We start from the raw sequence: 51,152 nt of genomic DNA, 5'->3' as shown, positions 1-51,152 counted from the left end.
AAGTAATAATAGACTGATAAAAATATAAAAAAACGTTTGATACTTTTTGAAATTAGAAAGTATATACTGAGATTTATTTTTAACTGTCTCTTTATCTTCACCTAATAAATCATTATCGACTGCATATTTAGCATTAGCGGCCATTCTCAAGTCAACTTTAGCTGCCTCTCTTAGATCAGCAGAACTGACTATAAGGTGGTGATGGATTTTTCCCCCAGCTTTACCATCTGCTTTAACTCCTATATCGGCTTGATATTTTTGAATGACTCGGCGTGTTCCGTCGCCGATAATACCATCTACTTCACCTACGTTATAACCAAGTAAATTTAAAGATTCTTGAACTTCGCGAGATTCTTTACGACTTAAGCCAGGATCATCAGTAGGCCAAGTGGTAAAGAAATTAACATTAGTATTTCTTTTTTCAATACGTTGGGATAAATGAGCAATAGCTAAAGCATAGTTTTCTGAAGCATTATAAGCATAGAAGGCATCAAAGTTACGGCCCACTAAAAAAGCGGGACCTTCCTTACCGGCAGGTAGAAACAAACCTGCAGAAGATAAAGTGCTAGGTAAAGGGTTTCCATCTGGAAGAGTAATGCCTAGTCCTTGCCAATATGATATTGTTTTTTTGTTTTTACGATTGTTTGAGGCATTAATACTGGAAGGTAAATGTACTTCATAGCCCCAAGGTTGATTGCGCTTGTAACCACTATTTTTCAGAAAATTAGCAGTTGAAGCCAAGGCATCTGCTTGGCTGTTAACTAAATCTTTACGACTATCTCCATCAAAGTCTTGCGCTAACTGCAAAAATGTAGAAGGCATGAATTGTGTTTGTCCAAAAGCACCTGCCCATGACCCTTTAAAATCAGATTTAGCGATATCGCCTTTTTTTAATATTTTTAAAGCGCTAACATATTCTCCACGGAAGTAATTCTGACGGCGGCCAAAGCAAGATAAAGTAGCTAAGGAGTTAATTACGTCTTTTTTACCTAATTTCGTCCCAAAGTCAGACTCTACTCCCCAAACACCCAGCACATCATAACGATTGACTCCATAGTGAGATTCAATTTTCGTTAGTATATTAGCGTATTCTTCATTAGCAGTGATGCCGTCAATAACTCTTTCTTCATCTACTAAGCTAGCTAAATAATCCCATGGTTCTTTAGAGAACTCTGGCTGATAGTCTAGTGACTCTAATACGCTAGGATCTATATCGATAGGGCGATACTGTGTAAAAATGTCTTTAACAGATGTAAAGGGAGCAGTTTGAATGAGCTTGTTTAGGCAAACTGTAAGTTTCTGATTATCAATTGCCAGTTCATCATTGTTTGAGCTATCTGTATTAGCCGCATATGTGGCAGTACCTATTGATAACATGTACATAGGTATTAAAAAATGTAAAATAGTAGGTGATATAAATGAAGGCATTATTGATTACTCAATGGCGATAAAATCGAAAGCCGTATATTAGCAGAAAACAAACCATTGTAGACCAACAGCTTATGAATAAAATGTACTTTGTCTTAAATTATCTTAATAGCATAACTATGGTGGAATGAAGTTAAAAATAGACCTCTTACAAAAATCATAGACTAAGTTACAAATTCACAATACTGGAAAATAACTTCACTCTAAAATCATAGCGTTGACGATGATTTTGAATAATTTAATTAAGCCTGAACAGTTGCTACTCCCTCAAGTATCTTTTTAAAAAGGATGAAGCTATTTTATGTAACGTTTCAATGCCATGATAACTATTATTAGTTAGTAGTGAGGCATCATTAGAAAATCATCCAAGATAAGTTTATCTCGTTAAGATGTAATACATATTCAAACTATGCAGGATTCATGATCGCCATCAATTGAGGTTTGTCTCTTATGGTAATGAAGCCGTAATGCATATCGATAAGGCTCTGCTTTTGCCACGACTGGATGATTTTATTGATAGTTTGTCTGGTGGTGCCAAGCATAAAGCCAAGCTCTTCTTGCGATAAGCGCAGATCTATTTTTATATCATCTCCTACTTGTTTACCATAAGTGTCAATCAATCCAATTAGCATACTAGCCAGTCGCGCTGAAGTATTGAGCGAGGTGGCATCGTCAATCCAATCAAATGCTCTGCGGATTCGCTCACAAGTTATAAGCGCCAGATGCTTGTATAAAATCGGATGCAACTGCGCTGTCTGAATTACTAGGTTTCTTGGAATTGAAATTAGCGTTACTTTGTTAATCGTCCACGCATCATGGGTGCGAGGATTGTCATCTATGATAGATATCTCACCAAACCACTCGCCATTAGATAGGTGCGCCAGTGTCATGGCATGTCCACTAGCACTCACATTACACACTCTAATCGTACCCGACACAACAAAGTGTAGAGCGGCATCATCGTTGTCACCGATGGCATGAATCATTTGACCTTTTTGAACTACATTTAGCACAGCATCGCCCGCCAGCATTGGCTGTACGATGGCTGGTAATTGACTAAACCATGGGTCGTTATCTAAATAATGATTAATATTCATAAGTGTAATGTTTTTGACAGATTTAATTTTATAAAATGGTGTAAAGTAATAATTCGGGATATCTACAACAGTAAAGGAATACACCATGCAAACAGCTATGCAAACCGCGACATCAACGGATTCAACATCGAGTGTACACCATAATATGAGCGAACAAGAGTGGCAGATGCGAGTAAATCTTGCCGCCTGTTACCGAATGATTGCCTCCTATGGTTGGGACGATCTGGTATTCACTCATATCTCTGCACGCGTACCAGGCACTGAGGATGAGTTTTTAATCAATCCATACGGCATGTTATTCGAAGAGATTACAGCATCCAGTCTGGTTAAGGTCAATAAAGCAGGCGAGAAAGTAGTGCCATCAGAGTTCGACGTAAATCCAGCTGGATTTATCATTCATAGTGCTGTACACGAAGCTCGTGATGATGCTCACTGCGTTATCCATTTACATACAAATGATGGCGTTGCCGTCTCAGCACAGGAAAACGGCTTACTACCCATCTCGCAACAATCATTGTTTCCACTATCTAACTTGGCCTATCATGACTACGAAGGCGTCGCATTAAACCCTGAAGAAAAGGTACGTTTGGTTGCCGACTTAGGCGATGCTCATTTTATGATTTTGCGTAACCATGGTTTGCTCACTTGTGCCGATACGGTCGCAAACGCATTTTTGTACATGTATATCATGCAAAGAGCTTGTGAGATTCAGATCAAAGCACAGAGTGGCGGTGGTGTATTGACGCCGATATCAGCACAAATATTGTCAGGTATCCAAGCTGCATCAGAGCAAGTAACTAGAGGCGCGAATGGCGATATCGCATGGCCTGCGTTACTAAGAAAATTACGCCGTACCGACCCATCATTTGAGGAGTAAGTCTCTAATGATCACCTTGGATGAGTGGCGACAGCAGGGGCAATATGAATCCATTCATGGACATCAAATCTTCACTCGGTATGCAGGGGATAAAAGTGCGCCTGTACTGCTATTGATTCATGGCTATCCTAGTGCCAGTTGGGACTGGGAGGGCATGTGGGACGCGCTAACCGAGCATTATTATGTCATCACCCTCGATATGCTGGGGTTTGGGCTGTCAGACAAACCCAAAAACGCGCGCTATCTAATCAGTGAGCAGGCCGATATTTATCAAGCTGTTTTGCAAAAACTAGGCGTTAGTGATTATCATATCTTAGCGCATGACTATGGTGATACAGTGGCTCAGGAGTTGCTGGCAAGACAAGTCGAAGGGAGCGCTGAGCGACATATTGCCAGTGTATGTTTTTTAAACGGAGGTCTATTTCCTGAGACGCACAAACCTATCTTGGTGCAGAAACTACTGTTATCACCGTTAGGTCCTCTGGTATCAAAGCTGATTAATAAACAGAAATTTGCGGGCAGTCTACAACGGATATTTGGCCCCGACACGCAGCCTACGTCAGAGGTGATAGATACGTTATGGCAGCTGTTAAGTCATAATGATGGGTTGGGTGTGATGCATAAGTTGATTAACTATATGCCCCAACGCCAGCAGTACCGCGAGCGATGGGTAGGTGCCATTATCAACAGTACCGTACCGGTAAAATTGATTGCTGGTGCCAAAGATCCTATCTCAGGACAGCATATGATTGATCGTTATCGTGAATTGATACTCAATGCTGATATAACTGACATGCCTATGCTAGGTCATTATCCGCAAATAGAAGATGCGACGGCGATCACAGCAGCCTATCTAGAATTTAGACGCAGTATTCTTTAAATACCGTTTAATCTAAAAAACGCAGAGCATCAAGTGGTGCTCTGCGTTTTTTATTCTATTTTCATTGCTTGAGTTTCAAGTGCATATAAGCTGTTAGCTGAGTTAGAAAAACGCATCACGGAATGAATAGTATAGGTCAAAATGCATTAAGTTCAGAAAATGAAGAGACAAGCTCAATCCGTTCCACGTCTTTCAATGCTTATCCGTTTTTTAAATTTTTGATATCATAAAGAAGTGATTTTGACACCATTTTGGATGTATAGGGTCTGTTGAACATTCAAATATTAGGGCTGCTGATTGCTAAAATTGTACCAAATTAGGCGCAAGCCGACGATAATGTCGAGACCTTAGCTAGGTTTGCAACAACGTTTGGGGTGATTTTAGCATCAGCCTTTCAGGGCAGTACTCTTTTTTGCCAATACATGGCGAAATTGTTTAACCTAGAATGACTAGGCTTCAACAATTTCACTGCATATTGTCTAAAAAATAGTGACTGCCAGCACCACATTCGAATGTTCAACAGACCCTAGTCAAAGAAATATAAAACAGCTAAAAGGCAGCCGACTGCAGATTGTACATAGAGTACCTCTAGAGAGGGTAACACCGTAGCAGTTTAGTAGTTTAGTAGTTTACTGACTATATTACTAAGTCTTCATTCATCTCTTCTCAAAGGGCCACTGAATTTCCTATATAATGAGAGCTATTTCGTTATTGATAATCCATTCAATTTAGGCTTTTTGAGCAAAAAAGCTTTTTATCAGGTAAAACGGTGCTCTATGTTTAACGCTTCTTCGACTCGTTTAAATAAATACATCAGCGAAAGCGGTATCTGCTCCAGGCGAGATGCTGATCGCTTTATTGAACAAGGTAATGTGTACATTAATGGCAAGCGTGCTCAAGTAGGCGACCAAGTGGTTGCCGGAGATGCGGTAAAAGTCAACGGGCAGCTTATTGAGCCACGAGAGCCCGATGATTTTGTTTTTATTGTCTTGAATAAGCCAGTGGGCATTGTGAGTACCACAGAAAGCTCCGAGAAAAACAATATTGTCGATTTTGTGAGACACAGTTTACGTATTTTCCCGATTGGACGTTTGGATAAAGATTCTCAAGGGTTAATCTTTTTGACCAATAATGGCGATCTGGTCAACAAGGTGCTACGTGCTGGTAATAACCATGAAAAAGAGTATTTGGTAACGGTGAATAAGCCGCTAACGGATAGTGTTATCGAGGGTTTAGCGGGCGGTGTGCCGATGCTTGGCAAGATGACGAAAAAATGCCCGGTGACTAAAGTAGCGCCCACTGTGTTTAATATTACGCTAGTTCAAGGTCTAAACCGTCAAATTCGACGTATGTGCGAGCATTTTGGCTATGAAGTCGTAAAGCTTGAGCGTACGCGGATTATGAATGTAAGTATCAAGGGTACACCCGTTGGAGACTGGCGGGACCTGACGCAAAAAGAGTTGTCTGTTTTACTAAAATCTGTAGAGGAGTCTTCTTCGCAAGACAATAAATCACCTAAGAAATCTCGTAATGCACCACGAAAAAAACCTCGTACTGATGCCTCGTCAAAGTCAAAACCATCTTCAAAATCAGTGGGTGCAGCAAAGGGGCGTAACAAATACGCTAAGGATGATGCTAAAAAACCTGCGGGTTCTAAAGGCAGAGATGGGCGTCCTGCTGGTCGTGGTAAGCCGTCAGGGGGTAATGGTAAATCTGGAGGCAATGGCAAACCTGCTACCAATGGTAGGCGTCCTTCGAAAGGTCGAGGGTCTAAGCGGTAGTAGTTTCGCGATCATAAGTTTTTAACGTGCGACTGCTTTATTTATTTTTTAAATGGCAGTAAGTAAGCCAAGTAATCTTAATGGGATAATATTATGTTTAAAATAAAAGTAGAACGCATTGTCAAAAAACCGATTGATGAGGTATTTGAGGCACTGAGTGACCATGCCAGTTATGGCTCATTTAAAGCGGTGGGGGTTGCCAAGTTGGTCGCTGAAGGTGTGGAGGAGCGCAATGGCGTTGGGGCTTTACGTACCATTCAATCGGGACCTGTTAAGTTTTGGGAGCGAATTACGGCGTTTGAACGTCCTACTCATATGCAATACCACATCGAAAAATCTAGACCCATAAAAATGCAACATGATAAAGGCATCATTGATTTAAAAGACTTGGGTGATGGCACCACACACGTGACTTGGGTATCTGAGGGCCGTTTGACTGTACCATTGCCATTAGTCGGTCGCCTATTTGACCGTAAAATGCAAAAGCAAGGAACCATAGGATTTAGTAGCATACTCAAATCTATAGAAAGCCGCTAATCTAGTGGTGGCTTATTTTATTTGAGCCATCACTTTTAGTTTTAATCTGTTTTGTTCTTGGCAGCTTCAATCTCATTAAAGCGCGCTAATTGCTCTGGTGTTGCTTTTTGTTGATGCTTCTCTTTCCACTCAGAGTAAGGCATACCATAAACAAGCTCACGCGCATCCTCGTATTCGATTTCAATACCACGCTCCTCACCAGCCGCTTTATACCATTTAGATAAACAGTTACGACAAAAGTCGGCCAAGTTCATTAGCTCGATGTTTTGTACATCTTTACGCTCGTCCAGATGAGACAATAAGTGACGAAATGCTGCTGCTTCTAATTCGATGTTTGATTCTAATTTTGCCATAACATTTTTCCTAATGGTTAACGCGTACTTGTGGGTGTTTGATTGTCGTTGCACTTGGACGTTTAAGGATGCTGATAATCTTTTGCCTTACTATTTTTTTGCCTTACTATTTACTGGCTTCCGTCTATTAAGCTCCAGTTTACATTAACAAAGAAGGCTGTAATTGAGCCACTTTAAAACTGGGATGATATTAATATTGTGTAACTTGTGTCGATCTATATTAAAAAAGTCTATAAGCAAAATTTGCAGGCTGATTCTTCTAGCATGGGCTCAATATTTCGTTAATTACAATGCACTGTATTGAAAGTGGGCTTTAATAGTACTATAACCTTAACAGTTGAAACGAGCTTTTAGTTTTGGAAGGTGGGCACTGCATAGGCACCGCCATGAAAATGGGATTTTCGTTTTAGTAGTTAGACTTAACTATATTCAAAAGGATATTTCGATAAATCTTCTACAACTCCCGAAAATTGGACAAAAAAAACCTCATTTCTTATATAAGAAATGAGGGTTTTAGTGCTTTTTAAAGCCATATTTGGAGCGGGAAAAGAGATTCGAACTCTCGACCCCAACCTTGGCAAGGTTATGCTCTACCACTGAGCTATTCCCGCTAATTATCAATTAACTATCGTCAGTTGATGAAGGCGTATTATACGCAGTTTTTTTTACCTGTCAACACTTACGTTAAAAAAAAGCAAAGTTAGCAAAACAGGGATGTCATCCAACTGCATAGATATGTTATAACAGTTTCTTATAATACGCATTCCAAAAAATTTGCATGAGATAAATAGACTGGAATACTCATTATAATTCACTTCAATCATAGAATATTATCAGTACTCATCATGGTAATTCATAAGGATAAAAAATGACTCAACAATATACCATCGCCGATTATTTGTTTGATCGTGTTGCAGAAGCAGGTGCCTCTGAGATATTTGGCGTGCCAGGAGATTTTAATTTAACTTTTTTAGACAATATTCTTGCGTCTGATAAGCTGCGATGGGTGGGTAATACCAATGAGCTAAACGCTGGTTATGCTGCTGATGGCTATGCTCGCGAGCGTGGGTTTGCTGCGATGGTGACGACTTTTGGTGTGGGTGAGCTGTCCGCGATTAATGCCACCGCAGGCTCTTTCGCTGAGTATGCGCCTGTACTGCATATCGTGGGTGCGCCAAGTACGGCAGTGCAAGACTCAAAACGCCGTATTCACCATTCGCTTGGTGATGGTGTGTTTAACCATTTTATTAAAATGGTTGAGCCTGTGACCGTGGCACGCGCGCAGATTACACCAGAAAATGCCGCTTCAGAGATTGATCGTGTCATTCGTTTGGTTCTCAAAAAGCACCGCCCTGGTTATTTATTACTATCGCCTGATGTGGCAAAAATGCCAATTTATCCACCAACAACTAAGCTGATTGATAGCCAAGAAGACATTACCAGTCAAGCGGCACTGGCAGATTTCAAACAAGCACTAGTAGAGTTTTTGCCAAACAAAACCACGATGCTTATGGCAGATTTGATGGTGCATCGTTTAGGGTTACAAAATCAGCTTAAAGCACTGATCGCTGATACGGATATTCCTTATACTACGTTGTCTTGGGGTAAGACATTGCTAGATGAAAATAGTAAGCGTTGGGCGGGGACTTATGCAGGTGTTGCCTCACGTCCTGTGGTCAAAGATGCAGTAGAAAACTGCGAATGTCTAATCAAAGTAGGGGTGCAATATACGGATACGACTACCGCAGGGTTCAGTCAAGATATCAATGAGGATGTGGTGGTAGATCTGCATTATGAGCGTGCTTCTATCGGCGGTCAGAATTTTGCACCGATTGCACTCAAAGATGCGTTGCAAACGTTACATGAAGTGATGACCTCGGGCATTAACATCGTACCGAAAGTTTTCTGTGAGCCAGTCAATCCTCACAAGCAAAATGGCAAAGACGATGAAGCCATCCGCCAAGATGATCTGTGGCATATCATTGCTGCGCGCTTAGATCATAATAATTTAGTGTTTTCAGAACAAGGTACTGCCTATTTTGGTATAAGCGATGTGCGTCTGCCAGAAGGGGTTACCTCTTATGGGCAACCGATGTGGGGGTCGATTGGCTATACGTTGCCAGCCAGCTTAGGTGCTGCTATTGCCTCACCAAACAAGCGTGGTGTTCTATTAATCGGTGATGGCTCAGCATTATTGACCATTCAAGAGATAGCGGTCATGATTCAGGAGCGTATTAATCCAGTCATTGTCTTAATCAATAACGATGGCTATACGGTAGAGCGCGCGATTCATGGTGAAAACCAATACTACAATGATATTCCTAAATGTGACTGGCAGATCATGCCACAAGCATTTGGTGCCACCAACGAAAACAGTCTCATGCTGAAAGTCGAAACCGCAGGAGAACTCAAAGCGGCGTTTGATACGGCAGCCGTTACCACCGACAAGCTCGTAATGATAGAAGTCATTGCCGATAAGCATGATATTCCGCCACTGCTTGCCGACATCAGCGCCGCACTAAAGCCAAAAGCTGATTAGACAATGCGTAGATAAAAAAATGCGCAAATAACATAGATAATAAAATCAAATCACCCCATCTAGCATATGTTTAGGTGGGGTTTTTTAGGATTTTTGATGTATGAATGAATTAAACCAATATCGCTCTTACGTCTGTCTATAGACTTTAGTATCATGGCGGACTGGGCTATATTTGCCCCTTGTATTCAATAAGGGATTTTTCATCATGATTTGGCTAAAAATGCTTATCGGTGCCTTGATGGTATTGGCGATTCAGTTATTTGCACAGACTCGGTTTTTTTATTTGGCGGCGCTTGCACCACTATTTCCCACATTTACGTTAATCAGCCACTTCATCGTTGGTACTGAGCGTAGCCCTGCTGATTTAAGAGTGGCCTTGATATTTAGTATGCTTGGCGTCATACCTCATCTTATCTATACTTTTGTGGTATTTTTTAGCATTGGCTACATGAGCTTATATAAGGCCTTGATGTTGGGCGTGGTCGCTTGGATGATTGCCGCTGCTATCCTAGTGCTTACTTGGCAATACATTCAAGCCTAGCGCTTAAAATTAGCTATAGTCAATCCTCTATAAATTGGATACGGTGTCAGTCTCGCTTAGTCTACTACTTGTCATACTTTCACTCGCCTTCCTTGTATCCAAATTATATTGAATCGACTATTATATAAAAAAGCAGGCTTTCATCGTATTTATAGCATTTGAAAATTGCCCTCAATTCCATTCTGATCACCATTATTAAGATGAGAACAAACCCTAGTAAAAAATGCGATAGATATTTTTATAGATACGGTGATAGATGTTATTCTTAATAATATTTTTGGACTTCCAGTGAGGACGCGCCTGAGTAATAAGCTTCAAAGGCTGAATCGCAGTATCACCCTAGCAACTCAAATCATCATTCTAATAAAAACAGGGCTTAAAAATAGATGGATACCTTAAATATCCTATATCTCGTAGGGGCATTTTTAATTTTCGCCAGTATTATGGCAAGTACGTTATCAGCGCGCTTGGGTGTGCCATTATTGCTATTGTTCTTGATGGTAGGCATGTTGGCTGGCGAGCAAGGTATCTTGGGTATCGAGTTTTCTCAGTATGCATTAGCCAATTTTGTAGGGCAGGCAGCTCTGGCTTGTATTTTGTTAGATGGTGGTTTGCGGACGTCTTTTAAGTCGTTTCGGGTGGGGTTAAAACCTGCTGTTACGTTAGCAACATGGGGCGTGCTAGCCACTGTAGTGGTGTTGGGCGCATTTGTTACCTGGCTGCTGGATGTTGATTGGCGCTTTGGTTTGCTCATGGCGGCTATCGTTGGTTCGACTGATGCAGCAGCGGTATTTTCTCTCTTGCGAAATGGCGGTGTCAAGCTCAATGATCGCGTCCAAGCCACGCTTGAGCTGGAATCTGGTGCTAACGATCCATTAGCGATTCTGTTAGTCACTGGTTTGATTGCGTTAAATGTTGATCCAGATGGTCAGAGTGTCATTGGCTTTTTGGGTTTACTGTTTCAGCAGTTGAGTGTCGGTTTGGGCATGGGTCTGCTTTTTGGTTATTTGCTGTCACGGCTATTGCCAAAAGTGCATTTGGCAGAGGGTATGTATGCGATTTTGATACTGTCTGCTGGCTTGGCCGTTTTTGCCGCGACCAATCTGCTTGGCGGTAGTGGATTTTTGGCGGTTTACCTCACAGGCGTCATGATTGGCAATCATAAGGTACGCTCGACTGAGCATGTCATGCGGGTTATGGATAGCTTTGCATGGTTGTCACAAGCGGTGCTCTTTGTGGTGCTAGGGCTATTGGTCACACCATCCAATGTGCTGAATGTCTGGCATTACTCAGTAGCGATTGCTGCCTTTATGATCTTTGTGGCGCGTCCTATCGCTGTGTATACCAGTGTCAAACCTTTCAAATTCAAGGACAGAGAAATCGGTTTTATCTCTTGGGTCGGACTGCGCGGTGCGGTGCCCATTACGCTTGCTCTCTTGCCAGTGATGGCAGGTATTGATAATGCCTTTATGCTGTTCGATATTGCCTTTGGTGTGGTCGTTGTTTCCCTTATTCTACAAGGAACGACTATTCCCATTATGGCAAACCTATTCAAGGTACGCATTCCAACCAATCAGGATCCCAAAGAAGAGCACGAAGTTTGGGTATCAGATAAAGCCAGTATCACTTTGTATGAGTTTGAAGTTCAATCAGGCGCGTTTGCTATTGGCCGACATCCTATGGAGATATCTAAACGTATCAACCCTGATGAGATTCGAGTTTTTGCGTTGGTACGTGGCCAGCAAATCATCGTGGCGGATGAAGAGGCTAAGCTCAAATTTGGCGACAGTGTTTGGTATGCGATGAGGGGCAGTAACAACCACGCGAGTAAAATTGCCAATATATTTAATGATACGACGCTCAAGTATAAAGCCATCGATGATTTCTATGGAGATTGGCTGCTGTCACCCAGTGTCAAGCTTGGCGATTTACCGTTTTTTACCGAAGTGATGACGTCCGAATCTCTAGCGAGACAACTCAAGTCCAAACCGAATAAAGAGATAAAAAACATATGGGAGCAGACAGTCGCTGAGTACGTGAAAGCACGCTTGAATACAGCGCCAGTCTCTGGTGATACAATCGAAATAAATAATGAATGGGCACTGGTGATTAAAGAAGTCGACGACAAAGGCAGTCTGAGAACAATCGGATTAAAACGTCGAGAGCTGCCTACCACAGTGTAGTGATTTGTGGCCTATAATAAGTTGTCCTACAATAAGTGCATCATTTTATTCAAAAAGTCAGCAATGTGTTTGTGCTGATTCTGCCGATACGCCCAATGGTGTTCGACGGCATAACTGGCTTCTTCTCGTAGTAATATTTTCATCAAACCTTCTCTTTCATAGCGCATGGCTAGGTCACGAGGCAAGTAGCCAACATGGTGACCGGCCAAAATCAGCTGTGCCGTAGCCTCCATATGATACGTCGTGGCGCTTAATGTTTTGGGGCGCACATGATGGATGCTGACATCAGTAATATAGCCACGCTTTATCCATGGATGGTTTTGTTCTAAATCTTCTAACGTCAAACCTTCTGAATTGTAAAATAGCTGATGCTCGCGTCCGCAGCACACGACTTGTCTTTCTACAAATGCTGGCTTAAACGTCAGCAACGGTGGAAAGCTACCAAAATAACCAACCCCAATATCGCTTTCGTTACTGAGCAGTTTCTCTAACATGCTTTCAGGGCTTTGCACGTCGATAGAAAAATGTATCAGTGGATTGTTACGGTAGCTGTTTGCAAGCCGCTGTCTAAGCACGTCATAAAAAAACTTGGGCATTTGATCGGTTAGGCACAGTCTAATGTGCCCGCCATGAACGGAGTCTAGTTGCTGAATATAATGCAGCTGATGTTGAAAATTGGCGACCGATTCGGTAAAAGCCACGCAAGCTTCATAAACCGCTGCGCCATCTTCTGTCAGCTTAAATCCTGCGCGACCACGATGGCATAATGTCATACCTAGACGGTCTTCTAAATGCGTTAAATGACCGCTAATCACCGAAGGTGTGACGTTTAGTCGTGTCTGAGCTGCTGTCACTCCTTGACAGTCTACGATGGCCATAAAGCTACGCAAGGTTTTTACGTCTATTTTTATCAACTCATCTAATATCAAGAACCACCCTCCAGTGAATACCTTCTCCAATAAGTACTTTTTTCAACAAACTTCTGATTATAACGTATAAGTCTACTTTACTACGAAAATTTAGAAGTTTACTTCTGAATTTTACCATGGTTCATTCTTTTATATTTAGGTATTGTCAATGGTATGTAGCAAATTGTGTATATTAACTAACAAGTAATAAGGAAGTAACTTATGAGCTTCAATCAGCCACTAAGCGGTAATGAAATGCCAAGATTTGGCGGTTTCGCCACTATGATGCGTCTGCCAACTCAGTCAGATGCTGAAGGATTAGATGTGGCGTTTGTGGGTGTGCCATTGGATATTGGTGCATCTAACCGTAGCGGTGCAAGATTGGGCCCAAGACAGATTCGCGATGAGTCACGTATGATTCGTCCTTACAACGTGGCCACTCGTGCTGCACCTTTTGAGTCATTACAAGTCGCTGATATTGGTGACGTGCCAATCAACACATTCAATCTGCTAAAAAGCGTCGACATCATCGAACAATTCTATACCGATAAAATCGTCAAGCATGGCGCTGTTCCTTTAACACTGGGTGGTGATCACACTATCGCACTACCTATCTTGCGTGCACTTGCCAAAAAACACGGCCCTGTCGGTATGGTGCATATCGATGCTCATGCGGATATTAATGATGACATGTTTGGCGAAAAAATCGCCCATGGCACACCGTTTCGCCGTGCTGTCGAAGAAAACCTAATCGATGGCAACCGTGTGGTACAGATTGGATTGCGTGGGACAGGTTATAGCGCTGAAGAGTTTGATTGGTCAACAGAGCAGGGCTTTCGTGTGGTACCGGCTGAAGAATGCTGGTACAAATCATTAGCACCATTGATGGCAGAAGTACGCGAAAAGCTAGGCGATGGTCCTGTCTACTTAAGCTTTGATATCGATGGTATTGACCCTGCATTTGCACCCGGTACTGGTACTGCTGAGATCGGTGGTCTGACCTCAACGCAAGGTATCGAAATCATTCGCGGTATGCGTGGCCTGGATGTAGTCGGCGGTGATTTGGTAGAAGTGTCACCACCTTATGATCCATTTGGTAATACCTCTGTATTGGCTGCCAACTTGTTGTTTGAGATGCTGTGTATTTTACCGGGCGTTCGCTATGACGATAAGGTCAAAGCCGTTTACTAGTATAATAGCCATAAATTATGACCTCTATAAAGAGACAATCTTTGTGACAATGAATGTTTATAAAGAAACGCAAAGATTGTGCTTATCTGAGGAATTGATCACTGTCTGAATATTCAGCAAACTTTTTCAGGATGAAATCCCCATGACCCAATTGACGCAAACGTCTCTTTCATTACCAGAAGACCCATCTCTAACCTGCGGTGAGCTACTGGTTCAGTGGCTAGAATATTATGGTGTAGAGACCGTATTTGGTATCCCAGGTGTGCATACGGTAGAGCTGTATCGTGGCCTGCCTAATACTGATATTCGTCACGTGACACCGCGTCATGAGCAAGGCGCTGGGTTTATGGCGGATGGCTACTACCGTGCTTCTGGAAAGGTTGGGGTTTGCTTCATTATCACAGGCCCTGGCATGACCAATATCATGACGGCGATGGCACAGGCGTTGGCTGACTCTATACCAATGCTCGTGATATCTAGTGTCAATAAAGTCAAAGATACGGGCAGCGGCGAAGGTCATTTGCATGAAATGCATGATCAGCAGGGCATGGTCAGTAAAGTTGCACTCATGAGTAAAACCATCTGGCAACCAGAGTCGCTACCTAAAGTCATCGCAGAAGCTTTCGCTTTATTCAATGGTGCGCGTCCGGGGCCTGTTCATATTCAATTGCCTATTGATGTGATCACGGCAGATGCCAGTCATGTGGCCAAGCCTCCTAGCATAAGTAATTCTCTTTCTAGCATAAATGACTCTAAAGCTAGCCAAGCTAATCATGTGGCTTTAACGCTACCACAAGTTATGAGACCGCTTCCCAATCCTGCGCAGCTTGATTTGATCGTTGAGGCATTGAAGACCGCAAAAAATCCAGTGGTACTTTACGGTGGCGGCTGTGTTGATGTTGATCAAGAAGCACAAAAACTGGTTGAGCTGATAGATGCACCGACGTTTTTGACGATCAATGCTAAAGGTTTGTTGCCACCTGCTCATCCGTTGAGCTTAGGTAGTAACCAGTCATTAGAGGCAGGACGCGCCGTTATCACCGAGGCTGACTTGGTATTGGCCATTGGTACTGAGCTTGGGGAGACGGACTATGATATTTTCTTTAATGGTGAGTTTAAAATTAATGGTACGTTAATTCGTATTGATTGTGATGCTCAGCAGCTGCATCGTCCTTTTAGAGCCGACATCGCGGTATTGTCTGATGCACAAATGGCCATTAGCGGACTTTGCACACGTTTAGAAAGCCACGAAATAAACAATCAGGCACTGGGTCATCAAGCATTACTAAGAGTGGCCGAGGCAAAGCAGGCATTGCTAGCAGATATGACGCCAGAATTCGCAGGTCAAAATGCATTGCTTCAGCTGATTCGCGATGAAGTAGAGGACATCATCTTCGTTGGTGACTCGACACAAACTGTCTACAGCGGCAATCTAGGATTTGAGGCATTAGCGACCCGTAGATGGTTCAACTCATCGACAGGATTTGGCACGTTAGGTTATGGTTTGCCGGCTGCTATTGGTGCGATGATTGGCTCAAAATCACCGGTTGTTAGCCTAATGGGTGATGGTGGTATTCAATTTACTATTGCAGAACTTATCTGTGCTGCCGAGCTTGAGCTGCCATTGATTGTGCTGTTATGGAACAACCAAGGTTATGGTGAAATCCGTCGCTATATGGAGGATGGCGGCTTGCCATTGATTGGGGTCAATATTAAGACACCGAACTTTGAACCCTTAGCCGCAGGGTTTGGCGCTGGATATCGCAGAATTACTGACAAACAGCAACTGCTGGAAGCTTTGCAACAAGATATCAATGGCAAGCAGCCGATTATCTATGAGATTGATGAGGCAGATGCGTTCATCGTTGAGATGGGTCAGAGCTTTACCTGCTTTAGCTAGTGGTAATGACCTAAGTTAATGACTTAAGGTAACGATAATGACTTAAATGTACTAAAGGCTGGTCACTCAAGGAAAAACGTCTGCAATGTTAAATGCTAACCACTCGTCTCATAGTTCGAATGCATCGCAGGCGAGTTTGTTAGCAGACTTAGTGGCCGTCACTGGCGCGACCAATGTCATGACAAAGCCCAGCCAACAGCAATCTTATGTACAAGGTGCTATAGAAGCGAGTACGGACAATGTATTGGCGGTCGTGACCCCAGATAGTTTAGTGGTTCTATGGCGTGTTATTAACCTTTGTGCAGCAGCGGATACGATTATTATCGCCCAAGCGGCCAACACTGGACTCACAGGTGGTTCAACGCCTTACGGTGATTATGATCGACCGCTAGTGGTTATTTCGATGCAGTCACTGAGCGGTATTCACTTGCTTCAAGCTGCGAAAGAGCTTATTGCCTTGCCAGCGGCGACTCTTCAGCAATTAGAATACAAGCTTGCCCCTTTAGGGCGTGAGCCGCATTCAGTATTGGGCTCTAGTTGTGTTGGTGCCTCGGTGATTGGCGGGATTTGTAACAGCTCTGGTGGCATGTTAGTACAGCGTGGTCCTGCTTATACTGAGATGGCGCTGTTTGCCAAACGCAACAGCTCAGGGCAGTTTGGGTTAGTCAATCACTTAGGCGTTGATTTGGGCGTGCATCCAGAGGAGATGCTTGAGAATCTACAAGCAGGTAGGTTCGAGAGAGAGTCAGATAGCCTAAGTAATACAAAAGCCTGTACCAACCACCATTATCAACACAAAGTACGTGATGGTGATGCGGACACGCCAGCCAGATTTAACAATGATCCTAGCGGACTGTTTGAGGCATCAGGATCGGCTGGCAAGGTTATTGTGTTTGCAGTGAGGGTGGCGACATTTGCTAAACCAGCGAAAGAGCAAACTTTTTATATCTCAACCAATAATGCAGACACCTTGACAGCGCTGCGCCAACACTGGCTAAAAAGTGAGTTATCGCTGCCTGTGTTGGCAGAATATATGCACAAAGATTATAACGACATCACCATGCGCTATGGTCGTGATACCTGTTTGAGTATGCTAAAACTGCCCGCCAGTAAGATCGGGACATTGTACCGTCTACAAGCCAAGGTTGGTTACTATCTGGACAAGTGGCGTTTACCAAAGACATTGCCAGATCGGGTATTACAGATGGCATCGAGCTTTATGCCGCCATCATTGCCTGCATCTGTGAGCATACAAGCACTCTCATATCGTTATCATTTAATCATTAAAGTAGCGGATGGTGTTGATACAGCTACTGGTCATAACGATAGCCATAGCAATGCAAAAGAAGATGATATTGCCGCTGCTCAAGCTTTTTTGCAAAATCATATAGCGCAGCACGAAGGTGTTTTGCATGTATGTACAGAGGCTGAAGCACAGTCGCTATTGGTCTTTCGTAGTGCAGCAACGGCAGCGATGTTTCGCTATCACAATCTCAACCACACAGAGTTTGGCGAGATGTTAGCGACGGATATTGCCTTGCCGAGAAACGCGATAGATTGGGATGAAGTTCTCCCACCTCACTTAGACAAACAAGTCAGTAAAACGTTTTATTTGGGGCATTTTTTTTGCCACGTCATGCATCAAGATTATTTTTTGAAAACCACTACCAATGCCAAGCAATTCAAGGAAGACCTGCTGACATTTTATGACCAGCGTCATATTGAGTATCCTGCTGAGCACAATGTGGGGCATGTATACCCTGCAAAAAAGGCACTACATTATTTTTATAAAAAACTGGATCCAACCAATTCGCTAAACCCAGGTATTGGTCAGACAGAAAAGTGGAAAAACTGGCAATCATCGCCCATTAAGGAGAAGTGACATGACAAACCATATGGATAAATCGCAGCAGCCGATTTTAGGGAATAATACGGTAGATCCAGAAACGCCAAAAGCAGGGCAATGGCGTGCGGCAATGTGGAAGTTTTTATTATTCTCAGCACTGGGTATTGCGCTATTTATCATACCGTTTCAATGGAACGGTAAAGTTACGATCTTATTGGGTGTGTTGACTGATACGCTACAAGCCGCGTTAGGCGGATTCGTGGTCTATATTGCAATGGCAATCGTATCGATTTCCTTCATAGGGGCATTGGCCGTCAAACTATTAAAACCAACTCTGCATGAAGAGTCACCGGTAAAAAAGCTCTTTGATGTTGATTGGTTTTGGCTAACCACACGCTTTTTGGGCATGTTGTTTGTTTGGATGATTTTTCTACAAGTTGGTCCCGAATTTATTATCAATCGTAATACTGGTGGCGTCATTTTTGAAGACTTGATTCCTATCTTAATTCCTTTGTTTTTCTTTGCTATTTTATCGTTGCCATTTCTGACAGATTTTGGTTTGATGGAGTTTTTGGGTACGCTTGCTAGTAAGGTATTTATCAAGCTCTTCAAATTACCTGGTCGCTCAGCTGTTGATGCCATGTCCTCTTGGTTTGGTGCGGCCTCTATTGGCTTGCTGGTCACCATGCAAGAGTATGACAAGAGTTTCTATAGTCAGCGTGAAGCAGCAGTTATTGCTACAACGTTTTCGGTTACCTCTATTGCATTTACCTATGTGGTTGCCAAAACCATTGGCGTGGACAATAACTTTGTCTATTTTTACCTGACGATTGCTCTGACAGGCTTTATCGCTGCGATTATTATGCCTCGCATACCACCACTATCATTGAAGCCTGATACGTATCACTCTGGCAAAAGTATGCTGGATGAGGGCATTCCTGCTGAATACACCACCTATCAGTGGGCAGTTAATCGTGCTGTGACTCGTGCGCACTCTATGCCTAGCTTAGGTCACGTGTTCAAACGCAGTGTAAACAATCTGTTTGATATCTACTTTGGTCTAATTCCTGTTATTTTTGCTATCGGTACGATTGGTCTTGGCTTAGCTGAGTACACGCCTGTCTTTAACTGGCTTGCGACGCCGCTAGTGCCACTGCTTGAATGGTTGCAGATTCCAGAAGCAGCAAAAGCTGCACCTGCGATGATCATGGGTTTTGCAGATATGTACTTGCCAGCATTGGTGGGTAAAAGTATCGAGAGTGAAATGACACGATTCATCGTTGGTGCCGCCTCAATCACGCAGATTATCTATATGTCTGAAGTGGGCGCGCTGATTTTAAAATCAAATATTAAGCTTAATGTGTTAGAGCTGTTCTTAATCTTTGTGCTTCGTACATTAATTAGCTTGGTAGTTATTACCTCAGTGGCGCACCTTTTGTACTAATCACATCAGTCTTATTTAGCTAATCCAGTTATAAGAGCCAGTTATCATGGGCGCCCACTGTGCCGCCGTGATAACTGGTTTTATAGTCAACACTCTGTAAACTGGATACGGTATCAGTCTCGCTTAGTCTACTGTTTGTAGTACTTTCACTCGGCTTCCTTGTATCCGAATTATATTTAACCGCCTATATCCTATGAGCTTCGATGTGGCTTTAGCAAAAAAATAATCAGTAATTTTTCAGTAAAATTATCAGTGAAACTATAGTCGATTCAATTTAAAAGTAGTACAAGGCAACCGAGTGCAGATGAATATCAAATAATTCAAGCGAGGTTAACGCTGTCATACTTTTATAGTGGAAGGACTATATTAGCAATCAGATATCAAAATAGAAAATCAAAATAGAAAAAGGTGACACTCTTATGGATATGACAAGCTCTGAACACTTAGCAAGAGCAGTCGCACAGCAGACTGCCAAAAACGAAGTCGTCTTAAACGCCGCTTATATTAATGGTGAGTGGGTAACCGTTGAAGCGCTTACGACGGTTTCTGATAGTTCAAAGACTGATAACGCAGGCTCTGATAACACCAATAACCATGCGTTGTATGATCCAAACTCAGGCGAGGTGATTGCAACGACGCGTTTATGTGTCAGTGCGGATGTAGATGCAGCGGTAACTGCAGCCTCTGAGGCTTATGCAAGTTGGTCACAGACTGCGGTCAACGAACGCGCGGGCTATCTCAATGCCATTGCAGATACGATGGAGCAGCAGTTCGATACATTGGTTGGGCTGTCAGTGCTAAATAACGGCAAGCCAATCGAAGAGGCAGAAATAGACGTTGGCGATGCCATTGCCTGCTATCGGTATTATGCCAATCTCATCATAAAACAAGCGACTTTGTCTGAGGTGTTTACCAATGAGTCGAGTATACGCTTGCTAAAAACCTATGTACCCGTCGGTATTTGCGCACTCATTGTGCCTTGGAATTTTCCAATGGTCACGACTGCTTGGAAAGTAGCCCCCGCATTAGCGGCCGGTTGTACCATCTTATTAAAACCGTCTGAAGTGACGTTATTGCCAGAGTTGATGCTCGGAAATATATTGTCTGCTGTTAAACTGCCAAAAGGCGTGGTCAATATTTTGCCAGGTGCAGCCGAAGTTGGTGCTGCCATGACCAGCCATCCATTAATTGACAAAGTGTCTTTTACGGGTAGTAATGCAGTGGGTGAAAAAGTCATGAGCCAAGCTGCGAAGGGCATCAAGGATATCAGCCTGGAGCTTGGTGGTAAGTCCGCTATCGTTGTGTGTGCCGATGCTGATATTGATTACGCTTGCGATTTAATCATTGGCGGTATCTTTACCAATGCAGGTCAAATATGTTCAGCGACTTCAAGGCTGCTCGTTCATCAAGACATTGCCGAGTCATTATTTGGAACGTTAAAGGCCAAGACTGAAAATTTAAAAATTGGCGATGGTTTTGCGACAGACACGCAAATGGGTCCGATGGTGAGCGTGCAGCAACTCAACCAAGTCAAAAAATATTTTGACATTGCAGTGACTGAAAGTCTTGAGTGCTTGACGGGTGGTGAGATAGTAGCGCGCGCGGGATATTTCGCAACGCCAACGATTTATACCAATGTGCCAGTGACCAGTCAGTTATGGACAGAAGAAGTCTTTGGACCAGTTCTGGTAAGCACGACGTTTAAAGACCAGGTAGAAGCGATTGCCTTGGCTAATGATAGCAAGTTTGCACTGGCTGCGACCATCGTTAGTACGGATGAAACCAAAGCACTAGAGATGGCATTACAGATCCAAGCGGGTCATATCTGGATCAATGAGCAACAAATTGTACTGCCAGAGGCAGGCTGGGGTGGCTTCAAACAAAGCGGTATCGGACGTGAGCTAGGCACAGATGGCTTATCTGCTTATCAGAAAAGCAAGCATGTGTTATTGCCTTATTAGGACTTGATTGAAAAAGTTGGATTTTCATTGCGTAAAGTAACTTTACTAGACTAGAGTCACCATTCAAGATAAAATTGAGCAATCATTCAAATTTATCGTTGTGCTCATACTTATATGAAGCTACGGCTCTTGTAATGGAAAAAATATGTCACGTACCGCACTTTATAATCGTCATGATTCCTTAGAACGCGCGTTAAAACTTTTTTGGCAAAAGGGTTTTCATGCGACTTCTTTAAAAGATATAGAAGGGGCGCTAGACATGCGTCCGGGCAGTATTTATGCTGCGTTCGGTAGTAAAGATGGGTTGTTTCAAGAAGCCTTAGATTATTATGCTCGCTCAGGACTAACGGAGCTTGAACGCATATTAAGTAAGCAGCCATCTCCCTTGTTAGGTTTGGCTGCTTACTTGCGTCAGCTTGGCGGCATTCGTGATAAGGAACTACCGAGTCGAGCCTGTATGCTGGTAAAAAGTTTATTGGAGTTGGGTGCTCGTGAGCAAGCAGCATTAGCAAAGGTTGAGCTGCTGCTGGCAGGTATGGAGACACGTTTTGCCGGTTACTTTACGGAAGCGCAGCGGTTGGGCGAGATGGATAGTAAGCTTGACCCAACAAGACTAGCACGCCGTTTACAGGCTGAAGTAATGGGTCTGCGCGCTTTTGCACAGCGTGATGTAGACAGTGCGGCAGTACATGCATTGGCTGAAGACATGGCGCGTTCTATAGAAGCGTTGCGTATCGACAAGTCTGTTGAAGTATAAATTTAACGATTAAAAAAAGGGGTTTTAGAGTAATAGTATAGTCTCGGGCTATACCGTTACTCTAAAACCCTTAGCTTTTCTAAAACTCTTAACTTTGCAGATTTAATCATTAATCAGACATCAATCAGATGATTTAGTCAGGCATGTCAGCCAACTGCTGCAAAATGCTTTTATAATTTTCAACACCTTGTGCGCCGCTAATTAAATGGCGCTCATTGAAAACCATAGATGGCACACTTCGAATGCCTTGCTGTTGCCAATGCTGTTTTTCTTTTTCTACTGCTGCCGCAAATCGCTGGTCTTCTAAGACCGCTAGTGCTTCAGTACGATCTAGTCCGATATCTGCTGCAACATCTGCAAGTACGGTGCTGTCAGCTACATTTTTATTATCAACGAAGTGTGCGACAAATAATGCTTGTTTTAGATCGTGCATACGTCCTTGCTGATCGGCCCAATACAGCAACTGATGCGTATTAAAAGTATTGTAAGTACGAAACTCATCAGTAAACTGAAAATTAAATCCAGATTCTGCACCTGCTGCTGTCATTCTAGCTCGGCTCTCTTTAATGTCCTCAGCAGTCGTACCGTACTTCTCCATCATATGCTCACGATAGTTTCGTCCTTCGTGCGGCGTATTAGGATTTAATTCAAATGGATGCCAGTGAATCTCGTGCGGCGTGTTGGTTTGTTTTAATGCCTCGGCTAGTTGACTATAGCCGATAGCACACCAAGGGCACACAACGTCTGACACGATGTCTATTCGTAAGGGGTTTTTTGCTTGTTCCATAAGATCTCTCATTAGCGATAAATTAAAATGAAAAACTGCTGCCCGAAGATGTTTCGAACAACAGTATGAAAACATCAAATGGACTGTGTTAGCATTAGCTGAAAAATATATTAGTCAGCTTTGTGCCATTCAAATTTTTGGAAAGGTTTGTCGATTGGTGTGTTAGCTAGGTGGTTCGTGTAGTTGCTCATTACTTTTTGAGCAGCACCAAGAATAACTTCAAGAATTTGACGCTTAGTGTAGCCTGCATCTAAAAACGCTTGAACAGCGCTGTCATCAACGTTACCACGATTACGGACTACAGATAGTGTGAAGGTACGCAATGCTTCCAATTTTTCAGTTGGTAGTGGCTTTTCATCACGTAATGCATCAGTGATAGCGTCATCTACTTTCATGCTTTTAGCAATACCAGTATGCGCAGGTACACAGTAATGGCAAGCATGCTCAACGTTGATAGTTTGCCATACAACAGTGGTTTCTTCATCATCAAAACTGCTGTCTAAAAACAGTTGATGTAGCTGTTGGTAGCCTTCGAGCAAGCCAGGCGCTTCAGCCATCACGGCGTGTAGGTTAGGTACCATGCCAAATGCTTTGATAGAAGAATCAAGTAAGTCTTTGCTTTCTGCTGGGGCTGTGTCTTTGTCGTGTAGGGTAAATTCAGTCATGTGAAAATCCTTATGATAATTATTAGTGAGTTGTTGTAAAAGTAAGTGTGTATAAGCGGCTTGAGAACTTCTATGTATTTGATTGATTGCTCAAGTATATAAGTGATGTTTCCGTGAGTCGCTTAACAACTGCAGCCACTATAATCCATTTTGAGCACTCGTTCAAATAATATTTGAATGAATGCTCAGGTTATTTGTAAATTTCGTTTACATTCAGATTGGACTGATATAACTATTATGATGGAGGACAGGCAGCTCGGTACTTACAAGAGATGAGAGTGGTTAAAGTGTTTTTTGCCACATCTAACAGTTAGATGTAGACATAGTGTATGAATGCCGTTATTTACTTGCCTTTGAATGATTGATTTTTAAAGGGCATCAATAATAAATTCCATAGAGAAGCGTTTTGTTTGGGCAAAGGGTACTCTTTTAGACCAATATCCAACTCATGATCAGATTTTCTGGCCTCACTTTTATAGCTACCAAACAACTTATCCCACCAAATGACGCTAAAACCATAGTTTGAATTGGTCTCGCTCACACGTTGACTATGGTGGATACGATGCAAAATCTGGGTCATTAATACTAAACGCAAGGGCTTTTCAATCGCAGGTGTCAGGCGGATATTGGCATGATTGAACATCGCCAATCCATTTAGGGTAATCTCAAAAATCAGCACGGCGATAGCAGGCACACCCAATAAGCTGACAGCAATGAGTTTGACCACGATGCTTAATACGATTTCGATAGGATGAAATCTAAGCCCTGTACTGGTATCAACGTGCGCATCGGCATGATGCACTCTATGTAAGCGCCACAGAATAGGCACGCGATGGAATAGTCGATGCTGCCAATAGATAACGATGTCGAGCAATAGCAGACTCAATACAATAGCTACGATGATTGGTAAATCAATGATATTAAATAAGCCAATACCGTGCTGCTGATTATAAAGTGCCACAGCCGTTAGCCCGATAGGTATGACTAGACGTGTAATGAGAGAGGCTGCAAACACTAGGCCAAAATTAGCAAACCAACGCGTGCTACTTTTAATCGGCGCTTTGCGTGCAGGCATAAGCCATTCAAGCATCATCATGATGACTAAGATGCTAAAAAAAACGCCAAGTCTCCACCATACCTCATTTGCCATTATTTGCCTCTTTACTATTTTTCTAGATATGGTTTTTGATGAATGTCAGCCTCTAGCTGTTTGAGCGTATGGTAGCCCCCATGGATGCGGGTGAATATTGTGACGGCACAGGCAGTCGCAAAGATACCAGCAAGTAGTGCAAAGTGCTGCGGCCAAAGACAAAATGCCACAAACAGCGCGATGGTTTCGGTGCCTTCAGTTAGTCCGTTTAGATAGTAAAAGCTTTTGTACTTAAACTGAGGCTTATCCAAATTAAACTTTTCTGCTGCTATAGCAAATGCCAAAAAGCTTGAGCCAGTACCAATGAAGGTGGCTAATAATATCGAACCTGCAATGGCGTTTTGTTCAGGGTTGGCCAAAATAAAGCCAAGCGGTATGGCTGCATAAAATAAAAAATCTAAGGTAATGTCCAAATAGCCACCAGCGCTCGAGCTTTGGTTGGCATGTCGAGCCAGTGCACCATCCAGACCATCAAAAACGCGATTCACTGCGATAGCTGCAAGCGCCCCATACCAAAACTCAAACGCGAGTAATGGTAAAGCTAGCATGCCAATCAAAAACCCCACCATCGTGAGTTGATCCGCTGTGATACCGCACTTGTGCAGTACGACAACCACAGAGGTCAGTATTGGTTTGATGATGGGCGTGATAAATTTATCGAGCATGCGAATGGCCTTTTGTAAGTCGCGTTGATGTCTAGGGCGAGTCATCATTCATCGAAAGTGATGATACGCCCTAAAACAATCAGGTTAAATGAATGACTTTGCCGCCTGCTGCCTCGGCATCACTGTGGTCATGCGTCACCATAATCGCAGGCAGTTTGAACGTGCGAATTTGCTCAAATACCAACTGACGTGTATCGACTCTAAGCTGCGTGTCCAATTTGCTAAATGGCTCATCGAGCAATATGGCTTTTGGCTCACTCATCAAGGTTCGTAGTAAGGCGATTCGTGCTTGCTGTCCCCCTGATAAGTTATCAGGATGTCGACTACCCATGCCTGCCAATCCAACTCGTTCTAGTGCTTGTTCTATTTTTTCTAAGCGCTGTTTTTTATTACCTTTAGGCATAGCAAAGGCGATATTTCCAGCAACGGATAAATGTGAAAACAGCAAAGGGTCTTGATACAGTACCCCAATATGGCGTAAATGCGGCGGAAGTTGGCACACGTTTTCATCATTTAACCAAGCTTCGCCCGTGGCATGGAAACCGCTGGGCAATGTGCCTGTGAGCCAGTTCAAAAAGCTCGATTTACCACTACCAGATGGCCCCATAACGGTGAGTATATCACCGCCAAAAATTTGCTCATCTATGCCTAGTAGACGCGTGTCTTCTCGATATAGCTCTAAGTTTCTTATCTCTAAAGATGGTGACATCAAAACCCCTTTATTCGTATTGTCATTATTGGCTTATGTAGGGCGTGTTAATGAGTGTTGTTTTTGCCACTTCTAAAAATATATTTAGGGAGCAGACTTGCCAGTATAAAACCAATCAGCGGTAGTGCCATTTGGATGATGGCATAGACCGCACTAGTGCGCCTACTTGCCCCATTTGCGAGTGTCACGGCTTCTGTAGTGATTGTTGCAATACGTCCGCCGCCTGCCAATAACGTCGGCAAATATTGGCCGAAGCTGATCGCTAGACCCAGTGCAACGGCAATCAAAATAGGCGTAAACAGTTGTGGTAATTTGACATGAAAAAACACTTTTATAGGTGTCGAACCTAAGCTTGCTGCCACATTCGCAAAACGTGGGTCTAAGCGTCGATAGCTGCTTGCCAGCGATAAAAACACATAGGGCAATACAAATAATAAGTGCGTAAATGCCACATTAAAAAATGCCGCTTGGTTATTGATCAGTTGCTGTAGCCAGACCAAGCCAAATAAGAAAGCGATGCTAGGCACCAGCAGCGGCAAGTAAATGATTAAGCTGGTAAAGTTTGAAAGTCGCTTTGCACTTAATTGCTCGGCTTCCAAACATAATAATGTGAGCACAATAGCAAAGAGGGTGCTCACTAGGCCAATAGCAATGGTATTAAAGAGTGGCGTACCCATTTGCATAAAGGCACTTTGGAAATGTATCAATACAAACTGTTCTGGCAAAGCGTCTGGAAACCGCCAAAACCCAGCCACTGACCACATGGCAAGACCAATGAGTGACATGAACATAAAACCAATGACCACAGTGGTCATAGTGGCAGTGATTCTTTGACAGACAGCATCTCCATAATTGCGTTTACCATTGGTTAGTGAGCCACAGAATAGTATTTTTACTATTTGCTCACCGCCAAGCCATAAAGCGATTAAACCACCTGTCAATGCCAGCTGTAATAATGCCCCTGCTGACGCTTTTATACGTAAATTTAGATCCACATCATTGAACCACTGCATGATAGTGACTGCAAGTGTGGGCGGTGTATTCGGGCCCAATATCAATGGCATCTCTACACTGGCGCTGGCATAGGCAAGCACCGCCAAAATCGGCAACCGCAGCAATGGATATAGCAGAGGAAATACCGATTTAAAAAAGGCGGCAATGGGGTAATAACCCAAATTTAATGCGACTTTATACTGTTGGCGCAGTTTTTTACCAAGCTCTGGTTGTGCCAAAGCACCCAATGCGATGAGTAATAAAAAAGGCAGCTCTTTTAACGTTAAGCCCAGAATGATACTGATGCCGTAGGGATCATGAGGAAATATCCCTTCTGGTGACATTTCCCAACCGCTTAACCACGGCGATATCAATCGTGAAAACATACCAGAAGGTGCAATGAGAAAACCAACGGCAATCGCCGCTGCGGCATGAGGAATCACTAAAATGGGGCTTAGCAAATGTTCGATACGCGTGAGCCAAACACTATTGAAAAACGCTGCCAGTATCATGAGTGTCATGACAAAAGCGAGCAGAGTGCTGATGAGTCCCGTTGCCAAGCTAAGCGCCACCATCTGGGTCAGACCTGGCGTCATCCAAAGGTCTTTAAACCCTTGTAGACTGATGGTCGTCTGGTCAAGTGCGGGCACCCAACTAAACGCAGGCAATAGCACACTAATCAGTCCGCCAAGTACCGGTAGCACCAGTATCAGTAATAAAAGCTTTGGACTAAATATAGCAATACGCGTAAATAGGTCTTTTTTATAAGGAGTGGCAATAGCCGTACAGTTATTGACGCTGCTTTTATTGATATCGCTTTTATTGACAGTACCTTGAGTGGCCTTGTCATTCAAATCTTTATTCATGGGCGAACCCCGTAGCGTGCTTGCCAGCCTTCCATAATCGCCTCAACCCAACTTGGGTGTGGCTCGCTCACTGTGCGTGTAATACTATCAAACGGCAATGCACTAGGATGGGGTTTGTTGGTTTTAAACAAGGCTTGCTGCTCAGAGGTGAGGGTAGATTGGACAAGTACGGTTTTGTCACCCCATACAGAGGGCGTTTGTTTTTTGGCTTGTGCCTCTGGACTCATCAAAAAGTTAGCGACAAGCTGTGCCGCTTGCGGGTGGCTGGCATTGTAAGGAATGGCCACAAAGTGAGTGTTACTCAAGCTACCATCGCTCATCGCATAGCTACGAATACTTTCAGGTAAGTCATAACGCTGCACGGCTGCTGGAACTTCAGGGGCTGAAAAGCTAAAGGCTAAACTGAGCTCGGTATCATCGACCAACCGACGCATTTGCGCACCCGTTTGTACAAACTGCTCACCCTTGCGCCAAAGCGTCGGATGCAAGTCATCCAAGAATGCCCATAGTGGGTCGAGGACAATCGCTTTATTCTGTTCAGTGACAGGCATGTTGAGCTGAGCGCTGGTATTCTCGCCAGTATCGGCATCGTGTTGCTCATGCAGCATAACCAATGCGTATTTCAAAAAGCTAATACCTAAAAAGTCAGGGGGTTTTGGATAGCTAAAGCGACCGGGATTTTGTTTTGTCCAAGTCGTTAGTTCTTTTAAGGTAGTGGGTGGCTTTTTGACGGATAGATTATCGTAGTAAAAAGTCAGTGACGCTTGTCCCCATGGTGCTTCCATACCATTGGTAGGTACACCAAAATCAAAGGTAACAGCGGGGTTGTTATCAGGATCAGTGAGAGCAAAGTTAGGCAGCTTGTTTGCCCACTGTTTGAGCAATAGTGAATTCTCGCTCATGGTGGCAAAGTTTGCGCCATTAATCCAAATCAGATCTACGCTACCTTGGTCATTGTTATTGGCTGATTTTTCTGCCAATACTCGACTGACGGCTTCACTGGTATCTGTGAGTTTTACATGGACCAAGTTGATGTTATATTTATCATCAACTTGCTTGGCTACCCACTGTAAATAGGCATTGATTTGAGGGTCTCCGCCCCACGCGTAGAAGTAAACGTCTTGATTTTTACCCTGAGATTCAACCTGCTGCCAAGGTGCTTCCTTGCCATCACTGCTAATATTAGGGGAGGCAGTGCTTGCAGAGATACCGATACAAACGCTTAGCGCCATAGCATAAGAGCTATAGCGCATGACGTTTTTTAATGCTGGCAAGGATTTAAGAACGTGCATTGATGGGCTAACCTCGACGCCAAGTATGGTATTTTTCTAGCCAGCTTAATACGCGCTGAGGGGCATGGTCACGTTTCCATTCACCGGCCACATATTTGTTGCCTTCCGCCCAAGTTGGGTAGCTATGAATAGTACCAAGTATTTTGTTCAGTCCCAAGCCGTGTTTCATCGCTAATACAAACTCAGCAATCAAATCACCAGCATGTTCAGATACGATGGTCACGCCAAGTATTTTATCTTTCCCTTTAGGGGTAATGACTTTGATAAATCCTTTAGCTGCGCTGTCAGTAATGGCACGGTCTAGTTCTTTGAACTCAAAGCGGGTAATCTCGTACTCAATACCTTTGTCTATCGCGTCTTGCTCATTTAAGCCGACACGTGCGACTTCTGGATCGATAAACGTGGTCCATGGAATCACACGGTAGTCTACTTTAAACTTTTTCAGGTTACCAAATAAGCCGTTCACTGCGGCATACCAACCCTGATGGGCTGCGACATGAGTAAACTGATATGGGCCTACGATATCACCTGCTGCAAAAATATTAGGATACAGCGTTTCTAAGTATTCGTTGGTGACGATAGTACGGTTGGTTTCGATACCCAAATCTTCAAGGCCATAACCAGTCAGGCGAGCGCTTCGACCAACGGCACACAATAGCTCATCGTACTCTATGTCGATTTCAGTGTCGTTGTGTTTAACGACAATATACTTTTTACCATCACGAGCTTCACAGCGTAGTGCTTGATGTGAGGTCAAAATGTTTACACCGCTTTCAACCAGCGCTTGGTGTGCAAAGGTAGACACTTCAAGATCTTCTTTGATCATGATGCGCTCACTCATCTCAATTTGAGTCACATTTGAGCCCAAGCGTGCAAAACTCTGCGCCAATTCACTACCGATAGGACCACCGCCCAGTACGACCAGCTTTTTGGGCGCTTCGTCTAGTTCTGCAAACTTGTTCCATATGGTATCGCTGGTCACGTAGCCCGTTTCTTCAATACCAGGTAATGGCGGTACAAATGGGCGTGCACCAGTTGCAATAACGATAGTACGGGCAGTTAGCTTTTGTGTGCCACCATCATTTAGGGCGATTTCTACCGTCCATGGATCGATGAGCTTGGCATAGCCTTTTACCACATCGACACCCAAATCGGTATAACGCTCAACACTGTCATGCGGTGCAATCTCAGCCACGACATCATGTACACGTGCCATGACTTTTTTGAACGAGAACTGCGGAGACGCATTTTCAAGGCCGTAGTTTTTACCGTGGCGAATTTGATCTGCGATTTTTGCACTTTTAATCACGGCTTTACTTGGGACACAACCATAGTTTAAGCAATCACCGCCCATTTCACCTGCTTCGATTAATGTTACTTTTGCTTTAACAGCAGCAGCAATATAGCTCGTTACCAAGCCGCCAGCACCCGCACCAATAACAATCATGTTGCGATCGAACTGTTTGGGCTTCGAGTAGTTTTTATAGACGCGACGTTTTTTAAACACATTTAAGATTCCTTTAGCAATAAGTGGGAATATGCCCAATAAAGCGAACGATAAAATTAAATTGAGCGATAAAATACCTGACAAGCTTTCTATTTGCGCAAGTTGCGTACCCGCATTAACGAATACAAAAGTACCTGCCAGCATACCTACTTGGCTTACCCAGTAGTAGGTCCATGACTTAATGGCGGTCACACCCATGAGCAAATTGATTAAAAAGAAGGGAAATACAGGGACTAAACGTAATGTGAATAAGTAAAAGCCACCTTCTTTTTCGACGCCCGCATCGATAGCGGCAAGGCGTTCAGGAAAGCGCTGTTTGATGGTATCGCGTAGCAAATAACGTGATGCTAAAAACGAAAGTGTCGCGCCAATACTTGAGGCAAATGAGGCAATGACTAAGCCCTGAAACAGACCAAATAAAGCGCCGGATGCCAATGTCAATATGGCAGCGCCAGGTAGCGAGAGGGCCGTAACTACGACGTACAGTAAAAAGAACCCACCGATAATAAGTAACGGTGACTCTGCTTTATAGTCGTTGAACTGCGCCATCGAACCCTTTAAGCCCTCAAGCGTCAACAGTTGGTTGAGGTCAAAGTAGAAAAACCCCACTGCTAATAGCACTATTAACAGTATTAGAAATATTCTCTTAATCATGAAAGATTCGGCCTGATAGTAAAGCAAAGGTTTCATTCATAGTCATCTTTCTATCATTAAAACTATGATCAAAAAACTTTTGCTGTTTTAGTGATGGTGGCAATTACATTGAATTGTTGAATAATCTATTCGTTTACCTGCAATAAAACAGCTAAGTTGTTAGTTTAAATAATATATAGCTTGTATCGCTTTAGCTAGCATTTATATTATTGCACCATTTAACCTCTATAGCTTTGCTACGGCAACACCTGCATTTGACGTACCACCTGTACGGTCTACGCTTGGATTGCTGGTACTGAATTTATTTAGATTTGACCATAGTCAAACGATAGACTCTGTTTATATCTATGTCAAAGGAACAGTTTTGCCCACAGTTCGTTTGCCCAGTGTCAATGTATCCCAGTCTCTCATCAAGAAGAGAGCGATACATGCTGCCAGCATTGGCCATGCGGCAAAAAACAACAGGTTATCAAATGGTTCTAGATATAAAGCAAAGGTCGAAAAAGTGGAGCCCGCATGAGCCAGCAGCAAAATACCATAGGTCCAAGTTTTAAATAACCCGACAACAAACAGTATGATAAGTATCAACTGAACAGCGCCCATAACATAGAATATGGAATCACCCATATTTTCCATTCCATAAAACTTAGACATAACGCCTGCAGCATGGTCAGGATTGATAAATTTATCAAGCGTCCAAAATAAAAAGACTGTGAAGATACCAAGTCGAAGTAATAAGAGTGAAAGTGGCAAATGTTTTGGCATGAGAAATCTCTTTTTGAGAAATTTTGAAAGCCTTTTCAAAACTTCTTGATGAGTAGGGTGCCGATATTGGCTTTTGTTATATGATTAGTAAAAGTCAAAATGTGTTCAATTCTTGAGTGATTGCTCAATTTCGAGCAAACCTTATCGCTAAATAGGTCAAGAAATCGCATTGTAGTTGCTATTGAATGGTTGTTCAAGTTCGCATCGCCACGTATGGCAAGGTTATGGCGATTTGTTACCTTTTTCAATAAAACCTGTAACGCTAGCTTAAAGGTGATTGTTTTCTATACAATAAAAAAACCCTTTGTAGAAGTAAGTACTCTACAAAGGGTTTCTAAGTTAACAAAGCAAGTATTATAAATACTGACTGTTTACCACATCAAATCATCTGGAATCACATAGGCGGCATAAGGGTCATCTTCTGCCAACACATCTTCTGATGTATCGTTTGATACAACCATAAAGCCTTCCATTTTTGAATCTATACGATCTGCTAATGGGCGGGGAAGCAGTGCATAGCCTTCTTCTAATCGCGCAATGACGACATGACCAGCGACGATTTGGTCATATAGTTTTTGGGTAATAGAGATTTTTTTGACTTTAGAGCCATCAACGAACTGATAGCTGACATCACCACTGATATCAGTGATTTGATGCTGCTTAATCATTTGGATGATATTGGCCTTGAGTGCTTTTTCTTCTAAAACGCGTTGTTTTTCTTGATTGAGCTGCTGATCTTTCTCTAGTTTTTTTGCTTGCGCATCTGCCAATGCTTTTTTCGCTTCTAGACTTTCTGAGTCACCAGTACGTTTGGCATGCTGATTTTGCTTGCTGATTTTATTGGCTTTTTTGCTATCTACCAATCCCGCTTTGAGTAGTTGAGCCTGTAGGGCATTTTTTGCCATAGTTCCATCACCTAAATAACGATATTTAAATCACAAATGCTAAAAAATACATTGTAGCAAAATTTGTTAGGGCATGTTGTCAGACGATGACAAGACTTTATTGCTGTACTAGAACCACGTTTCTTTAAATGTTGTGCAATATAAAGACAGCAGAGTGGATATTATTGTAGAGGCAGGCACACATCACTGGATGAAGTCAGCCAAATTGGTTATTATCGAAGTAATGGAGAGGATTTTTCCAGAGTATTTGGGATGAGCATTGGACGCTATATGGAACTAGGGCGTATCCTCAATTCAATCGATAGTCATCTAAATGGGATAAAAATGGCTAAATCTTGCCAAACGGCGTCAAATAGCTGACTAATATCTCGATATTATCTGCGCTATTTTCCTTGTTTGACTGCAATTTATCTCATTTTTATTACCATTTTTAAAATGAGGACACGCCCTAAATAATTAAAATTAAGGACATATTATGACAACATCACAGCACGTTTTAGCTTGTATTGATGGTTCGGCAGTGACTGAATCAGTTTGTGACTATGCAGCATGGTATGCCAGTAAGTTGAATTTACCTGTTGGTTTGTTGCATGTCAGTGAGGTTCCAGCATCGACCAGACGCGATTTGTCGGGCGCGATAGGGGTGAATAGCCGCCAGTTTTTGTTAGAAGAATTGACCCAGATGGATGAGCAAAGAGCAAAGGTGGTCAACAGTTATAGCAATGCCTTGGTCCAAGATGCAAAAAGCCACATCCAAAATGATTTTGAGGATGTCGCTATCCGCATCTATCAACGCCGCGGCAAGCTGCTACCTGCCATTGAGCATTTTAAGGCAGAAAATCGTGCCATTGTCATGGGTCGACGCGGAGAAGATCACAAAAACAGCCGTATCAATATCGGTAGTCAAATCGAAACAGTCGCCCGTGCATCTGATGTTCCTATCTTGATTTGTTCAGAGACATTCAAAGCACCAAGCTCGTACATGATCGCTTTTGATGGTAGCAAAACCGCCATAAAAGCAGCATGGATGGTTGCAAGGAGCCCAGTGCTAAAAGGGCTGCAAGGTCATATCGTTATGATAGGAAGCCACAATGATGCTGCTAAGCAGAGCTTAAGTGCTGCAGCAGCACAATTAGAAGCGGCTGGGTTTATTGTGGCGGCTCATCATTTATCAGCGGCGGATGCAGTCAATGGTTTGTTGGCTTTTCAAACGGAAAACGACGTCGATATCATGGTGGTTGGGGCTTATGGTCATTCTAAATTACAGCAACTGTTTCTCGGCAGTACGACAACAGAGATTATTGCCAGTACATTGTCGCCAGTTATTTTAGTGCGATAAGTGCAATAAAGGTTAGGGCGTCTTATAAAAGTACTGCAGTTCTTATCTATCTCTAATGATTCTTAAAAAATGATTGATAATTATGAATAAGGCTCAATAAATGATGCCAGATACTTTATAAGAGAGTATTGAGTTACACCCTACTATTTTTGGACATAATCTTATGCTTATTAATGCAGATTTTTCTAGTCGCGCGGCGCTTGCCGTTGAAGACCAACAGTGGGTAAACTCACCGCAGAGTGGTGTAGAACGTATCATGCTAGATCGCGTTGGCGAAGAGAAAGCCCGAGCCACCAGTCTGGTGCGCTACGCACCTAATTCTTATTTTCCGCATCACCTGCATCCAGGTGGTGAAGAGATTTTGGTATTGTCAGGTACGTTTTCTGCAGATGACAAACATTATCCTGCAGGCTGGTATTTGCGTAATCCCCCGTCATCAGGTCATACCCCTTATAGTGATGAAGGTGCGGTGATCTTTGTGAAGCTCAGACAGATGCTATCTGATGAAGACCGCTATGTCGCTATCGATACTCATGATGATGCCAATTGGACACGCCAAGGCAATCGTGATATCTGTGCGCTTTTTTCTGATGATGGCGAGCAGGTGAGTTTGCAACGTCTCACAGCAGGCGACGTATTATTCAACGAAGATATCATTAATGGTGTAAGTGCAGGCGGTGTAGAGTTACTGGTTGTAGAGGGCAGCCTAGTAGAGGGTGATAAAGTATATCAACGAGATAGTTGGATACGTCTACCAGTAGGTGAGCAGTCGCAAATAAAAGCAGGGTTAGAAGGCGCCACGGTATATATTAAGACAGGACATCTAATACAAGTGATTGGTCTATAATTGGCAACTGACCAAGCCAACTGAATTTTCTACCTTATTTTCTACCTTGGTGTTGTAAGTGTGCATCTTATACTTTCATCTATCATTTGATAAAAACTGGCTATTATTACAATAGCCAGTTTTTTATGATTAGAAGTTGGCCTTTAGACTGACTGTCATCTGGCGCTCTGGTCCCATCCAGCAGTTATTGATGTCATAACAAGAACCGACGTAGGTTTTATCAAAGAGGTTGTTGATACTGGCACCGACAGTGAGCATAGGATTGATTTCATAATTGCCACCGATATCTACCAATGTCACGCTTGGCAACTCATCTGAATTTTGTTTATCGATCTGCATGCCGCCTTCATAGCGAACACCCGCATTGAGCGTCAGCTTATCTGTGGCGTAGTAGTCTGTCCATAGCGTGGCTTTATGTTTCGCTGTTTGCGCTGGCGTGTTACCGACCACATCAGGGTTGAACTCATCTTCTGTAATCTCAGCATCGGTATAGCTGTAGCTCGCCGCGACATCCACCCAGTCATTGAGCATATGACTGCCGGATACTTCAAATCCTTTAGACGCAATCTCACCCGTTTGGGTTTGACTTCTATAATTGACGTAATCTGACACCACGACATTTTGTTGTTTAATATCGAATACTGCCAGTGTTCCTTTGGTGCCACCATCTGCCGAGAGATATTTAATACCAGCTTCTAGTTGATCAGCCGTCGTCGGTTTAAATGGCTCATCGGTCACGAAGTTGCTACCAACGACTGGCTGGAACGATTGTGAGTAGCTCGCATAAGGTGATAGCCCATTATCGAAATCATAAATAGCAGCCAGACGACCACTGGTTTCTGATGCATCATTATTAATGGTTTGGTCGCTATACGTCATACCTGAAGAGGCTTTGGTTTGATCAGTGGTGCTCTTGAATTTATCATGTCGTAAGCCTGCAACCACTGTCCAGTCTTGCCATTTCATCTCATCTTGCACATAAAAACCAAGCTGGCTCTGTTCGATGTCTTCATATTGACTGTAGACATCTAAAGGTAAAGTGTCGGCATCAATTTGAGAAAAATCAGGGTTAGACAAGTCAAGGTTTGGCGTACCATCCGCGCCAGCATCATAGTACGCGGCAGTGCTATCGGTCTCTTGATACTCGACACCAAATAATAAATTGTGCGAGGTATTGGCTGTATCGAATTGATAAGCCAGCTGGTTGTCTGTGGTCCAGTTTTTCATGGTTTCATCGGTGGTATAGGCCACACGGTTCAATATCGTATCACTACCGCTGACAAACCCTCCACTATTATACATATTGCGTTGCTCTGCTTCGGCATCGGTATAGCGCAGTATGTGCTTAAAGGTTAGTTGGTCATTGATGTCCCAGTTTACGGTGACACTCGGCATGAATACTTCTTTGCTAAATTTATTCCATTCGTCACCCGCATAGGCATCGCTATCCAACTTGCCGTAGCTAGCGTTATAGACAGTACCGACCGAAGGCAGCGGAGTAGAGGGCACCATGTCTGGATCATCTTGATAAAATAGATTAGCAAGTACCGACACGTCATCTGTCGCTTGCCATTCAAGCGATGGATTGAGTAGGGTGCGTTCTTCTTCTGTGGTCTGCATCTGGCCGTCTTTTTTGCGTTTCAATGCCACAAAGCGATAATTCAAGCTGTCTGTAAGCGTCCCTGTTGTATCAACTGCCACTTCTTTTAGGTTTTGATTGCCTAGTCGTAGCTGTACCTCAGTTTCTTGGGTGCTTTTGGGTGTTTTGGCTATTTGATTGACCATACCGCCGGGTGCCGTATAACCATAAAGTGAGGATGCGGGCCCTTTGACGACTTCTACGGCTTCAGTTGCATAGATGTCTACTTGCGGCATGAGGTTCCAAGCACCATCGTAAGGCAGTCGCAATCCATCATAAAAATTCGATAAGGTCTTAAAGCCACGAACTCTATACTCATCAAAGATAGATACCGTGCCGCGACTCTCAGAGCTAACACCGGGCTCATAGCGTAAGGCAGCGTTGACACTGTCAGCTTGGCGTTTTTGCAATAGGTCTTGATCGATTCTGGTATAGCTCATCGGCGCATCATCAGGGTCTAATGCGGTTTTTGTCCCTGTACTTCGGTAACTATCGGCATAGACAGTTATCGTATCTAAGGTCGTTGATGGTGTCGCTGTCTCAGAATTTTCTGTCTGAGTATTGCTTAGCGTGCCCTCAGTATCAGCTGACTCAGCATAAGCTATATGACTGATGCTCATGGCTAAGCCAATTTGTACTGCTATGGCCAGATGTTTTTTTCGGATAGATTCAGAGGTTAAAGGAAGCCGCATCATATTTCCTGTTCAATAATATTCGTTGAATATGTTGGATTTAAATTTAGGGAGATAAATAACGGAAATAATAATAACACTAATGATTATTGTTATCATTAAAAAGTTACAGTTAACGCTTTATAGAAATATTGGACGCGGTTCTGAATGGTTTAGTGCGGCTTCTTTACATTAATATTGTTGATATATGACTAGAGGGGTAGTGGTTTTTTCAGGGGTTTTCTCGTATGATGCAGCCGATATTATATTGTTAATAGATTTATGTTGTTAATTGAGCAATCAGAGATTATCAAAGGTCGTATTTATGAACAGAGACAGCAGTCAGTCACCTAACACGCAGCGTTATTTTACGGTATGGCGCTGGCATTTTTATGCTGGCATGTTTGTCGCGCCTTTTTTAATTGTTTTGGCGGTCACAGCTCTCGGCATGTTGTTCATGTCGAACACTGCAGGTCGAGACAATGATCGCTTGACCATCACCATTCCAGAGTCGACTGTCCAAGCACCCGTGTCTATACAAGCCAAAAATGCGCTTGATACGTTACCCGATAGCACACTGATTAAATATATTGCGCCCCGTGACGCAGATACCGTCGCTTTGTTTCAGGTGCAGTCAGAAGGCCAGACCAATATGGTGGCAGTGAATCCTTATACGGCTGATGTCGTCAATAGCGCACCTGCTAGCAGCGGTCTTTATGATACGTTTAATAATATTCATAGTGATTTGCTCATCGGTAAAGCAGGTGATTATCTGCTAGAAACGGCTGCCTCATTGACCATCTTGTTGATTTTGTCGGGTTGGTATCTCTGGTGGCAAAAACGCAAATCAGTGAAAGCTATGCTGATACCTAACGAGGTAGTAGCCAACAAGAAAAAACGATCTTTTATCCGTACTATTCATGCGACATTGGGCAGTTGGGTATCGATTCTGCTGCTGTTCTTCTGTATATCAGGTATGGCGTGGGCAGGTGTGTGGGGCGAAAGAGTTGTGCAGGCATGGAGTCAGTTTCCTGCAGGTAAATGGGGCGTTGCTCCTATGCCTATGTCGATTGATCATAGCCAACACAGCACTGCGATGCATGAGTCAATGGCTGCACCTCACGTCCATGGTGCGGCAGCATCTGAAGCGCATACTGAAGCACCCACGCACGGCAGTGTCTTAAACTCGGGCGACACCAAAGAGGTGCCTTGGGTGCTTGAGCTAACGCCGATGCCGGTCTCGGGTACGACCATGGGTCAGGATGGTACCGCACCCAATATACCTATCATGATTGATACGGTAGACCGCTACGCTCGAGAAATTGGGTTTGTAGGCCGCTATCAATTGAACTTACCACAAGGCAGTACAGGCGTCTGGACCATTAGCCAAGATTCGATGAGCTATGATATGCAGAGTCCGACAGCAGATCGCACGGTACATATCGATCGCTATTCAGGTAATGTCTTGGCTGATATTCATTTCGATGATTACAATGCCTTTGGTAAGTTTATGGCGGCAGGTATTGCTATTCATATGGGTACGCTAGGATGGTGGAGTGTGTTGGCCAATGTCTTGTTTTGTCTGTTTGTTATTATGATTAGCGTGAGCGGCTATATCATGTGGTGGCAACGTCGCCCTAATAATGCCGATGAAAGCACTGGGCTGAACCCGCCAGCATGTGGTTTAAACCCAGCTATCTGGTGGCCATTTGCGCTTCCTTTATTGATTGTCGCGGTTATATTTCCGACAGCCATTATCGCAATCGTTGTTATCGCCTTATTGGACTTCTTAGTAATATCTCGTAGTGCTTTTTTGCAGAAATTATTAAAATAAGCAAACGGCTTAGACGAGTTTTCGAGTGTCTAGATACTTTTGATTTATATATAGTCAAAGAACTCTAAAATGGGTACAAGGTAGCCGACTGCAGATTGTACAAGTAGTACATCTAAGGAGGGTAACGCCGTAGCGGTTTAGTAGTTCACCGACTATAGCTATAGCGTGGTTCTTTCTACCATAATGGGGCGACTTATCATAAGTCGCCCCATTTTTTTCGTGACCGTCTTCATCTATAACAAGTCATGTTTATTGCAACATGGCGATTGCATCGGTACTGGCGCGCTGTCGTTCTTCGGCATTCAATTCAATCAATCGGCCTTCTTTCATCAATAATAAGCGGTCAGCGTGTTCAAAGTAGCTGTCGTCATGACTGATAATAAACAGCGTTTTGCCCAGTGCTTTTAGCTCAGGTATTAGCGTTTGATAGAACACACGGCGAAAAGCAGGGTCTTGGTCAGCTGCCCATTCATCAAGCAATAAGATGTCTTTTTTTTCAGCGACTGAGAGTAGCATGGCCAATCGTTTACGTTGACCTTGAGATAGTTTATCTGTAGAAAGTTGATGATCAGACACGCTCACTTTGTCTTGTAGATTGAGCTTCTGCAGCCAGTCAGATATCAGTGCCTCATCAGGTTGATTGCCCTGATTGCCAATTAGCTGTTTAAACAGATGCTGATCACTAAAGATAGCAGAAAACAGCTGTCTATAATCGGCATTATTCTCTGAATCAATGATGTCTTGGTCTACTTGTACAGAGCCTGTGGTAGGGGTGAAAATCCCCGTGATGATTTTGGCGAGGGTAGACTTACCGCTACCATTGGCGCCGATTAAGAACACCACATCGCCACGTCTCACGGTAAGGTTGACAGATTTCAAGATATCATCAGGGTTATTTACGTCACCAGCTAGATTTTGTGTCTGCGTATTGATATCACCATAGCGATAACCAACGTCAGTCAGTGAGATAGAGTTCCAGTCTTTTGCCACGTGGTCAGTCATAAATTCTGCTTGGTAGTCAGCCAGCTCTAGCGACTGTATTTTGTCTAGTGCCACTTGAGCAGTCTGTAGGGTTGGATACGCACCAACCGCATGCAGAATGGGTGACTGCATAAATAGAATCGTTAGGGAGAATGTGGTGGCGACACCCATCGGTATATTCAGATAATTAGATACCGCGAACACCACGCCAATCGAGGCAAACATCATGATATTGGACCAATTCACAGCAGATAAGTGAAAGGTGTCAGATTTTATGACGGTCTGTTGGTACGACTTGGCATGAGACAAAAAATCGTCTGAATATAGTTTTTCAGCACGGTACTGATTGAGCACAAGCTCCTTACGACCTTCTATAATAGATTGATAATCTTGGTATAAAAAATCATTAATCGCTCTAAGCTCTATCAAATGAGTATACACATGCTTTACTAAGATGGTGCTTATCCAGATTGTCATCACAATCCAAAACATGATGATAAACAATAGTGGTAGTGACAGCCATCCTAAATAAAGGGCAACACCCGCAGATAAAATGACACCTTGTACCAATTCTGGCATGCGTACAAATGCAGTCGTAATAGACTGAATATCTGAAGATAAGCTGGCAATTAAGCGCGCACTACCCAAGTGATCTATCTGCGGCACTTTGGTATCTATGATTTGTTTGACCAGTTTTGTTCTGAGCTCGTACACAAACTGATGGCCCAGACGCGTCAACGCATACTGTGATAAAAAAGTAGTGATTAATAGTAGTGTAATCAAGGCGGAAAAATAGCCTAAGCTGAGTAATGACAAAGTATCAAAGACAGGTTGGCTGATAAATGTATGATTTATATAAGCAATGATGCCCACACTGACAGCCGCATTTACCAAATTAAGCAGAATAACTTTGAGAAAAGGCAGGCGATAATGCGCCCAAATCATATGATACAAAGAAGCGGTAGTGCGTGAAGACATAATGGCTCGTTATGATAATAATCGTATGTGTGATGGCAGAAAAAGATTGTTAGGCAAAGCCTGACTTTTATCGTAAATGTACAAGTAAGTTTTAATCATTGCAGACTATAAATTGAGAGTTGCTCAAATTACTTACCACACCTTTATGAATGATATTCGGCGGTATCTTATCAAGACAGCAGAAGGCATATAGATATACGTGGAATAGAAGAGGGTAGGCAAGACAAGTCAGATAGGTTTTAGATGTTATTGATAACCATTAATATTTACAATATTGTGACGTCAATCTTTATATGTGTCAACGTGTTTGTGACCGTAAGAGGGAGTGCCGAATAATGTGTTACCCAGTTTCAAATGATGCGGAAAAAATGATAGAACAAAAGCTCGATTGATTTCATCGTATCGATAGGAATTTATTATGGTTGAGAATAGGTAAAACGATAGTATGAGATTCAAGGTAGCAGTGGTCAGAAAGATAGTAGATAACAATGTAATATATTAAAGACCGCTCGACAGCTAGGGGTAGTTATTCCACTATTAAAGGATTAAAGGATTAAAGGATTAAAGGATTAAAGGATTAAAGGATTAAAGGTGTAGTGGTTGTAGTGGTCAACTAATTTAGGACACCTGATAAGAGGTTTTGATTAAAGTAACACCTTTCTTTTTCAGCCGGCGGTAAATAATTATTGAAGCTGTACGGCCTCAACGTTTGGTAGTAGCCCCAGATATAATCGCTAATAGCACTTGATGCTTCAGCTATATCCTCGTAGACACCCTTTGGCAACCATTCTGTCTTAAAGCTTATAAAGAAGCGCTCAATGGGTGCGTTGTCCAAACAATTACCACGACAGCTCATACTTTGTGTCAGGCCCTTACAATCAGCTATTGCGTCAGCGAACTTCTCACTGGTGTAGTACTAGCCTTGGTCAGAATGAAAAAGCACACCGCTTGGTTTAAGTCTAGTGTGATACGCCATCTGTAGCGCTGAGCTAGTTAAGAGACTGTTGGGAGAGTCAGAGACACTAAAGCCAACCACACGTCGAGCAAACAGGTCTAGAACAACCGATAAGTAACACCAGCCACCTTTGATACGAACATAAGTCACATCACCTGTCCAAACTTGATTAGGCGCATTTGGGCTAAACCTGCGGTCTAATATATTGTCATGGGTTCTATGCGCTTGATCAGCGTGCTTGTACTTGTGAGACTTAAGCTGACAACTGATCAAACCCATTTGCTTCATAAGCTTGGCGGCTAAGTAGCGCGTCAACCTAATGCGATGCTCATTCCACAGCATGGCGATAATGGTGCGAGTGCCTGCTGACTGCTTTGATTCGTTGAATACCTGACGTATCAAAGCTTTGAGTTTGACACGCTCAATATCAATGGGCTTAGCCTGTTTGCAGTAGTAGTAGGTGCTTCTCACTATACTAAATAGACGACACCACTGGCTTTTATTTAGGCGTTTGTCTTGCTCTACAAGCTTACTTATCAGTAGTAGCTTTTGAGACTGTCTGATGCCAGTAGAGCTGAAGCCTTTTTTAAGATGTCGCGCTCCATGGTCAATTGCTTAACTTGTTTGCGAAGCGCCTGTAGCTCTCGTTGTTCATCGGTGAGTGCCAAACCTTGAGTTGGCGTAACCCCTTGCTGCTCTTTTTTATACTTGCGTACCCAGTTATCTAGAGTAGAAGCTCCAATCCCTAACGATTCTGCCACTTCTGCAATCTTACGCTTATGATCAACCACTAAGCTGACGGCTTCTAACTTGAATTCTCGGGTATATTCTCTGCGTTTGGTAGTCATACTGGTTATCCTCTTTGGGGTAGTATAACCGCTTATGCGCTGTCCAATTTTATTATGCCACTACAAGGATTAAAGGATTAAAGGATTAAAGGATTAAAGGATTAAAGGATTACTGCGTTAACCTCGCTTGAAGTATTAGATATACATCTACACTCGGTTGCCTTTCTCTCTTTCAAACTGAATCCTCTATAGTTTTAGAATATAAGTTGTCCCAACACATTTGGTTTAATTGCTTTCGTTAGGCTGCTGGATATAGCTTTCTACATGGGTGTCTATGAAATTGATATCAGCTATTCATGGTTGATAGTGACTGGGCATAAAATATACGCCGCTTATCAATTTTATATTCAATTTTTTTGACAGGTACAAACCATAATATCATTGATGATACGGTAATGACGGATAAAGACTTGGTTATCAAAGGGGATGCTGCTGACAGCGTGCAGCTATCTGGTAATGATTGGATAAGCAGTGGCACCACGAATCAAAGTGGCGTCAGCTATAACGTTTATAGCTTCTCTGATACCAATGGTACTCATGACTTGTTGATTCAAACCGATATCACTACGACTGTGATATAAAGGTATAGATTATGGCAAATTAAGGTGTACTTTTGACAGTGTGCCTTAACTTGAATAATCATTAGTATAGATGTGACTATAGTCAAAGTAGAATTAAAAACGCCCTAATAAGTTAGGGCGTTTTTAATTCTACTTTGAGGGAGTAAAGTGCTATTTGAGGGTTTTTAATGACTATCGACTGACTTAGTGGTTTACTGATTACTGTTGTTCGACGAGGATGTAGCCAAAGAATTAATAGGGGTGATAGGGTAGTTGGGCTCGACCATGGGTGTGCTCTGAGTATTTGTGGTTATCGGTTTATCGATTTGATGTTGTCGAATTTGATCCTGATTACGTTGCCTAACTTCGGTGATAAGTTTTGAGAGCTGTTCGCTATCCTTGTCGATATCATCATCTAACTGTTCGTATTCTTTGGTTTTTTTGAGGGTATATTCAGCTTGGTCGTTTTGAGTGTCAGCCGTTGGTTTTCTGGTAGCTATCGCGTTATCATTACTACCCAGTACTGATGTCTGGACCATCTCAGAGTTATCATTATCTTGAGTAGAGGATTGCTGTGTCTGCGTAGTCATAGTATTATTGCTGGCAATCTGGCCATCACGAGCAGCTGTTTTTTTAGTACTGTTAGAGGATAACTGATCTGGTTCTGCGCCAGACTGTGCAGTATTCTTTTGATTGTCTGGTGTTATTGCTTCAACAGATGCTGCCGATGGATCTTCTGATATCGTAGCTATGGATACTGAAGGCGTGAGAGAGCGTTCTGAGTTTTCTCGTTTTGACGAGTCATCATCAAAAACAGTGAAATAGATAACGATAGCCATTAATATGTGTAGTAATATAGCCAACGCAATAGCGAGCGTTGAGTTTTCTTTTGGTTTGGCAGGCGGGATAGGTGGTCGCAAATGTTGTGTCATGGTTTTAATCCCCACGTCGAAAATACATATTAGATAGTAGTGAACACGTCCAAAAAGCTTATCGTCAAGTTTGTAAGATCAACCATATCTAAAACAGGCAAGTGTTTATTGAATATGATTGTTTAGTTATCTACATACATGGTATAAACTACAACGCATTTATAGCAAGAATACTTCGTGAATAGTGACAGATTTCTGATTTTAAAGCATTGCAATTCTTTATTTTATTAAAGCAGGACTGAGCCAAACTAAATGAAAGTTTATTATTATGACCCATTAATGAGATGGTTACCTTCTATGGTAGTTGTAACGATACGCAAGTATTATACCGTGGTTGTCAGTGTATTGTTGATGTCTCTATCTGGTGCCGCATCAGCAGAAGCTGACAGTTACATGGACACGCTTATTACTCAGGCAATTCAGACCCATCCTTTAGTTGGTTCGGCCCGTGCAGAGCAACAAGCAACGACAGAAAGTATACTCGCCGCGAAGCTCAATATGCTGCCAGCACCCAGCCTGTCATCAGGTTATGATCGTGATGACGGTATGATATCGCAGTTGCAGATTCGACAGTCATTATGGACAGGCGGTAAACTCACTGCCAATGTCAATCAAGCAGTCTTTGATGACAAAGCGGCAACAGAGTATGTCTACGAGCAACAAAACCAAGTCGCTAAAACCACGATTGAAGCATGGCAAAGTTATATCACAGCTGTCGCACAGCAGAGTGTCTATTATGATAGCTTGCAACTGCTGACAGAGTTTGAAGAGATGATGCGCCGCCGTGTAGATCAAGGTGTCTCTGCCCGTATCGAGATGGATCTGGTGACCAACCGTATCTTACAAGAGCAAAATTCTTATCAAGGAGCCGTTGAGCAGCAGCGTATTGCGATAGCACGTTTAGAGCAAATCGTTGGGCATCCGCTATCAGCGACTGATTTGCCAACACCGAATCTGAGTGCATTGGTTGACCGAGCTAAAGGTTACTCGCAATCCTTTGAGAGGATGGCTTTTGATCAAGCCAGTTTTTACAACCCAACGGTGGTCAAAGAGGAGTATCAAGTAGAGGCGGCCAAGCAAGGAGTAAAGTCATTGCAGGCTGCTCGCTATCCGACGGTGTATGCTCAATATGAGTATGATTATTATCATGATCGTGAAAAAAACAATAATGATAATGGCGGAGAGTTTTCAGTAGGTCTGAGCTATGATCCAGGCGCTGGCCTGTCCAACTTAGCATTAGCGCGTGCCTCTGAATCACGAGTCGATAGCCTTTCGCAGTCGAAAGAAGCATCAAGACGGCAGGTACTCGAAACCATTCAAACGCAATATCAGCAGTTTGCGAGTGCTAAGGATCAAGAGCGTTCGTTGGTCGCTGCTGTAGCAGGTGCACAGATCGTGGTCAGCTCTTATCGTCGTCAATTTATCGCTGGCCGAAAGTCATGGCTTGAAGTACTAAATGCAGTACGTGAGCACTCTCAGTATCAGGCACAGTTGGTTGAAACTCGTACCGCTATCATCGCAGCTTATTATAAGTTGCAAGTTGACTTTAGTATGATGTCGTGGCAGAAGTTTGATCAAAGCCGTCAACCAGAGCCTTTATTTAGTCCGTTAGATCCTGTCAAAAACTGGTTGAACCGTCAAGAAAATACGACACAAAAGACAGAAAATTCATTTATACAACCTATCGTTATGAAAGATAAAGATATGGTGACGTACTCTATTGAAGATACTTATGGTGCCTCTGGCTATGCTGATGCTGACAGCCGCGACAACAATACAGGGCTGTTGACTGATTTTCCATAAAGATATCACAAGCCACACATTCATAAAGAAACAACTGTTAGGCATAGTGTCATCTTGCCTTATCAGTTCATCCATGGGATATATTTATCATGAGCACACCGGTTTCAGCTTCTAATGACCAACCATCGGATAGTGAGCTGATAGTAAATGCTACTACAACACAACTAATGCCGACGCCTACGCCTAATGATCCGCTAGATACGCATATATTATCGCTAGCAGATGCATTACGTACCTTGCTAACAGAGCAAGGCTATCCTATCGATAATGTCAGGTTGCAAGGCGTTATATATCAGCAGAAAAGTATATCAACGCTTGCAGATATTATTCAGGTGCTACAGCAGTTAGGTATCGATCAATTGCCTGAATCACTGCCTGTGCCAGATGCCGCATTTTTACCGCTATTAGCACTGCACCCCACACAAGGCTGGGGGATCATTCAGCAATTGAATCCACAAGGGCTTTGGGATTTTAAGCAGTTTGATAAAATCACTGCACATACAGGCACTGAATTTTTGTATTCGTTGCGGGTTCGTCTAGAAGAAGAACCTAGCAAACGAAAACAGTCATCATTCGATCAGCTACTCAAAAAAGATCTCAAAAACTACCGTGGCATTATCATTGAAGCAGTAGTTGCCTCCTTTTTGATCAATATGCTAGCGCTCGCGGTATCGCTGTTTTCCATGCAGGTCTATGACCGAGTGATACCGACGCGTAGTGAGTACACCTTGATTATCTTGGCAAGTGGTGTAGGGCTGGTCATTTTATTTGAAACGTTTATGAAGTTTGCACGTTCAAAGATTATGGATAAAGTTGTAGTCAACCTTGACCAATATCTATCACGTGAGGTCTTTCAGCGCTTATTAAATGTACGTATTGATCAGATGCCAGGGTCGGTCGGCTCGATGGCAGCACAGCTGCGTGGCTACGAACAAGTCCGAGGATTTTACACTGCCAGCACTTTGTTTGGGCTGGTCGATATTCCGATGTCCATTATCTTTGTGTCCTTGATTGTCGTAATTGGTAATCCGTTAGTAGCTTTGGTGCCTATCATAGCGGCGATAGTAGCGATTGTATTAGGATTAGGTACCCGCAAAAAAATAGACAGCATAGCAGCTGTTGGCGCGTCAGCCTCTTATCGTAAGACAGGTATTTTGGTTGAAACAGTAGAGGGCGTTGAGACTATCAAGGCCGGATCAGGCAATTGGAAGTTCCTGTCACGCTGGCTTGATGTGATGAATATCACGACCAAAAACGATCTGGATATGAAGCATGCCAACGATAATCTGAGTTATTTATCGCAGATGATTCAGCAGACCAGTTATGTCGGCATCGTCATTGTTGGCTCATTTGTGGTGATGTCTGGTGATATGACCATGGGTGGTCTGATAGCGTGTTCGATTTTGGGTGGGCGTATTTTAGCACCTGTTATGAGCATCCCAGGATTGTTGGTGCAAGCCTCACATGCTAAAGCAGCCAAACTTAATATTGAGCAGCTGTTTTCATTACAGCAAGACAATCATGGTGTCAGTCATCCACTGTCACCTAGCCGAATTGCTGGTAACTTTGATGTAGATAAAGTCACTTTTAATTATCAAAACAATGACCAACCAGCACTGGCTGTGAATAAGCTCAGTATAAGAGCAGGCGAGCGCATTGCATTGTTGGGTCCAATTGGTTCTGGTAAATCGACGCTACTTAAAGTGCTATCAGGATTATATGCACCAACGCAGGGTCGTATATTGCTAGATGGTTTAGATATCCAGCAGATTAGTCGTGAGTCAATGAATGAACAGCTTGGCTACCTACAGCAAGACCATAGGCTCTTTGAAGGTACTCTACGTGATAACTTATTGATCGGACTGCCAGCACCTAGCGATGATGTCATGCGTGATGCTCTTATCAAAACGGGTTTGATAAAACTCGTGGCCAGTCATTCTAGTGGTTTAGATTTACCGATTAGTGAAGGTGGTAAAGGATTGTCAGGGGGACAAAAGCAATTGGTTGCCTTTACTCGCTTGCTACTAACCAAACCTTCTATATTACTCATGGATGAGCCAACCGCATCGATGGACAATCGCCAAGAGTTACAGTGTATTGATGTCCTCAGAAAAGAGTTCGGAGAAGGCCAAACTTTGATTGTCGCTACTCATAAAATGCCTCTGTTACAGTTGGTTGACCGCATTATTATTATGGACAATCAAAAAATCGTTATGGATGGCCCTAAAGCACAGGTATTGGATAAGTTACAAGGCAACGATACAAAGCAGAAAGAAAATAAGAGAGCTATTAAAGTGAGTAACTCTAAAGTGACAGTCATTAGTAATAAGAAGACATCAGAGAACGGTAATGACAAGAGCGATAACAGCGACAATCTAGGAAAAGACCATGAATGACTATCAGCATAAAACTCATGATCCAAAAGTTGGGCGCACACGCATTATAATTTGGGGCGCTTTAATTGGGATTTTGGTATTGATTGTTTGGGCATACTTTGCCCAAATTGATCAAGTAACCAGAGCCTCTGGTACGGTTATTGCTAGTGCTCGTACGCAAGACATTCAAGCGGCTGAAGGTGGTGTACTGACTGATATATTAGTCAAAGAAGGTGAAGAGGTTAAGAAAGGGCAGCTGCTAGTCAGACTAGAAGAAGAGCGAGCACAAGCAGCAGTGGCCAACTCAGGTTCAAAAATAGCCGCATTAAAAGCTAAGATCGCAAGATTAGAAGCTGAAATATTTGAACGACCACTGGTCTTTCCAGAAGGTATCAAAAATTATAGTGAATATATAGAAAACCAAACGCAGCTATACAATCGTCGTCGCCAAGCGATCGATCAAGATGTTAACTCATTACAAAAGATGATGGTACTGGCACAGCAAGAACTGAGTATGAATGAGCCATTATTAACTTATGGCGATGTCAGTCAAGCGGATGTGATTAAGTTGCGCCGACAAGTCGCTGAGATTCAAGCGCAGATTACCAACAAGCGTAATAAGTACTTTGAGGAAGCGCAGTCAGAGATGACTAAGTCGCAAGAAGAGCTGGATGTTGAGCTTGAGCAACTGCGTGACCATTCACAAGTGCTAGAAGAAAAAAATCTATTCGCTCCTACAGATGGCAAGGTCAACAACATCCTTATTACCACTATTGGCGGTGTCGTGAAGCCCGGTGAGATTATTATGAAGATACTACCAACCAGTAGTGATCTTATCGTTGAGGCAAAGGTAAGTCCGGCAGATATTGCTTATGTCAAAGAGCAGCAGGCTGCTAGTGTCAAACTAGATGCCTACGACTACTCTATTTTTGGTGCAATGAATGGTAACGTGATCTATATCAGCCCTGATACTTTGATGGAGCAGACACCTAAAGGGGAAGAGCCTTATTATCGAATACAGATAAAAATAACAGGTGCCGAGTTTGCGGGTCGCCGTGATGAGATTGTGATTAAGCCAGGTATGACTGCTTCTGTGGATATTAAAGCGCAAGAGCGTTCTGTACTGTCTTATCTAACGAAACCTATTACCAAGACATTCTCAGAAGGTCTGGGCGAGCGTTAAGAGCGGTTAGTAGAGAGAATTCGCTCTAAGTAAGATATTTGTTTTATCCAAAAGCTACGATACCAATGTGTATCGTAGCTTTTTTGTGTCTAAGGCCTGTAAAAATCTCGTTATTGATATTTACGGTATATACAGCTCCAAAAAACCTCTTAAATAGAATATTACCTATAAACAATAGTTAGATTTTATGTATTGAGTTTATTTTTGTTCTACTATATATTTATATGTAAGGGTTTTTATTTGCATTGTTTAATTTGTAAAGACAATTTATTGATACATGCGGTCATATTTGCATTAATTATTATATTCATAATTGTTTATATATAGACATAGGATAAATCGGAATAGTATTTTTGATTTATAAAATCATTACAATATAGATTTATAGGATAGTTGTTTACGTATTAAGATTTTAATTTATAGGGAGCAAGTGTTATGGAAAACAAAACTATATTATTATCGGCTGTATTCTTTATAGCTATGAGCCTAACAGGCTGCCAGACCATAAAAGAAAAACAGCAATCAATCCTTTCTGATAGCAAAATTAACACCAACTGGGCAAAAGACCATAAAGTGTTTGAAGTTATACCTGACGACTCTCTACAAAAAATGGAAAGTAGAATTGTATTCTTCCGTCATGCTAAAAATACTGACCAACTAAGTAATATTAACCCACGTACTATCAACGTAAGCATGGGACCTGATAGTGCATTTCAGGTGAGCCTGACGAGCGGACATTATTCAGACATTATAGTATGTAATGGATTACAACTTATCAATGCCAAAGTGTTAAGTGAAGAAACTGGTAAAATTACTACTTACTCTAAACAGTATCAATTTAGCCCTCAAACGACGACTTATTTACAAGTTGCTTCATCAAAAGAAGGTAGTCCTATCATTCAGCAAGTACCAAATGACGAAGCATTGATATCGTTGAAGAAAAGTACTCGTCAAAATCACCAAATCAGTCGTGTACCGTCAGATTGTAATCATTCAAATAAAATGCTAAAAAAATAGTGTATTTAA

At 42.7% G+C, this 51,152-nt stretch carries 41 protein-coding genes and 1 tRNA gene; 21 read left to right on the top strand and 21 right to left on the bottom strand.

Annotated features, from left to right (window positions below; genetic code table 11):
- Both ACZW67_RS08570 and ACZW67_RS08565 read right to left on the bottom strand, forming a co-directional pair.
- On the bottom strand, positions 1 to 1,428 hold a 1,428-nt coding region (locus ACZW67_RS08570), incomplete at its 3' end, for a lytic murein transglycosylase (RefSeq protein WP_465182918.1).
- Positions 1,429 to 1,835: 407 nt separating this feature from the next.
- Complete coding sequence (locus ACZW67_RS08565; protein ID WP_465182917.1) at positions 1,836 to 2,525, bottom strand: Crp/Fnr family transcriptional regulator; 690 nt, start codon at positions 2,523 to 2,525, stop codon at positions 1,836 to 1,838.
- Between the two features lie 85 nt (positions 2,526 to 2,610).
- Here ACZW67_RS08565 and ACZW67_RS08560 point away from each other — a divergent pair, with 85 nt between their 5' ends.
- The 4 genes from ACZW67_RS08560 to ACZW67_RS08545 all read left to right on the top strand — a co-directional run bounded on the left by ACZW67_RS08560 (position 2,611) and on the right by ACZW67_RS08545 (position 6,600).
- Positions 2,611 to 3,402 carry a class II aldolase/adducin family protein gene (locus tag ACZW67_RS08560; RefSeq protein WP_465182916.1) on the top strand — a complete coding sequence of 264 codons (792 nt, stop codon included), beginning with the start codon at positions 2,611 to 2,613 and terminating at the stop codon, positions 3,400 to 3,402.
- A gap of 7 nt (positions 3,403 to 3,409) precedes the next feature.
- A complete protein-coding gene (locus ACZW67_RS08555; protein ID WP_465182915.1) occupies positions 3,410 to 4,282 on the top strand; it encodes an alpha/beta fold hydrolase in 873 nt (290 codons plus the stop codon).
- Between the two features lie 776 nt (positions 4,283 to 5,058).
- Positions 5,059 to 6,063 (top strand): 23S rRNA pseudouridine(2604) synthase RluF, encoded by a 1,005-nt coding sequence (gene rluF, locus ACZW67_RS08550; protein ID WP_465182914.1) that lies wholly within the window; start codon positions 5,059 to 5,061, stop codon positions 6,061 to 6,063.
- A 93-nt stretch (positions 6,064 to 6,156) separates the two neighbouring features.
- Positions 6,157 to 6,600: an SRPBCC family protein gene (locus ACZW67_RS08545; RefSeq protein ID WP_465182913.1), complete on the top strand. Its 444-nt coding sequence runs from the start codon at positions 6,157 to 6,159 to the stop codon at positions 6,598 to 6,600.
- Positions 6,601 to 6,641: 41 nt separating this feature from the next.
- On the opposite strand, the gene ACZW67_RS08540 is transcribed toward ACZW67_RS08545, so the two are convergent.
- Positions 6,642 to 6,953, bottom strand: a complete 312-nt coding sequence (locus tag ACZW67_RS08540) for a DUF1244 domain-containing protein (RefSeq protein WP_465182912.1) — start codon at positions 6,951 to 6,953, stop codon at positions 6,642 to 6,644.
- Between the two features lie 536 nt (positions 6,954 to 7,489).
- A tRNA-Gly gene (locus ACZW67_RS08535) sits at positions 7,490 to 7,564 on the bottom strand.
- A gap of 257 nt (positions 7,565 to 7,821) precedes the next feature.
- Here ACZW67_RS08535 and ACZW67_RS08530 point away from each other — a divergent pair.
- From ACZW67_RS08530 to ACZW67_RS08520, 3 genes are all read left to right on the top strand, one after another.
- A complete protein-coding gene (locus tag ACZW67_RS08530; RefSeq protein ID WP_465182911.1) occupies positions 7,822 to 9,492 on the top strand; it encodes an alpha-keto acid decarboxylase family protein in 1,671 nt (556 codons plus the stop codon).
- Positions 9,493 to 9,697: 205 nt separating this feature from the next.
- A complete protein-coding gene (locus ACZW67_RS08525) occupies positions 9,698 to 10,033 on the top strand; it encodes a GlpM family protein (RefSeq protein ID WP_465182910.1) in 336 nt (111 codons plus the stop codon).
- A 386-nt stretch (positions 10,034 to 10,419) separates the two neighbouring features.
- Entirely contained in the window at positions 10,420 to 12,216 is a 1,797-nt protein-coding gene (locus ACZW67_RS08520; RefSeq protein ID WP_465182909.1) for a potassium/proton antiporter, read from the top strand.
- A gap of 26 nt (positions 12,217 to 12,242) precedes the next feature.
- On the opposite strand, the gene ACZW67_RS08515 is transcribed toward ACZW67_RS08520, so the two are convergent.
- Positions 12,243 to 13,145, bottom strand: coding sequence for a LysR family transcriptional regulator (locus ACZW67_RS08515; RefSeq protein WP_465182908.1), 903 nt, complete (start codon positions 13,143 to 13,145; stop codon positions 12,243 to 12,245).
- Positions 13,146 to 13,346: 201 nt separating this feature from the next.
- Here ACZW67_RS08515 and speB point away from each other — a divergent pair, with 201 nt between their 5' ends.
- The 6 genes from speB (at position 13,347) to ACZW67_RS08485 (ending at position 22,223) form a co-directional block, all read left to right on the top strand.
- Positions 13,347 to 14,315, top strand: coding sequence for an agmatinase (gene speB / locus ACZW67_RS08510; protein ID WP_465182907.1), 969 nt, complete (start codon positions 13,347 to 13,349; stop codon positions 14,313 to 14,315).
- A 142-nt stretch (positions 14,316 to 14,457) separates the two neighbouring features.
- Positions 14,458 to 16,215, top strand: a complete 1,758-nt coding sequence (locus ACZW67_RS08505) for a 5-guanidino-2-oxopentanoate decarboxylase (RefSeq protein ID WP_465182906.1) — start codon at positions 14,458 to 14,460, stop codon at positions 16,213 to 16,215.
- A gap of 85 nt (positions 16,216 to 16,300) precedes the next feature.
- A complete protein-coding gene (gene dld / locus ACZW67_RS08500; protein ID WP_465182905.1) occupies positions 16,301 to 18,097 on the top strand; it encodes a D-lactate dehydrogenase in 1,797 nt (598 codons plus the stop codon).
- Position 18,098: 1 nt separating this feature from the next.
- Positions 18,099 to 19,505, top strand: coding sequence for a YjiH family protein (locus ACZW67_RS08495; protein ID WP_465182904.1), 1,407 nt, complete (start codon positions 18,099 to 18,101; stop codon positions 19,503 to 19,505).
- A 419-nt stretch (positions 19,506 to 19,924) separates the two neighbouring features.
- On the top strand, positions 19,925 to 21,466 hold the full coding sequence (locus ACZW67_RS08490) for an aldehyde dehydrogenase family protein (RefSeq protein WP_465182903.1): 1,542 nt from the start codon (positions 19,925 to 19,927) through the stop codon (positions 21,464 to 21,466).
- 145 nt (positions 21,467 to 21,611) lie between these two features.
- On the top strand, positions 21,612 to 22,223 hold the full coding sequence (locus ACZW67_RS08485) for a TetR/AcrR family transcriptional regulator (protein WP_465182902.1): 612 nt from the start codon (positions 21,612 to 21,614) through the stop codon (positions 22,221 to 22,223).
- A 133-nt stretch (positions 22,224 to 22,356) separates the two neighbouring features.
- On the opposite strand, the gene ACZW67_RS08480 is transcribed toward ACZW67_RS08485, so the two are convergent.
- From ACZW67_RS08480 to ACZW67_RS08435, 10 genes are all read right to left on the bottom strand, one after another.
- A complete protein-coding gene (locus ACZW67_RS08480; RefSeq protein WP_465182901.1) occupies positions 22,357 to 23,010 on the bottom strand; it encodes a DsbA family oxidoreductase in 654 nt (217 codons plus the stop codon).
- Positions 23,011 to 23,120: 110 nt separating this feature from the next.
- Positions 23,121 to 23,675 carry a carboxymuconolactone decarboxylase family protein gene (locus tag ACZW67_RS08475; RefSeq protein ID WP_465182900.1) on the bottom strand — a complete coding sequence of 185 codons (555 nt, stop codon included), beginning with the start codon at positions 23,673 to 23,675 and terminating at the stop codon, positions 23,121 to 23,123.
- Positions 23,676 to 24,018: 343 nt separating this feature from the next.
- Positions 24,019 to 24,825 (bottom strand): sterol desaturase family protein, encoded by an 807-nt coding sequence (locus tag ACZW67_RS08470; RefSeq protein WP_465182899.1) that lies wholly within the window; start codon positions 24,823 to 24,825, stop codon positions 24,019 to 24,021.
- 14 nt (positions 24,826 to 24,839) lie between these two features.
- Positions 24,840 to 25,490, bottom strand: a complete 651-nt coding sequence (locus ACZW67_RS08465) for a CDP-alcohol phosphatidyltransferase family protein (RefSeq protein ID WP_465182898.1) — start codon at positions 25,488 to 25,490, stop codon at positions 24,840 to 24,842.
- Between the two features lie 79 nt (positions 25,491 to 25,569).
- The gene (locus ACZW67_RS08460) at positions 25,570 to 26,199 is read right to left on the bottom strand and encodes an ATP-binding cassette domain-containing protein (protein ID WP_465182897.1); all 630 of its coding nucleotides are present in this window, start codon (positions 26,197 to 26,199) and stop codon (positions 25,570 to 25,572) included.
- Positions 26,200 to 26,246: 47 nt separating this feature from the next.
- The gene (locus ACZW67_RS08455) at positions 26,247 to 28,058 is read right to left on the bottom strand and encodes an ABC transporter permease (RefSeq protein ID WP_465182896.1); all 1,812 of its coding nucleotides are present in this window, start codon (positions 28,056 to 28,058) and stop codon (positions 26,247 to 26,249) included.
- Complete coding sequence (locus tag ACZW67_RS08450) at positions 28,055 to 29,350, bottom strand: ABC transporter substrate-binding protein (protein ID WP_465182895.1); 1,296 nt, start codon at positions 29,348 to 29,350, stop codon at positions 28,055 to 28,057. Before ACZW67_RS08450 ends, ACZW67_RS08455 begins: the two co-directional genes overlap by 4 nt.
- Positions 29,351 to 29,357: 7 nt before the next feature.
- On the bottom strand, positions 29,358 to 31,511 hold the full coding sequence (locus ACZW67_RS08445; protein WP_465182894.1) for an FAD-dependent oxidoreductase: 2,154 nt from the start codon (positions 31,509 to 31,511) through the stop codon (positions 29,358 to 29,360).
- A 345-nt stretch (positions 31,512 to 31,856) separates the two neighbouring features.
- On the bottom strand, positions 31,857 to 32,276 hold the full coding sequence (locus ACZW67_RS08440) for a hypothetical protein (RefSeq protein WP_110922835.1): 420 nt from the start codon (positions 32,274 to 32,276) through the stop codon (positions 31,857 to 31,859).
- 371 nt (positions 32,277 to 32,647) lie between these two features.
- Entirely contained in the window at positions 32,648 to 33,181 is a 534-nt protein-coding gene (locus ACZW67_RS08435) for a DUF2058 domain-containing protein (protein WP_201591500.1), read from the bottom strand.
- 475 nt (positions 33,182 to 33,656) lie between these two features.
- Between ACZW67_RS08435 and ACZW67_RS08430 the strand changes: the two genes are divergently transcribed.
- Complete coding sequence (locus tag ACZW67_RS08430) at positions 33,657 to 34,520, top strand: universal stress protein (RefSeq protein WP_465182893.1); 864 nt, start codon at positions 33,657 to 33,659, stop codon at positions 34,518 to 34,520.
- Between the two features lie 163 nt (positions 34,521 to 34,683).
- The gene (locus ACZW67_RS08425) at positions 34,684 to 35,367 is read left to right on the top strand and encodes a cupin domain-containing protein (protein ID WP_465182892.1); all 684 of its coding nucleotides are present in this window, start codon (positions 34,684 to 34,686) and stop codon (positions 35,365 to 35,367) included.
- Between the two features lie 129 nt (positions 35,368 to 35,496).
- Here the strand turns inward: ACZW67_RS08425 and ACZW67_RS08420 are convergent, their stop codons facing one another.
- Positions 35,497 to 37,698, bottom strand: a complete 2,202-nt coding sequence (locus ACZW67_RS08420) for a TonB-dependent siderophore receptor (protein WP_465182891.1) — start codon at positions 37,696 to 37,698, stop codon at positions 35,497 to 35,499.
- Positions 37,699 to 38,002: 304 nt separating this feature from the next.
- Here ACZW67_RS08420 and ACZW67_RS08415 point away from each other — a divergent pair, with 304 nt between their 5' ends.
- Positions 38,003 to 39,511 (top strand): PepSY-associated TM helix domain-containing protein, encoded by a 1,509-nt coding sequence (locus tag ACZW67_RS08415; protein ID WP_465182890.1) that lies wholly within the window; start codon positions 38,003 to 38,005, stop codon positions 39,509 to 39,511.
- 249 nt (positions 39,512 to 39,760) lie between these two features.
- Here ACZW67_RS08415 and ACZW67_RS08410 read toward each other — a convergent pair whose 3' ends face one another.
- From ACZW67_RS08410 to ACZW67_RS08395, 4 genes are all read right to left on the bottom strand, one after another.
- Complete coding sequence (locus ACZW67_RS08410) at positions 39,761 to 41,470, bottom strand: multidrug ABC transporter permease/ATP-binding protein (RefSeq protein WP_465182889.1); 1,710 nt, start codon at positions 41,468 to 41,470, stop codon at positions 39,761 to 39,763.
- Positions 41,471 to 42,083: 613 nt separating this feature from the next.
- Positions 42,084 to 42,338 carry an integrase core domain-containing protein gene (locus ACZW67_RS08405; RefSeq protein ID WP_465182921.1) on the bottom strand — a complete coding sequence of 85 codons (255 nt, stop codon included), beginning with the start codon at positions 42,336 to 42,338 and terminating at the stop codon, positions 42,084 to 42,086.
- 48 nt (positions 42,339 to 42,386) lie between these two features.
- Positions 42,387 to 42,962, bottom strand: a complete 576-nt coding sequence (locus tag ACZW67_RS08400) for an IS3 family transposase (RefSeq protein ID WP_465182920.1) — start codon at positions 42,960 to 42,962, stop codon at positions 42,387 to 42,389.
- Positions 42,962 to 43,273: a transposase gene (locus tag ACZW67_RS08395; RefSeq protein ID WP_379544545.1), complete on the bottom strand. Its 312-nt coding sequence runs from the start codon at positions 43,271 to 43,273 to the stop codon at positions 42,962 to 42,964. Before ACZW67_RS08395 ends, ACZW67_RS08400 begins: the two co-directional genes overlap by 1 nt.
- Before the next feature lie 395 nt (positions 43,274 to 43,668).
- Between ACZW67_RS08395 and ACZW67_RS08390 the strand changes: the two genes are divergently transcribed.
- Positions 43,669 to 43,854: a hypothetical protein gene (locus ACZW67_RS08390; RefSeq protein WP_465182888.1), complete on the top strand. Its 186-nt coding sequence runs from the start codon at positions 43,669 to 43,671 to the stop codon at positions 43,852 to 43,854.
- Between the two features lie 191 nt (positions 43,855 to 44,045).
- Here the strand turns inward: ACZW67_RS08390 and ACZW67_RS08385 are convergent, their stop codons facing one another.
- A complete protein-coding gene (locus tag ACZW67_RS08385; protein ID WP_465182887.1) occupies positions 44,046 to 44,765 on the bottom strand; it encodes a hypothetical protein in 720 nt (239 codons plus the stop codon).
- 297 nt (positions 44,766 to 45,062) lie between these two features.
- Between ACZW67_RS08385 and ACZW67_RS08380 the strand changes: the two genes are divergently transcribed.
- The 4 genes from ACZW67_RS08380 to ACZW67_RS08365 all read left to right on the top strand — a co-directional run bounded on the left by ACZW67_RS08380 (position 45,063) and on the right by ACZW67_RS08365 (position 51,143).
- Positions 45,063 to 46,568 (top strand): TolC family protein, encoded by a 1,506-nt coding sequence (locus ACZW67_RS08380; RefSeq protein WP_465182886.1) that lies wholly within the window; start codon positions 45,063 to 45,065, stop codon positions 46,566 to 46,568.
- A 167-nt stretch (positions 46,569 to 46,735) separates the two neighbouring features.
- Complete coding sequence (locus tag ACZW67_RS08375) at positions 46,736 to 48,964, top strand: type I secretion system permease/ATPase (protein WP_465182919.1); 2,229 nt, start codon at positions 46,736 to 46,738, stop codon at positions 48,962 to 48,964.
- Positions 48,957 to 50,126, top strand: coding sequence for a secretion protein (locus tag ACZW67_RS08370; RefSeq protein ID WP_465182885.1), 1,170 nt, complete (start codon positions 48,957 to 48,959; stop codon positions 50,124 to 50,126). The genes ACZW67_RS08375 and ACZW67_RS08370 overlap by 8 nt, the downstream gene beginning before the upstream one ends.
- Positions 50,127 to 50,561: 435 nt before the next feature.
- Positions 50,562 to 51,143 (top strand): hypothetical protein, encoded by a 582-nt coding sequence (locus tag ACZW67_RS08365; RefSeq protein WP_465182884.1) that lies wholly within the window; start codon positions 50,562 to 50,564, stop codon positions 51,141 to 51,143.
- Positions 51,144 to 51,152: the final 9 nt, after the last annotated feature.

The sequence above is a fragment of the Psychrobacter sp. TPE 89C genome (assembly GCF_055522395.1).
This window is presented reverse-complemented; position numbering and strand designations above follow the sequence as displayed.

What these genes read in the sequence shown, in the direction of transcription:
- ACZW67_RS08565 (WP_465182917.1), bottom strand. Translation starts at nt 2,525, where the DNA reads ATGAATATTAATCATTATTTAGATAACGACCCATGGTTTAGTCAATTA.
- ACZW67_RS08560 (WP_465182916.1), top strand. Translation starts at nt 2,611, where the DNA reads ATGCAAACAGCTATGCAAACCGCGACATCAACGGATTCAACATCGAGT.
- ACZW67_RS08555 (WP_465182915.1), top strand. Translation starts at nt 3,410, where the DNA reads ATGATCACCTTGGATGAGTGGCGACAGCAGGGGCAATATGAATCCATT.
- rluF (WP_465182914.1), top strand. Translation starts at nt 5,059, where the DNA reads ATGTTTAACGCTTCTTCGACTCGTTTAAATAAATACATCAGCGAAAGC.
- ACZW67_RS08545 (WP_465182913.1), top strand. Translation starts at nt 6,157, where the DNA reads ATGTTTAAAATAAAAGTAGAACGCATTGTCAAAAAACCGATTGATGAG.
- ACZW67_RS08540 (WP_465182912.1), bottom strand. Translation starts at nt 6,953, where the DNA reads ATGGCAAAATTAGAATCAAACATCGAATTAGAAGCAGCAGCATTTCGT.
- ACZW67_RS08530 (WP_465182911.1), top strand. Translation starts at nt 7,822, where the DNA reads ATGACTCAACAATATACCATCGCCGATTATTTGTTTGATCGTGTTGCA.
- ACZW67_RS08525 (WP_465182910.1), top strand. Translation starts at nt 9,698, where the DNA reads ATGATTTGGCTAAAAATGCTTATCGGTGCCTTGATGGTATTGGCGATT.
- ACZW67_RS08520 (WP_465182909.1), top strand. Translation starts at nt 10,420, where the DNA reads ATGGATACCTTAAATATCCTATATCTCGTAGGGGCATTTTTAATTTTC.
- speB (WP_465182907.1), top strand. Translation starts at nt 13,347, where the DNA reads ATGAGCTTCAATCAGCCACTAAGCGGTAATGAAATGCCAAGATTTGGC.
- ACZW67_RS08505 (WP_465182906.1), top strand. Translation starts at nt 14,458, where the DNA reads ATGACCCAATTGACGCAAACGTCTCTTTCATTACCAGAAGACCCATCT.
- dld (WP_465182905.1), top strand. Translation starts at nt 16,301, where the DNA reads ATGTTAAATGCTAACCACTCGTCTCATAGTTCGAATGCATCGCAGGCG.
- ACZW67_RS08495 (WP_465182904.1), top strand. Translation starts at nt 18,099, where the DNA reads ATGACAAACCATATGGATAAATCGCAGCAGCCGATTTTAGGGAATAAT.
- ACZW67_RS08490 (WP_465182903.1), top strand. Translation starts at nt 19,925, where the DNA reads ATGGATATGACAAGCTCTGAACACTTAGCAAGAGCAGTCGCACAGCAG.
- ACZW67_RS08485 (WP_465182902.1), top strand. Translation starts at nt 21,612, where the DNA reads ATGTCACGTACCGCACTTTATAATCGTCATGATTCCTTAGAACGCGCG.
- ACZW67_RS08480 (WP_465182901.1), bottom strand. Translation starts at nt 23,010, where the DNA reads ATGGAACAAGCAAAAAACCCCTTACGAATAGACATCGTGTCAGACGTT.
- ACZW67_RS08475 (WP_465182900.1), bottom strand. Translation starts at nt 23,675, where the DNA reads ATGACTGAATTTACCCTACACGACAAAGACACAGCCCCAGCAGAAAGC.
- ACZW67_RS08470 (WP_465182899.1), bottom strand. Translation starts at nt 24,825, where the DNA reads ATGGCAAATGAGGTATGGTGGAGACTTGGCGTTTTTTTTAGCATCTTA.
- ACZW67_RS08465 (WP_465182898.1), bottom strand. Translation starts at nt 25,490, where the DNA reads ATGCTCGATAAATTTATCACGCCCATCATCAAACCAATACTGACCTCT.
- ACZW67_RS08460 (WP_465182897.1), bottom strand. Translation starts at nt 26,199, where the DNA reads ATGTCACCATCTTTAGAGATAAGAAACTTAGAGCTATATCGAGAAGAC.
- ACZW67_RS08455 (WP_465182896.1), bottom strand. Translation starts at nt 28,058, where the DNA reads ATGAATAAAGATTTGAATGACAAGGCCACTCAAGGTACTGTCAATAAA.
- ACZW67_RS08450 (WP_465182895.1), bottom strand. Translation starts at nt 29,350, where the DNA reads ATGCACGTTCTTAAATCCTTGCCAGCATTAAAAAACGTCATGCGCTAT.
- ACZW67_RS08445 (WP_465182894.1), bottom strand. Translation starts at nt 31,511, where the DNA reads ATGATTAAGAGAATATTTCTAATACTGTTAATAGTGCTATTAGCAGTG.
- ACZW67_RS08440 (WP_110922835.1), bottom strand. Translation starts at nt 32,276, where the DNA reads ATGCCAAAACATTTGCCACTTTCACTCTTATTACTTCGACTTGGTATC.
- ACZW67_RS08435 (WP_201591500.1), bottom strand. Translation starts at nt 33,181, where the DNA reads ATGGCAAAAAATGCCCTACAGGCTCAACTACTCAAAGCGGGATTGGTA.
- ACZW67_RS08430 (WP_465182893.1), top strand. Translation starts at nt 33,657, where the DNA reads ATGACAACATCACAGCACGTTTTAGCTTGTATTGATGGTTCGGCAGTG.
- ACZW67_RS08425 (WP_465182892.1), top strand. Translation starts at nt 34,684, where the DNA reads ATGCTTATTAATGCAGATTTTTCTAGTCGCGCGGCGCTTGCCGTTGAA.
- ACZW67_RS08420 (WP_465182891.1), bottom strand. Translation starts at nt 37,698, where the DNA reads ATGCGGCTTCCTTTAACCTCTGAATCTATCCGAAAAAAACATCTGGCC.
- ACZW67_RS08415 (WP_465182890.1), top strand. Translation starts at nt 38,003, where the DNA reads ATGAACAGAGACAGCAGTCAGTCACCTAACACGCAGCGTTATTTTACG.
- ACZW67_RS08410 (WP_465182889.1), bottom strand. Translation starts at nt 41,470, where the DNA reads ATGTCTTCACGCACTACCGCTTCTTTGTATCATATGATTTGGGCGCAT.
- ACZW67_RS08395 (WP_379544545.1), bottom strand. Translation starts at nt 43,273, where the DNA reads ATGACTACCAAACGCAGAGAATATACCCGAGAATTCAAGTTAGAAGCC.
- ACZW67_RS08390 (WP_465182888.1), top strand. Translation starts at nt 43,669, where the DNA reads ATGACGGATAAAGACTTGGTTATCAAAGGGGATGCTGCTGACAGCGTG.
- ACZW67_RS08385 (WP_465182887.1), bottom strand. Translation starts at nt 44,765, where the DNA reads ATGACACAACATTTGCGACCACCTATCCCGCCTGCCAAACCAAAAGAA.
- ACZW67_RS08380 (WP_465182886.1), top strand. Translation starts at nt 45,063, where the DNA reads ATGGTAGTTGTAACGATACGCAAGTATTATACCGTGGTTGTCAGTGTA.
- ACZW67_RS08375 (WP_465182919.1), top strand. Translation starts at nt 46,736, where the DNA reads ATGCCGACGCCTACGCCTAATGATCCGCTAGATACGCATATATTATCG.
- ACZW67_RS08370 (WP_465182885.1), top strand. Translation starts at nt 48,957, where the DNA reads ATGAATGACTATCAGCATAAAACTCATGATCCAAAAGTTGGGCGCACA.
- ACZW67_RS08365 (WP_465182884.1), top strand. Translation starts at nt 50,562, where the DNA reads ATGGAAAACAAAACTATATTATTATCGGCTGTATTCTTTATAGCTATG.